General features: G+C 39.4%; 57 protein-coding genes, 7 tRNA genes and 2 pseudogenes (1 of these 66 running past the window's edge). 48 read left to right on the forward strand and 18 right to left on the reverse strand.

What is annotated here, in order from left to right; genetic code table 11:
- Positions 1-510: 510 nt before the first annotated feature.
- The 4 genes and pseudogenes from ABMY35_RS15845 to ABMY35_RS15860 all read right to left on the reverse strand — a co-directional run bounded on the left by ABMY35_RS15845 (position 511) and on the right by ABMY35_RS15860 (position 2536).
- Positions 511-984 carry a methyl-accepting chemotaxis protein gene (locus ABMY35_RS15845; protein WP_349287261.1) on the reverse strand — a complete coding sequence of 158 codons (474 nt, stop codon included), beginning with the start codon at positions 982-984 and terminating at the stop codon, positions 511-513.
- 119 nt (positions 985-1103) lie between these two features.
- The gene (locus tag ABMY35_RS15850; RefSeq protein ID WP_349287268.1) at positions 1104-1454 is read right to left on the reverse strand and encodes a hypothetical protein; all 351 of its coding nucleotides are present in this window, start codon (positions 1452-1454) and stop codon (positions 1104-1106) included.
- A 12-nt stretch (positions 1455-1466) separates the two neighbouring features.
- A pseudogene (locus ABMY35_RS15855) lies at positions 1467-1583 on the reverse strand (hypothetical protein); the annotation flags it as partial.
- Positions 1584-2158: 575 nt separating this feature from the next.
- Positions 2159-2536, reverse strand: a complete 378-nt coding sequence (locus ABMY35_RS15860) for a hypothetical protein (protein WP_349287112.1) — start codon at positions 2534-2536, stop codon at positions 2159-2161.
- Positions 2537-2736: 200 nt separating this feature from the next.
- On the opposite strand from ABMY35_RS15860, the gene ABMY35_RS15865 reads away from it, so the two are divergent.
- Positions 2737-3639: a DMT family transporter gene (locus ABMY35_RS15865; RefSeq protein ID WP_349287113.1), complete on the forward strand. Its 903-nt coding sequence runs from the start codon at positions 2737-2739 to the stop codon at positions 3637-3639.
- Here ABMY35_RS15865 and ABMY35_RS15870 read toward each other — a convergent pair.
- Entirely contained in the window at positions 3636-4337 is a 702-nt protein-coding gene (locus ABMY35_RS15870) for a hypothetical protein (protein ID WP_349287114.1), read from the reverse strand. The genes ABMY35_RS15865 and ABMY35_RS15870 overlap by 4 nt on opposite strands.
- A 139-nt stretch (positions 4338-4476) precedes the next feature.
- Here ABMY35_RS15870 and ABMY35_RS15875 point away from each other — a divergent pair, with 139 nt between their 5' ends.
- Together ABMY35_RS15875 and ABMY35_RS15880 are read left to right on the forward strand one after the other, a co-directional pair.
- Complete coding sequence (locus tag ABMY35_RS15875; RefSeq protein WP_349287115.1) at positions 4477-5925, forward strand: ATP-binding protein; 1449 nt, start codon at positions 4477-4479, stop codon at positions 5923-5925.
- On the forward strand, positions 5926-6612 hold the full coding sequence (locus tag ABMY35_RS15880) for a response regulator (protein ID WP_349287116.1): 687 nt from the start codon (positions 5926-5928) through the stop codon (positions 6610-6612). It abuts the gene before it with no gap.
- A gap of 36 nt (positions 6613-6648) precedes the next feature.
- On the opposite strand, the gene ABMY35_RS15885 is transcribed toward ABMY35_RS15880, so the two are convergent.
- Positions 6649-8232, reverse strand: a complete 1584-nt coding sequence (locus ABMY35_RS15885) for a LysM peptidoglycan-binding domain-containing protein (RefSeq protein ID WP_349287117.1) — start codon at positions 8230-8232, stop codon at positions 6649-6651.
- 79 nt (positions 8233-8311) lie between these two features.
- Positions 8312-9073, reverse strand: a complete 762-nt coding sequence (gene gloB, locus ABMY35_RS15890; protein WP_349287118.1) for a hydroxyacylglutathione hydrolase — start codon at positions 9071-9073, stop codon at positions 8312-8314.
- A 51-nt stretch (positions 9074-9124) separates the two neighbouring features.
- Between gloB and ABMY35_RS15895 the strand changes: the two genes are divergently transcribed.
- Entirely contained in the window at positions 9125-9877 is a 753-nt protein-coding gene (locus ABMY35_RS15895; protein ID WP_349287119.1) for a methyltransferase domain-containing protein, read from the forward strand.
- Between the two features lie 8 nt (positions 9878-9885).
- Here ABMY35_RS15895 and rnhA read toward each other — a convergent pair whose 3' ends face one another.
- Complete coding sequence (rnhA, locus tag ABMY35_RS15900) at positions 9886-10353, reverse strand: ribonuclease HI (RefSeq protein ID WP_138484728.1); 468 nt, start codon at positions 10351-10353, stop codon at positions 9886-9888.
- A 70-nt stretch (positions 10354-10423) separates the two neighbouring features.
- Between rnhA and dnaQ the strand changes: the two genes are divergently transcribed.
- The 9 genes from dnaQ (at position 10424) to ABMY35_RS15945 (ending at position 13344) form a co-directional block, all read left to right on the forward strand.
- Positions 10424-11134 (forward strand): DNA polymerase III subunit epsilon, encoded by a 711-nt coding sequence (gene dnaQ / locus ABMY35_RS15905; RefSeq protein WP_349287120.1) that lies wholly within the window; start codon positions 10424-10426, stop codon positions 11132-11134.
- Positions 11135-11146: 12 nt separating this feature from the next.
- Positions 11147-12511 carry a TIGR03503 family protein gene (locus ABMY35_RS15910; RefSeq protein WP_349287121.1) on the forward strand — a complete coding sequence of 455 codons (1365 nt, stop codon included), beginning with the start codon at positions 11147-11149 and terminating at the stop codon, positions 12509-12511.
- Between the two features lie 98 nt (positions 12512-12609).
- Positions 12610-12686 (forward strand) — tRNA-Asp (locus ABMY35_RS15915).
- A 27-nt stretch (positions 12687-12713) separates the two neighbouring features.
- Positions 12714-12790: transfer RNA gene (locus ABMY35_RS15920), tRNA-Asp, on the forward strand.
- A 38-nt stretch (positions 12791-12828) separates the two neighbouring features.
- Positions 12829-12905 (forward strand) — tRNA-Asp (locus ABMY35_RS15925).
- Between the two features lie 24 nt (positions 12906-12929).
- A tRNA-Asp gene (locus ABMY35_RS15930) sits at positions 12930-13006 on the forward strand.
- Between the two features lie 27 nt (positions 13007-13033).
- Positions 13034-13110, forward strand: a tRNA-Asp gene (locus tag ABMY35_RS15935).
- A 28-nt stretch (positions 13111-13138) separates the two neighbouring features.
- Positions 13139-13215 (forward strand) — tRNA-Asp (locus ABMY35_RS15940).
- Between the two features lie 52 nt (positions 13216-13267).
- A tRNA-Asp gene (locus tag ABMY35_RS15945) sits at positions 13268-13344 on the forward strand.
- 130 nt (positions 13345-13474) lie between these two features.
- On the opposite strand, the gene ABMY35_RS15950 is transcribed toward ABMY35_RS15945, so the two are convergent.
- Positions 13475-14200 (reverse strand): glutathione peroxidase, encoded by a 726-nt coding sequence (locus ABMY35_RS15950; protein ID WP_349287122.1) that lies wholly within the window; start codon positions 14198-14200, stop codon positions 13475-13477.
- Between the two features lie 131 nt (positions 14201-14331).
- The gene (locus tag ABMY35_RS15955) at positions 14332-15522 is read right to left on the reverse strand and encodes a flagellar assembly protein T N-terminal domain-containing protein (RefSeq protein ID WP_349287123.1); all 1191 of its coding nucleotides are present in this window, start codon (positions 15520-15522) and stop codon (positions 14332-14334) included.
- 107 nt (positions 15523-15629) lie between these two features.
- Here ABMY35_RS15955 and ABMY35_RS15960 point away from each other — a divergent pair, with 107 nt between their 5' ends.
- Positions 15630-16097: an LPP20 family lipoprotein gene (locus tag ABMY35_RS15960; protein ID WP_349287124.1), complete on the forward strand. Its 468-nt coding sequence runs from the start codon at positions 15630-15632 to the stop codon at positions 16095-16097.
- Positions 16098-16129: 32 nt separating this feature from the next.
- On the opposite strand, the gene flgN is transcribed toward ABMY35_RS15960, so the two are convergent.
- The 3 genes from flgN to flgA form a co-directional block, all read right to left on the reverse strand.
- A complete protein-coding gene (gene flgN / locus ABMY35_RS15965) occupies positions 16130-16558 on the reverse strand; it encodes a flagellar export chaperone FlgN (protein ID WP_349287125.1) in 429 nt (142 codons plus the stop codon).
- Positions 16551-16874, reverse strand: coding sequence for a flagellar biosynthesis anti-sigma factor FlgM (gene flgM / locus ABMY35_RS15970; RefSeq protein WP_349287126.1), 324 nt, complete (start codon positions 16872-16874; stop codon positions 16551-16553). The genes flgN and flgM overlap by 8 nt, the downstream gene beginning before the upstream one ends.
- 67 nt (positions 16875-16941) lie before the next feature.
- Positions 16942-17649 (reverse strand): flagellar basal body P-ring formation chaperone FlgA, encoded by a 708-nt coding sequence (gene flgA / locus ABMY35_RS15975; RefSeq protein ID WP_349287127.1) that lies wholly within the window; start codon positions 17647-17649, stop codon positions 16942-16944.
- Positions 17650-17789: 140 nt separating this feature from the next.
- On the opposite strand from flgA, the gene ABMY35_RS15980 reads away from it, so the two are divergent.
- The 22 genes from ABMY35_RS15980 (at position 17790) to ABMY35_RS16085 (ending at position 39658) form a co-directional block, all read left to right on the forward strand.
- Entirely contained in the window at positions 17790-18722 is a 933-nt protein-coding gene (locus ABMY35_RS15980; protein ID WP_138483454.1) for a chemotaxis protein CheV, read from the forward strand.
- A gap of 17 nt (positions 18723-18739) precedes the next feature.
- On the forward strand, positions 18740-19573 hold the full coding sequence (locus tag ABMY35_RS15985) for a protein-glutamate O-methyltransferase CheR (RefSeq protein WP_138483452.1): 834 nt from the start codon (positions 18740-18742) through the stop codon (positions 19571-19573).
- A gap of 164 nt (positions 19574-19737) precedes the next feature.
- On the forward strand, positions 19738-20148 hold the full coding sequence (flgB, locus tag ABMY35_RS15990) for a flagellar basal body rod protein FlgB (protein ID WP_138483450.1): 411 nt from the start codon (positions 19738-19740) through the stop codon (positions 20146-20148).
- A gap of 2 nt (positions 20149-20150) precedes the next feature.
- Positions 20151-20585: a flagellar basal body rod protein FlgC gene (gene flgC, locus ABMY35_RS15995; RefSeq protein WP_058029153.1), complete on the forward strand. Its 435-nt coding sequence runs from the start codon at positions 20151-20153 to the stop codon at positions 20583-20585.
- 14 nt (positions 20586-20599) lie between these two features.
- Positions 20600-21283: a flagellar hook assembly protein FlgD gene (locus ABMY35_RS16000; RefSeq protein ID WP_349287128.1), complete on the forward strand. Its 684-nt coding sequence runs from the start codon at positions 20600-20602 to the stop codon at positions 21281-21283.
- A gap of 42 nt (positions 21284-21325) precedes the next feature.
- Positions 21326-22669 carry a flagellar hook protein FlgE gene (gene flgE, locus ABMY35_RS16005; RefSeq protein WP_349287129.1) on the forward strand — a complete coding sequence of 448 codons (1344 nt, stop codon included), beginning with the start codon at positions 21326-21328 and terminating at the stop codon, positions 22667-22669.
- 118 nt (positions 22670-22787) lie between these two features.
- Positions 22788-23552 (forward strand): flagellar basal body rod protein FlgF, encoded by a 765-nt coding sequence (locus ABMY35_RS16010; protein WP_138569046.1) that lies wholly within the window; start codon positions 22788-22790, stop codon positions 23550-23552.
- A gap of 17 nt (positions 23553-23569) precedes the next feature.
- Positions 23570-24358 carry a flagellar basal-body rod protein FlgG gene (gene flgG, locus ABMY35_RS16015; RefSeq protein ID WP_058029157.1) on the forward strand — a complete coding sequence of 263 codons (789 nt, stop codon included), beginning with the start codon at positions 23570-23572 and terminating at the stop codon, positions 24356-24358.
- Between the two features lie 14 nt (positions 24359-24372).
- Positions 24373-25056: a flagellar basal body L-ring protein FlgH gene (flgH, locus tag ABMY35_RS16020; protein ID WP_349287130.1), complete on the forward strand. Its 684-nt coding sequence runs from the start codon at positions 24373-24375 to the stop codon at positions 25054-25056.
- Between the two features lie 9 nt (positions 25057-25065).
- Positions 25066-26160 carry a flagellar basal body P-ring protein FlgI gene (locus tag ABMY35_RS16025; protein WP_138483478.1) on the forward strand — a complete coding sequence of 365 codons (1095 nt, stop codon included), beginning with the start codon at positions 25066-25068 and terminating at the stop codon, positions 26158-26160.
- Between the two features lie 102 nt (positions 26161-26262).
- Positions 26263-27243 carry a flagellar assembly peptidoglycan hydrolase FlgJ gene (gene flgJ, locus ABMY35_RS16030; protein WP_349287262.1) on the forward strand — a complete coding sequence of 327 codons (981 nt, stop codon included), beginning with the start codon at positions 26263-26265 and terminating at the stop codon, positions 27241-27243.
- Position 27244: 1 nt separating this feature from the next.
- A complete protein-coding gene (flgK, locus tag ABMY35_RS16035) occupies positions 27245-29251 on the forward strand; it encodes a flagellar hook-associated protein FlgK (RefSeq protein WP_349287131.1) in 2007 nt (668 codons plus the stop codon).
- Positions 29252-29257: 6 nt separating this feature from the next.
- The gene (gene flgL, locus ABMY35_RS16040; protein WP_349287132.1) at positions 29258-30496 is read left to right on the forward strand and encodes a flagellar hook-associated protein FlgL; all 1239 of its coding nucleotides are present in this window, start codon (positions 29258-29260) and stop codon (positions 30494-30496) included.
- 342 nt (positions 30497-30838) lie between these two features.
- Positions 30839-31810: a flagellin gene (locus tag ABMY35_RS16045; protein ID WP_349287133.1), complete on the forward strand. Its 972-nt coding sequence runs from the start codon at positions 30839-30841 to the stop codon at positions 31808-31810.
- 517 nt (positions 31811-32327) lie between these two features.
- On the forward strand, positions 32328-33302 hold the full coding sequence (locus tag ABMY35_RS16050; RefSeq protein WP_349287134.1) for a flagellin: 975 nt from the start codon (positions 32328-32330) through the stop codon (positions 33300-33302).
- 143 nt (positions 33303-33445) lie between these two features.
- The gene (locus ABMY35_RS16055) at positions 33446-34417 is read left to right on the forward strand and encodes a flagellin (RefSeq protein WP_349287135.1); all 972 of its coding nucleotides are present in this window, start codon (positions 33446-33448) and stop codon (positions 34415-34417) included.
- Positions 34418-34505: 88 nt separating this feature from the next.
- Positions 34506-34910, forward strand: a complete 405-nt coding sequence (locus tag ABMY35_RS16060; RefSeq protein ID WP_349287136.1) for a flagellar protein FlaG — start codon at positions 34506-34508, stop codon at positions 34908-34910.
- 17 nt (positions 34911-34927) lie between these two features.
- The gene (gene fliD, locus ABMY35_RS16065; RefSeq protein ID WP_349287137.1) at positions 34928-36334 is read left to right on the forward strand and encodes a flagellar filament capping protein FliD; all 1407 of its coding nucleotides are present in this window, start codon (positions 34928-34930) and stop codon (positions 36332-36334) included.
- Between the two features lie 11 nt (positions 36335-36345).
- Complete coding sequence (fliS, locus tag ABMY35_RS16070) at positions 36346-36774, forward strand: flagellar export chaperone FliS (protein WP_349287138.1); 429 nt, start codon at positions 36346-36348, stop codon at positions 36772-36774.
- The gene (locus ABMY35_RS16075; protein WP_349287139.1) at positions 36764-37048 is read left to right on the forward strand and encodes a hypothetical protein; all 285 of its coding nucleotides are present in this window, start codon (positions 36764-36766) and stop codon (positions 37046-37048) included. The genes fliS and ABMY35_RS16075 overlap by 11 nt, the downstream gene beginning before the upstream one ends.
- Positions 37041-39164, forward strand: a complete 2124-nt coding sequence (locus ABMY35_RS16080) for a 6-hydroxymethylpterin diphosphokinase MptE-like protein (RefSeq protein ID WP_349287140.1) — start codon at positions 37041-37043, stop codon at positions 39162-39164. The genes ABMY35_RS16075 and ABMY35_RS16080 overlap by 8 nt, the downstream gene beginning before the upstream one ends.
- Positions 39165-39169: 5 nt before the next feature.
- Positions 39170-39658, forward strand: a complete 489-nt coding sequence (locus ABMY35_RS16085) for a GNAT family N-acetyltransferase (RefSeq protein WP_349287141.1) — start codon at positions 39170-39172, stop codon at positions 39656-39658.
- A gap of 637 nt (positions 39659-40295) precedes the next feature.
- On the opposite strand, the pseudogene ABMY35_RS16090 reads toward ABMY35_RS16085, so the two are convergent.
- Positions 40296-41373 (reverse strand): annotated as a pseudogene (locus ABMY35_RS16090) (IS3 family transposase).
- Between the two features lie 271 nt (positions 41374-41644).
- Here ABMY35_RS16090 and ABMY35_RS16095 point away from each other — a divergent pair.
- From ABMY35_RS16095 to ABMY35_RS16135, 9 genes are read left to right on the forward strand one after another with little or no spacing between them, the layout of a single operon-like run.
- On the forward strand, positions 41645-42967 hold the full coding sequence (locus tag ABMY35_RS16095; protein ID WP_349287142.1) for an aminotransferase class III-fold pyridoxal phosphate-dependent enzyme: 1323 nt from the start codon (positions 41645-41647) through the stop codon (positions 42965-42967).
- Between the two features lie 2 nt (positions 42968-42969).
- Positions 42970-43731 (forward strand): glycosyltransferase family protein, encoded by a 762-nt coding sequence (locus ABMY35_RS16100; protein ID WP_349287143.1) that lies wholly within the window; start codon positions 42970-42972, stop codon positions 43729-43731.
- Complete coding sequence (gene pseI / locus ABMY35_RS16105) at positions 43724-44800, forward strand: pseudaminic acid synthase (RefSeq protein WP_349287144.1); 1077 nt, start codon at positions 43724-43726, stop codon at positions 44798-44800. Before ABMY35_RS16100 ends, pseI begins: the two co-directional genes overlap by 8 nt.
- A 4-nt stretch (positions 44801-44804) precedes the next feature.
- A complete protein-coding gene (locus tag ABMY35_RS16110) occupies positions 44805-46187 on the forward strand; it encodes an FAD-dependent oxidoreductase (protein WP_349287145.1) in 1383 nt (460 codons plus the stop codon).
- Entirely contained in the window at positions 46180-47148 is a 969-nt protein-coding gene (locus ABMY35_RS16115; protein WP_349287146.1) for a hypothetical protein, read from the forward strand. The genes ABMY35_RS16110 and ABMY35_RS16115 overlap by 8 nt, the downstream gene beginning before the upstream one ends.
- Positions 47135-47806 carry a class I SAM-dependent methyltransferase gene (locus ABMY35_RS16120; RefSeq protein ID WP_349287147.1) on the forward strand — a complete coding sequence of 224 codons (672 nt, stop codon included), beginning with the start codon at positions 47135-47137 and terminating at the stop codon, positions 47804-47806. Before ABMY35_RS16115 ends, ABMY35_RS16120 begins: the two co-directional genes overlap by 14 nt.
- Positions 47770-48729 (forward strand): DegT/DnrJ/EryC1/StrS family aminotransferase, encoded by a 960-nt coding sequence (locus ABMY35_RS16125; protein WP_349287148.1) that lies wholly within the window; start codon positions 47770-47772, stop codon positions 48727-48729. Before ABMY35_RS16120 ends, ABMY35_RS16125 begins: the two co-directional genes overlap by 37 nt.
- Entirely contained in the window at positions 48707-49351 is a 645-nt protein-coding gene (locus tag ABMY35_RS16130; protein ID WP_349287149.1) for a class I SAM-dependent methyltransferase, read from the forward strand. The genes ABMY35_RS16125 and ABMY35_RS16130 overlap by 23 nt, the downstream gene beginning before the upstream one ends.
- Entirely contained in the window at positions 49348-50085 is a 738-nt protein-coding gene (locus ABMY35_RS16135; protein WP_349287150.1) for a WbqC family protein, read from the forward strand. The genes ABMY35_RS16130 and ABMY35_RS16135 overlap by 4 nt, the downstream gene beginning before the upstream one ends.
- A gap of 17 nt (positions 50086-50102) precedes the next feature.
- Here the strand turns inward: ABMY35_RS16135 and ABMY35_RS16140 are convergent, their stop codons facing one another.
- The 3 genes from ABMY35_RS16140 to pseB are packed head-to-tail and all read right to left on the reverse strand — an operon-like array spanning position 50103 to position 53130.
- A complete protein-coding gene (locus ABMY35_RS16140) occupies positions 50103-50987 on the reverse strand; it encodes an aldo/keto reductase (protein ID WP_349287151.1) in 885 nt (294 codons plus the stop codon).
- Positions 50984-52132, reverse strand: a complete 1149-nt coding sequence (gene pseC, locus ABMY35_RS16145) for a UDP-4-amino-4,6-dideoxy-N-acetyl-beta-L-altrosamine transaminase (RefSeq protein WP_349287152.1) — start codon at positions 52130-52132, stop codon at positions 50984-50986. The genes ABMY35_RS16140 and pseC overlap by 4 nt, the downstream gene beginning before the upstream one ends.
- On the reverse strand, positions 52129-53130 hold the full coding sequence (gene pseB / locus ABMY35_RS16150; protein WP_349287153.1) for a UDP-N-acetylglucosamine 4,6-dehydratase (inverting): 1002 nt from the start codon (positions 53128-53130) through the stop codon (positions 52129-52131). The genes pseC and pseB overlap by 4 nt, the downstream gene beginning before the upstream one ends.
- A gap of 229 nt (positions 53131-53359) precedes the next feature.
- Between pseB and ABMY35_RS16155 the strand changes: the two genes are divergently transcribed.
- On the forward strand, positions 53360-54145 hold the full coding sequence (locus ABMY35_RS16155; protein ID WP_349287154.1) for a flagellin: 786 nt from the start codon (positions 53360-53362) through the stop codon (positions 54143-54145).
- A gap of 163 nt (positions 54146-54308) precedes the next feature.
- Positions 54309-55751, forward strand: coding sequence for a sigma-54 dependent transcriptional regulator (locus ABMY35_RS16160; protein WP_349287155.1), 1443 nt, complete (start codon positions 54309-54311; stop codon positions 55749-55751).
- A gap of 94 nt (positions 55752-55845) precedes the next feature.
- On the opposite strand, the gene ABMY35_RS16165 is transcribed toward ABMY35_RS16160, so the two are convergent.
- On the reverse strand, positions 55846-56451 hold the full coding sequence (locus ABMY35_RS16165; protein ID WP_349287156.1) for a DNA-3-methyladenine glycosylase I: 606 nt from the start codon (positions 56449-56451) through the stop codon (positions 55846-55848).
- Between the two features lie 396 nt (positions 56452-56847).
- On the opposite strand from ABMY35_RS16165, the gene ABMY35_RS16170 reads away from it, so the two are divergent.
- Positions 56848-57671: the 5' portion of an ATP-binding protein gene (locus ABMY35_RS16170; protein WP_349287157.1), read on the forward strand. It continues 313 nt past the right edge of the window; 824 of the gene's 1137 nt are visible here — the first part of the coding sequence; it begins with the start codon at positions 56848-56850; the stop codon falls past the right edge of the window.

Raw genomic sequence — 57671 nt, forward strand, 5'->3', positions numbered from 1 at the left:
GTCTCCCATGTGAAAGTAGAACATTGCCAAGCACCTATTTAAAAAAAGCCCGATTCGAAAGAGTCGGGCTTTTTTGCTTTAAGTCTCTCTGCAATAGATAAAATGGCTCACTTCACCTTGCGCGAAAAGAATGTCAGCGTTTCACGCTCTGTCATTAACTTTGCACTATTTCAATACGTTCGCAGTCGCTAATTTTGCACCATAAGCGCAAGGTGAAGAGAGCAGCTTTCACCGTACTTAATCTAGACGCCCTCAACTCCAGCTAAACTGGTTTATCTCACCTTGCGCAAAGCAAATGTGCTCGCCTTGCTCGTTGTCATTAACTTTGCACTATTTCACTGCGTTCGCAGTCGCTAAGTTTGCGCGAAAAGAATGTAAGCGCTTCTCGCTTGTCATAAACCTTTCGCACAATATTTGTGCAAAGTAAATGTGCTCGCCTTGCTCGCTGCCATTAACTTTGCACTCTAAACCGTATTCACTGTGTTTTCTGTCGTTAATTTGTCTGTAGCTTCAGAATAGCTCTGCTTCTTGATGAGATAGATTCCCTCGAAGGTCTTCAACCATTTTTGTTAGGTCTCTATTTGCATTTGCCACAGTTCGGGATACATTGTCGCTTTGGGCCAATTTCTTATAATTGTCAGAGATGACTTGGAGTTGAATTAATGTTTCATGAAGTGTTTCTGATATTTTTGTTTGCTCACTGGCAGAGTTTGTAACTTGTTGGTTTAGGCTTTTCATTTGCTCCATTTCTTGGAGAATCTCCTTCAATGCTATTTGTGCATCTTGGCTCTTCTCTGCGTTATCAGCTGTTATTTTAATTTCATGCTGCATTGCAGCTACAGCTTGTTTGGATGTAGTCTGAAGTTCATCTATAACGGAGGTAATACTCATAGTTGATTGATGGGTTTTAGACGCGAGGCTTAGAACCTCATCTGCCACAACAGCAAAGCCTCGGCCTGCTTCTCCAGCTCTTGCTGCTTCGATTGCGGCATGAGTGCGAGTAAGTTGGTTTGTTCTGCTGTAGAGCCAATCATATCTAGTACACCTCTAACACTTGCAGCTTTGGATTCTAGAGACTCTATGACAATCGACGTATTTCCTACCTATCTAACAAGCTCCTTCATGCTATTAGCAGACAGCTCCATAGTATCCCCACAGTTACTCGCTTTTTGTGTGACTAGGGTAGTTGATTGCAAAGCTTGTTGAGTAAGTCCTTGCAACCTCGTTGTAATTTCAGATAATCCATTAATGGTACTTTCCATAGTTTGAGAGCATGCGACTTGTTCTTCAGAACCTCTGCTTATTTCATTACTAACTTGATCTATTGCTTCAAATGCATCTTCAACCTCTCCTTTTACAACAGCTATGTTTGAGACAGCTTCAACAATATGATTCTCTATTTCCGTTATGGCTTGACTGAGTTGACCCACTTCATCATTGAAGGGGCAATCCATGTGCAAATCATATTTCCCATTAGAGATCTCAACTGATTTATCTATTAAATCTCGTAGAGGTAAGATAATTGCTTTGTGTATAAAAAGTAGGATACCGAATATTGCAACTATAGCTATGAAAAATGACATTATTGGATAGACAGTTATAACAATAGATTTCTGTTGTTCTAGATTACTCTGAACTTCAGTAAAGTGCTTAGTTACTGCTCTTTTTTCTATAAGTCCTCGAGCGAAATCTCTGTCAATGCCTCTTACTATTGTATCGCTTTATTTATAGTTTTTATTTAGAACAAAGCTTCTTTGAGCTTTCTTATAAGCTGTTAGCATAGTTGATGCTGATTAATAAACCGAGTTGTCCAATCTCCTTCTTCAAAAGTTTGCAGTTGCTTTAAATCTTTCTGCACACTTTTATGAAGAGAAAGGAATTCTTGTCAATACTTTTCTTCATTTCTGAGTAGCAGGTTTTTCCATGCTTGAACTTGGCTTTTGAAAGATGACTCTGCGTTGGTAATTAGAATAATGCGTTGCTGATCTTTGTTGACTAAGGATTGGTAATCCCAAATCAAAACTCAAGTTTTAAAATGCTGAATGTATTTGCAGATAATATTAAAGAAATACCTAAAATTATAGGGACCGCAACTTTACTTTTTATATTCATACCACTCACCACTAGATTTAGGTTTTAAAAGTGTGAGTGACATTCTTTATTTTGTCCAATTAGTATTCAAGTTACTTACTTTTAGCTGGTTGTAAGTTCTGAGGCTCATAACCATTAAAGTAGCAGCAATTAAGCCGCTTGCCATATGGTGAATAACAAGATGACTGGCTAAAAAGGCAGGAATATCGCTAAAGTCGTCAATAAATATCATTTTTCCGATAAAAGCAATGTAAACACTGATGTGCCCCCAAAGTGCTATTTTAAACTTTTTACTAAATCTAATTATCAACAACTCTGAAAGTTTTTTGTGCATGACTTTTAAAAGTAACAAGCTAGAAAAAGCAGTTACTATGGATAATATACCAAAGCCAAGAATTGATAGTTTGATAAGAACAGCAGTGATGATATAGACGATAATTGTCATAGTTCCTCCGAATAAAGGGCTCATAATATGAAAAATTGCAGATATGTCTATCAGATGTATATGTTGATTAAAGCAGTTATTATCTTCATTAATGTATCGTTACATAAAACTGTATGATGAGACCAATGTACCGATAACATTTGTGCATTTTAGTCAGTATAATTTCGACCTCTTCAATTTTTTATTCCCAAGGAAAATTTATGCCCGTGCAGGGGTCGTATCTATTTGTGATCTTAGTTTGGTCAACAACACCGCTTGGTATTGTCTGGAGCGCCGAGACGATGCCACCAACACTAAGTGTTTTTCTACGTATGTTGATTGCATTGGTGCTTGCCATCATCACTGTGTTTGCTCTAAAAATACATGTGCCGTGGTCGAAAAAGTCCTGCCTGTTATATTTCTATTCTGCTGCAGGCATTGTAGTGGGTATGCTTTTCAGCTATTTGGCAGCTCAGACTGTGCCTTCCGGTGTGATTTCTCTAGTGTTTGGCCTTGCGCCAATAATCTCAGGTCTTTTTGCGCAAAAAATATTATCAGAACACGCTTTTACACCCGTTAAACTAATCGCCTTATTGTTCTCTATACTCGGCTTGTTTTTAGTGTGTAAAACGCAAATTCAGCAATTGAATGTACCTGTTGAAGGGATTGTCTATGTGCTCATGGCTGTTACAAGCTTTAGTTTGAGTGGCGTAATGATTAAGACAGTACCAATCGCAATCCACCCAATGGCAACAACGCTAGGGGCATTGGCATTTGTAACGCCTGTTTTTGCAATGATTTGGTTAGCAGCAGGTGGTGAGATTAATCATGAACAATGGCAAATGAAGTCAATTTTAGCTACGGGTTACTTAGCACTTTTTGGTTCATTGTTAGGCTTCTTAGCCTATTTTCATGTACTGCAAAAGTTACCGGCAAGTACAGTTGCCTTGACGACTTTGATCACCCCTGTTTTTGCGGTAAGTCTGGGCGCGTTTCTGAATGATGAGGTTTTAACGTCATCGCTTTTAATTGGCGGTACTATGATTTTGCTAAGCTTATTTCTTTACCAGTTTGGTGATAAGTACATCAAACGAAATAAGCTAGAAGCGGTTGAAAAGGCTTAAATCTTTAAAAGTGTACACACGGTTTCAACACGTGTTTGAAAACAGCTAGCGATGAGTAATACGCGTTGATGCGCATTGTCTAGCTGTTCATTTACTTTTTCTTTAATTAAAAACTGACATATCGCATGTAATAGACGCGATTCGCTTTGCTGAGACGTTTTTGACTGTATTTCAATAAGGGCTAAAAGAGCAGAAAATTCATGGTCTGGCAATGTGGCTAAGTTATGATTAAATGCAAGATAACAATCGATAGGGCGCATGCTTTGATGATTTTTATGCCCGAGAGCGAGAGCAAGTGATTCATTTCTTTCAAATAACATAAGAGACCTTAAAAAGTTAAACGGCCATTGTGTTTGCTGAGCATTAGAGCAAAGCGCATGAATAACCGTGTTGCCTTGTCTGTTGGCTTGCTTATAGCCCTCAATTTCAGTGAGTGCATTCGAGAAAAATGCCAGTCGCTCTAATGTATTAATACCAGTGATCAGTCCTTCAGGTAGTGCTTCTTTTGTTGTGATTAGCTGCTTGCAAAGATCTTGAAAAAATACGTAGGTCTCTTGGTTCTTTATTGCTCGCTCGAAGCAGAACTTTAATACAAGCGTGCAGTCAGAATCGCTGAGTTGACTATAAAACTCAGGCAGTTTATCTATTTGTTGTGACTTTATATAAGAAATAAATTTCTGAAGTGTTTGGTTTTGCACTGTATTCGGGATCTTTTTTAAATTTAGTTTATAGTATCAAATTCGAGGCTTAGGAAAACAATAAACTGCGCCTGTAACTTCCACATTCTTTACACATTCATGGCGGAACATGATCTTGAGTCAATTTTTTGAAGTTAAAATGAAGACGCTTAGATTACCTATTCGCATAAAAATATTAATTATGCTGCTGTTAGCTAATTCGACATTGGTATTGGCCATATTTTTGGCTAATCAGATAGCATTTGATAAAAGCTTTTCTGACTATGTTCAAAGTCAAACTAAAGCGCGTCTTGAGCCAGTTATTGAAGCTTTTCACCAAACAATGGAAACGCAACAAAATGTTGATTGGCTAGATAGAAGGTCGCCACACTGGAAAAACTTAATGCGAACTTACTATCAAGTAAGTGCCGCTAATGAGACCTTATCAAAAAAACGACCAAAGCCTAGCAAGGATATGCGCCCACCCCCTCGAGGAGAGCGAAGAGGCAGGAGACCCTCAGACAAGCTATTTTTTAAAGCGCCAGATGGTACATTATTGGTTGGTAGGCCCTCTATGGTGAAGGACGCACTTTGGTTACCTGTTTATTGGCCAGATAAAAAAGAGCAAAAGTTAGGGTATATCGGCGTTGAAAATGGCTCGATGGTAACAGGGAAATTTGAAACACTATTTGCCAAGCAGCAGCGTCAACATTTTGTTATCATTGCTATTATTGCTTTTGTGGTGACCTTTTTACTGTCTATCCCTTTTAGTAAATACTTAGTTAGGCCAATACTTGCATTAAGGCAAAGAACAAAAAACCTCACCAGTGGGGACTATTCGTTATCAAGACAAATCATTCGCAGGGATGAATTAGGTCAGCTTGAAAGTGACATGAATTTGCTGGCAAAAACATTGGCTGAAAATTTGACTGCTAGGCAACGTTGGATAGCTGATATTTCTCACGAATTAAGAACCCCGATTGCGGTTATTAAAGCTGAAATCGAGGGCATGATTGACGGTGTCATAGAAGCTGATGAAGCGCAGCTTGATTCATTGCATGAAGAGATCATGCGACTTACCAAATTAGTAAACGATCTGCACCAGCTTTCGATGTCAGATAGGGGGTCGTTGTCCTATGAAAAGTCACAAATGGTGTTGCCTGAACTCATAGAACGCAGTCTTGAAAAAAGAAAAAGTGAACTTAGTCACTTTAATTTGCAGTTTGATTTCAGCCCCAGATGCTTCTTGTTCTGTGATGCACATCGTATGGGACAGTTATTCGATAACTTATTGCAAAACACGTTACGCTATACTGATGCATCGCCAGAAAATAAGGGAATGTTAGATATTAAGGTGAGCAGAATTGGGCAAGGGGTCCAAGTTATATGGCAAGATAGCAGCCCAGGAGTAGGGTCTGAACAGCTGTCACACCTCTTTGAACGACTCTACAGAACAGACTCAGCCAGAAACCGTAAAACAGGTGGTTCAGGGCTTGGTTTGGCGATATGCCAGAATATTATTATGGCGCATAATGGCGAAGTTCACGCAGAGCAAAGTAAGCTTGGTGGATTAAAATTGACGATAGAATTCAAATATAAGGAAAATTAAATGGTGACTGCAGATTCAGTCCTTATTGTTGAAGATGAAGAAAAGCTGGCTGCGATTTTAGCAAAATACTTATCAGCTTCAGGCTTTGAATGTCATGTCGTTACAGATGGTGGCGAAGTAATGACAGCATTTGAGTGCTATAAGCCCTGTATGGTGCTTTTAGACATCATGTTACCTAACGTTGACGGTATAACTTTGTGTAAGCAGATCAGGGCTCAAAGCCAGATCCCCATCATTATGACGACAGCTAAGGTTGAAGAAGTTGATAGGTTGATTGGTCTTGAAGTTGGTGCGGATGATTATGTCTGCAAGCCATATAGCCCAAGAGAAGTTGTAGCTAGGGTAAAAGCGATCATGCGTAGAGTTAATTATATTGCAGAGCAAAACCAAGAAGCTCTTCATGGCTTAAAAGTTGATGAGCAAACATTTATGGTAAGGTTTAACAATGAAAGTATTTCACTCACACATGTTGAGTTTCTGCTGCTTAAAGCTATGTATGCTCACCCAGGGCGTATTTTCAGTCGTGATAAACTGATGGATCATATTTATTCAGACGACCGTATAGTCAGCGATAGAACGGTTGATAGCCATATCAAGAAACTTCGTAAAAAATTACAGAGCATTGCACCTGAAGCCAATTTTATTCGTTCGATTTATGGTGCCGGCTATAAGTTCGAACCTATCTAAAAAGCACCCTTGGGTGCTTTTTTCAATTCATCTTTCTTATGAAGTGCGTTTAACATCGACTTTTAACTTTAACTTTTGCCCTGGCTGAAGATACTTTTGTCCAGATAAGTTATTCCACTCGACAATTTCTTTTACCGTTAAGTTAAATTTAGAAGCAATACGGGCTAAAGAATCTCCACGCCTAACCTTGTAAGTAATGGTTCGGGTAGTAGAAACTAATCCGGTAGGTTTGCTCTCTGCTTTTGTTTGATAAATTGTGAGCTTTTGCCCGAGCTTTAAGACGCTGTTGGTTTTTAGCTTATTCCAGTTAGCAAGCTGCTTTACTGTAACATCATACTCTCGGCTGATATCCCACAGTGTGTCACCAGATTTCACCGTATGTGTTTTTTTAGCGCTCGTAGACTTATTCGCGGCAATTCTGACCGACTTTGGTAAGTGCTCACTATTGATTTTTCCATCGCTTAGAGGAACAAGCAGTTTTTGGTTGATACGGATAATGTGGGTATCAAGCCTATTAAGAGATTGAATGGTTTTACTGCTCGTTGAAAACTTTTTAGCAATCACAGATAGAGTGTCACCGCGTTTCACCGTGTAGTATTGCCAACGCAACCTGTCTTTCACTGGTGTTTGTGCGAGTTTGTTTTTAAATGCATCTGCTTTATCACTGGGTATCAGTAATTGATGTGGGCCATCAGGTGCGGTTGCCCAACGGTTAAACCCTGGGTTTAAACGGTATAATTCAGTGAGGCTTAAATCAGCCATGTCAGCGGCAAGGGCTAAATCAATTTGTGAGCCGACATCGACAATCTCAACTACCTGAGCATTAATAATTGGCTTCCAAGTGACATTGAACTCTTCTTGTCGTTTTAATAAATCTGATAAAGCTAATAACTTAGGCACGTAAGCCGTCGTTTCTCTTGGTAAATCAAGCGACCAAAAATCCGTAGGTAAATGTTTTTTACGGTTCTTTCTGATGGCTTTTAAAACGCGCCCTTCACCTGAGTTGTATGCTGCAATGGCATTCAGCCAATCACCTTCTAAAGTTTTATGCAGATAACTCAAATAGTCTAAAGCTGCACGCGTTGACTGCACTATGTCTCGGCGACCGTCATACCACCAATTCTGATGTAAGTTAAAACGCTCTCCCGTTTGAGGCATAAACTGCCAGATACCCGACGCACTTCTATGTGAGTAGCCGAATGGGTCGAACGCACTTTCAACGATGGGGAGTAAAGCGATCTCGATCGGGATTTGGCGTTTTTCTACTTCTTCAACAATAAAGTATAAATAAGGCTCTGCACGCTTTGATATACGGTCTAAATATTTTTGATGGCGTTGATAATAGTTTCTCTCAGCTACAACAGGGCGATTTTGAGGCACTGGAATTGAGAGTTGGTAACGAATACGTTCCCAAACATCATCGAATACAGGAGCCGGCTCGTCTGCTTCTACCGGCTCTGTGATTGAATTAGCAAGCGCTTCGCTAATATCTAAAGGGCTTGCTAGGTTCTCATTAGCAGCTGTATTGGTGACCTCTAATTGATCTTTTGGTGTGTCAGTTAGAGTTTGACAACCCGTTAACAACGAGAGCGTTAAAACTATACTTGCAGACTTTTTCATAGTGATTCATATTCGAGCAAAAACCGCTCGATTCTACAGATTCTCTTGCGTTATTTAAAGTAATCACATGGTAACTTGGTTAAAATTCATCTTTCCAAGCCCTTAAAGCTGCAAATTTTTGCCAGTTTTCATTTGTATCTTGAATTAAATGCTTAGGTACATGTACAAGGCTACTTTCTTCAGAGGCTCTTAAAAAGGGGTTTACAGCCCGCTCAAGACCAAAATGTGTCGGTAAACTTGCCTGATTATCATCTCGAAGCTTTTGTACTTTTTCGATATACGCTAATAAATCTGCATTGTTAGGTTCAACAGCGAAAGCAAATTTAAGGTTGGCTTGCGTGTACTCATGGGTGCAGTAGATAAGCGTATCATCGTCACATTCGGCAAACTTTTGTAAAGAATGCCACATCATCTCAGCATCACCTTCAAATAAGCGGCCGCACCCAGCGCTAAATAAAGTATCGCCGGCAAAGCAAAAAGCATCGTTCATATAGCAAATATGATCTAAGGTGTGCCCTGGCGTTGAGATGATTTTAAACTTTGTATCGGCAACGGTTATTTCATCACTGTCATTTAATTTGTGTGAGATACCTTCAAAAGGGGAGTTTTCAGGGCCATAAACAGGAATGTTTTTGAACGCCTTAAGTAAAGCCTCAACGCCATTGGTATGATCCCAGTGATGGTGGGTGATTAGAATACCAGCCAGCGTTGTGTGAGTTTGTTTTAAATAATCAAATACAGGTTCAGCTTGCCCTGGGTCAACAACCCAAATTTTATTTTCTTTTCTCAATGCCCAGATATAGTTATCAGAAAAAGCTTTAATTGGATCAACTTGCACCATAAGTATTTGCTCTATAAAGTGTAGATGGGTTTAGTATAACGAGCATCAATAATGAAACCAGCATTAAGTTTTCGGTCTGGACCAAAACCATTAACTTGGTCTGACTTTCCACATGGCGATTATATAAAAGTCGGCTTAGAGCGAAGAATGAAAGCCTGGTTACCGAGGATGTTTGGATATCACTTACTTAAACTAGGCTCATTAAGTGGTCAGCTTGATACATCAAAATGTGTGATCCCTCATCAAGTGAATGTATCTCCCAACCAGTGTAAGAAAACCAGTGTGATTGCTGAAATTGATGAACTTCCTTTTTCGGAGCACAGTGTCGATGTATGTGTGCTGGCTCACAGTTTAGAATATGAAAGTGATCCTCATCATATTCTGCGTGAGGCACATCGTACTTTAATTCCTGGTGGCTACTTGGTTATTTCAGGGTTTAACCCATTCAGTTTATGTGGGTTGGCGAATTTATTGCCGTTTAGTTCTCAAAAGCTGCCGTGGTCAGGGCGTTTTTTTACCCCTGCTAGGGTGAAAGACTGGTTAGACTTACTGGGGTTCGAAATAATCAGTGATGAGCGCTTTGTCTATGCATCGTTGGCTCGTGGCAGCCGTTTATCTCGTTTTGCGCCTTGGCGGCGTTTTTGTCGTCATTATTTAAAACCCATGGGCAGCTGTTATATGCTGGTGGCACGAAAGCGGGTCGCACCTTTAACACCAATTAAACCTAAGTGGCACGCAAGGCCCAAATGGGCACCTGTGGTTAAAAATGCGGGGCTTAGACAAACTCGAAACAAGTCGAACTAACAACAAATTTAAGCTGCTTGATATCCTTCATCTTCAAGCAGTTTTGAACTACCCGCAGCTTCTCTGGCCAAGTCATCTACGATTTCATTATATTTATTGCCACTGTGACCTTTTACCCAACGCCACTCTATGTCATGTCTTTGACAGGCCTCATCGAGGCGCTTCCATAAATCAACGTTTTTAACTGGCTTCTTTGCGGAAGTAAGCCAGTTACGCTTTTTCCAACCTGCAACCCAAGACTCGATACCTTGTTTAACATATTGGCTGTCGGTATGTAGCACGACCGTGCAAGGTCGTTTAAGGGTTTCGAGTGCAACAATGGCAGCGAGCATCTCCATTCTATTATTAGTAGTGAGTTTATAGCCTTGAGAAAGCGTTTTTTCATGGCCTTGATAATGAAGATAAATGCCATACCCACCAGGTCCGGGATTGCCTAAACATGAACCATCGGTATAAATCTCTACGCTTTTTTGCACGAATTAGCCTGTTTTTATGTAGAATAAAGTGATTAGTTGCTAACAATAGCAAAGTTAACAGGCAGACGATATGTTAAAGAGACAAATAGTCCTGGATACTGAAACCACAGGTATCGATCCGAAAGCAGGGCATAGGATCATTGAAATTGGGTGTGTTGAACTCATTAATCGCCGTTTAACAGGAAATAACTTTCATGTGTACATCAACCCTCAGCGTGATATTGAAGAGGAGGCAATCGATGTTCATGGTATCACCAATGAATTTTTAAGAGATAAGCCGCTTTATCATCAAATAGCACAAGAGTTTTTTGATTATATAAAAGGGGCTGAGCTCATTATTCATAATGCACCGTTCGACGTCGGCTTTATGGATAACGAATTTGCGCTGTTACAGCAAGGCTACCCCAACACTCACGAGTATTGCGAAGTGTTAGATACGCTTGTGATGGCGAGAAACCTGCATCCTGGGCAGAAAAATAATCTTGATGCATTATGCCGACGTTATGACATAGATAACGCCAAACGTACGCTTCACGGCGCATTACTGGATTCAGAGATCCTTGCTGACGTTTATCTAGCAATGACGGGTGGTCAAGTAAAAATGAACTTGGCGAATAATACCGAAGACACATCGCAAACTGATAACACCAGTATTCGACGTTTGGCTGATAACCGTCCGGCACTTAAAGTTGTTAAGGCTTCTGCCGATGAAGTGATAGCGCATGAAGAAAGGCTAAAAATCGTTAATAAAAATGGCGAGACTCTTTGGCAACAAAATTAAGGTAAATTTTATATGAAGCGATTATTGTTAGTGCTGCTCTTATTGTTTGTTCATGAATGTATTGCACTCACAACAACCCCGTCGATTACGTTGTTGAAGAATAATCGCAAAGTAAATGAAGTTCCGCTGTTAGATAACCGCTTCCGTATTGATCATAAAGTCGAAAAAATAACACTGCTTTTCTTTCGTAAGCCAGGCTCCCCAGCGGTTATCTTAGTCAAACCTGATGGTAGTAAATACTACGCGCATCATGCTATAAAAGATGAAATGCTAGAGTGGTACGATGAAGCAAGCTATGACCTTATTACCATAGAAAACCCAATGCCAGGTCCTTGGCAGGTAATAGGTAGAGTGCAACCCGATAGCCGAATTATGGTGTTAGGTGACATTGAACTGGTGGTAGAGCCATTACCTAAACTGATGTTTAGGGGAGAAACACTCAAAGTGACTGGCCAAGTAACGAACGATGATAAGCCTATCGATGTCGGCTATTTTCGTGATGTGGTCAGCCTAATCGTTGAGTTCGTGAGTACCAACAATGATCAATATGACAATTTTGGGGCTGGCACACAAAGTGTGACCGAATTTAAAGATGATGGTCGCGAATTTGATGAAAGACCAATGGACGGTATTTTTACTGGAGAATTTAAACTGGTTTTTCCTGCAGGTGAGTGGCAACCAGAGTTCTATATTGAAACGCCCATTCTTAAACGCAGGGTAGTACAAGCACCTATCGTTATCGCAGAGCCCCCCTTTGAGTTTGATTTGACGCTTGCCAGTAATACTACAGCTAGTCATGAACTGTTGATTAAGCTGGATCAAAATATCATCAAACCTGAAACGGTTATTTTTCAAGGCAAAATATTTTATCCAAATGGTGAAGAGCAAATCTTTACGATTAACCCAGAAGCACGTCTTTACCGCAAATTAGAAGTAAGCAATTACGATTGGGGTCGTTATCAAATCGAGTTTTCTGTCTTTGGTGAAAATATCAATGGTAGAGAATTTATGGCCAAGTTACCTATGTATAACTTTGAGATTGAAAGGCCAATTGAGAAGGTACCTGAGTTACAAGCGCCAAAAGTAAACCCTTTACTTGCTAAATTACCTCCTCCAGAGCCAGAACCCACCTTGGGCACAGGTGCGTTAATCACGATTATTGCTGTTGGTAATGTTTTTGTGATGCTAATTGGCTGGTTAGCCATCAGAGTTTTTGTTCAAAAGAAACCAATTAAGCTGAAAATTAAATTACCGTCATTCAAGAAAAAGCAATCGACAACAGAACAGGATGACGACAAAGATAACGCAAATGATCCGAATGGTTCAAAAAATAACAAATCAGGTGATATTTTGAACCTTTCTATGGATGGAGACTAAAAAAGACAGTTTTTTTAAAAAAAACAGTTGACTCTAAACAGGTCGATTCGTATTATTCACGCCGCTGTCAGGGAGCAACCTGACAACAAGAATAAAGCGGAGTGGTAGTTCAGTTGGTTAGAATACCGGCCTGTCACGCCGGGGGTCGCGGGTTCGAGTCCCGTCCACTCCGCCAATTATTCTAAAATTTGTAAGTCGCGCTGGAGTGGTAGTTCAGTTGGTTAGAATACCGGCCTGTCACGCCGGGGGTCGCGGGTTCGAGTCCCGTCCACTCCGCCAATCTTACAAAATGCCTTTAGGCACCCTTTCCTAAGTGTGGAGTGGTAGTTCAGTTGGTTAGAATACCGGCCTGTCACGCCGGGGGTCGCGGGTTCGAGTCCCGTCCACTCCGCCAATTAGGAAAAGATTAAAACTCAGTGGAGTGGTAGTTCAGTTTGTTAGAATACCGGCCTGTCACGCCGGGGGTCGCGGGTTCGAGTCCCGTCCACTCCGCCAATGTTTTAATCGAAATTATTTGCTCGTGGAGTGGTAGTTCAGTTGGTTAGAATACCGGCCTGTCACGCCGGGGGTCGCGGGTTCGAGTCCCGTCCACTCCGCCAATGCAAATAAAAAATAAGATATCTCTGCGGAGTGGTAGTTCAGTTGGTTAGAATACCGGCCTGTCACGCCGGGGGTCGCGGGTTCGAGTCCCGTCCACTCCGCCATTAGATATCTAAGAGTCACACCAGAACTGGCTCTGTAAATACCCACCACTGCGGAGTGGTAGTTCAGTTGGTTAGAATACCGGCCTGTCACGCCGGGGGTCGCGGGTTCGAGTCCCGTCCACTCCGCCACTCATTTTGATTATTCATATCACTACTACCTTAAAATCATATATTTTAATCACAGCAAAATAACTTCCTTGTTATCTTTAGCTTAACTTAATTTGCTCAATTGAGTATTATCAACAGCTTAAACCAGTCATCAAAAATGCGACAGTATCGCTTCTGAGTCACCAATATACTTTCCAGAGATAAATGCTTGCGGCACTGTTTCTTGGCCTGAAATAGCTTTTAAACTTGTTAGACTAGCGTCACGGCCCAATACAATCTCTTCGAATTGAATACCTTTACTGATCAGGTGTGCCTTAGCTTTCTCACAATAGCCACATCCAGGTTTGGTAAACAAGCTCATAGGCTGAGGCTTTTCACACTCTGGGTTGATGTAATCAAGCATGGTATCGGCATCCGAAACTTCGAAAGGATCACCAGGTACATCAGGCTCAATGAACATTTTATCAACAACGCCATCTTTAACCAGCATAGAGTAACGCCAGCTTCGTTTACCAAAGCCTAAGTCAGCCTTATCGACAAGCATGCCCATCCCGTCCGTGAACTCTCCATTTCCATCAGGGAGAAGGGTGATGTTGTCAGCTTCTTGATCTTTCGCCCAGGCGTTCATAACAAAGGTATCATTTACTGATAAACAAATAATGTCATCAACACCGTTTTGTTTGAATGCATTTGCCAGCTCGTTATAGCGCGGTAAGTGTGTAGATGAGCATGTTGGAGTAAAAGCGCCTGGCAAGGAGAATACTACGACTGTCTTGCCTTTAAAAAGTTGCTCTGTTGTGACGGTATGCCAATCATTACCAATTCTCACAGGAAATGATACAGAGGGTACAGTTTGTCCTTCACGATTTTCTAGCATATTAATTTCCTCATAGTTGAATGCCTTTATTATCTATAATGCATATTTAGATTAAAGTAAGTAAAACAAATAAGGGCAATCTAAAAACTAGATTACCCTTACTTTATTGCTTGAATTGTGAGTATATGAAGTTATTTTAACGAGAATGATTCAGGTTCTTTAGCAACCACTTTAATGACGTCATTAAGCTGAATATTATTTAAAGGCCTGTCACTTAAGTTTCTAGCGATGGCACTTTGCGCATTCACTTGTTCAACTACAACTTGTTCAATGGTTTGAATATGATGTGAAAACTGCATGCCATTTGCCGCAGTCAAATTGCTTCTGTGAAGGATTGAAAGTACTTGCCCCGCTTCAAGCCCATGGCTTTGTCCTAAGTTAATCACCACTCTATCAGAGTCGATCATTAATATTTTACCTGTTGTCTTAAGACAACTTACAGCGGAGTTCAAATCTTGACTCACCTTATTGTAAATAGTTTGAATCTTTTGACCATAATCGGTTCGCCAAAACTCCTCACTATTTACATTCACAATCTGAGTTTTTTTATGTGGCCAAATACCTTGAGCGCTGTAATGCTGAGACCAGACTTGATCATTTGTTTGTGAATCAAATAGCGCAAAATCAATTTTAAAGTTGCGCATAAAGGCTTCACTTTCCCAAAATGCGTAATCGTTGTTCATTTTTCTGCCTTGAGAAATATCTGTTATTTGACTCAGCAACACATACTGACTGTTACTACTGCGACTTAACGTGTCAATTAAGTCGGCGTTATATTCAAACTGTTGTGCAAAGAATGCCCTGACATCTAGTTTTCGATCAATATATGGAATCATTTTTACGCCTAAATTTCGCTCGTTTAAAGTATTAAATAAACGCTGTGAACTGGCTTTAGGTATGTCAAAAATTTGACCTAGCCTGGCTTGATCTGGGTGTGTCAATTGGCTTTGTGTGACAGTAATCTGTTTATTAAATTTTGACTCAAGACAGTGTGCTTGCTGGGGGATAATATCTAGATGTAGCGTGACAGAGTATTGCTCGCCTTGTTGCTGTTCATTGATTAAATTCACATGTTGTATCTGACCATGGGTTTTAATCTTTAACTCGTCTTGCTCGAGAACACCGTCGGCAACTGTTTGAACGCTAGACACCGTAGCACCAGAGAATATCAAAGCTTGGGTTATGGCATCTTTGACAGCCATTTGTCTTGCTGAAGACGTATCACCATCAACTATGCCGCCATAACCGACTACCTCAAACCATTCCGCCTTTACATGAGCGCAGAATACAAGTAGTACAATTATCAGAATATGTTTCATCATCTCTATTCCAAACTGATTTGCTTAAAAGATCAAAAGCAATAGACGTACCAGCTTTGTTGGCGTGAAAAATGCATTGAATGAGCAGACTTTAATTTGGTGTGTTTATTATGAAAGCGAAAAACGTTTTTTATTCATCATTAGTAACATGTTCTATTCTACTTTCAGGCTGTAGCTCAATATTTGATAAACATATAGAGTATACCTACGAAGCGCCGGATTACTATCCTGTTTTACGAGCTGTGGGATACGCGCCTTTGAGCAGTCAACCAGGTGAAACGGATGCGCAAAAGATGTTGATGGCAATTAAAGTATCTAAACTGGAAGCATACAGAGAACTTGCCGAGCAAGTGCACGGGCAAAAGCTCACATCAACGATGACTGTAAAAGGGGCAATTGCGCAAACGGATGGCTTATCGAGTAAAGTCGGCGGTTTAATCAAAGGCGCTAAAATAGTGAAGACATACTCTGTCGGTGATACTTATGCGACAGAATTAGAGTTAGACATGAAAAAAGTACACGAGTTGTATATTAGCGCTATCAAACCAAGAAAAGTAAAGCGAGTGATTTACTACTAACTAAAAACAAGTGTGTGCTCAACTTTTAACCATTAGGCTTTGAGATTTTTAACTAGCTCAGAGTTCGCGCTGACGACTCCACCATCTTGCCCATATGTGATGGAGGTTGGAGCACCGATAATTATGTCTTTTAATTCTCGTACCGCAAGCTGAGCTTGATGGGCGGCTTGGGCGTTAACATCATTTTGTTTCTTACACTTTAAGAGCAAAGAGTTAACTGCGTTGGTTAAAGGTGTAATTTGTTCGAATTGAAAAATATCTTTGTTAAAGCCTGAAATTTCTTTATCTAGTTTTTGAATGGAATTGAGAAGAGTGAGTTTTTCACGAGCGATGTCTTTAAGGCCATCGCCCTTTTTGCTGGCAAGACATTCTAGCTCAGCATCTAAGAGCTGGGTCAAAGCGTTTAGATGCTGTATCTGATTTTCTAACTTGTGATGACAAAGATTAATTTGATCATCCATACACGTCAAACTCGAATGCGGCAATATTCTTTGCAAGCTTTTCAGCATCGACTTGATACTTACCTTCGCTTATCGCTTTTTTAAGCTCTTCAACCTTTTTACTGTCAAAAGCCGGTTGTTGCTGTGCTTTTTCTTGCAAGCTTTTAAGTTGCTGTGCTTGTGGCGTTAAACTTACAGAATCAGTTGCTGCCTTCTGGGGAGCTTTAGCTACAACAGCTGCTTGATTAGCATCCGATTTTTGTAATTCAGCTTTTTGTTGCTTAATATTATTAAGCGTGCTGTTGGACTGAGGTTGCCCTTTTACATTATTAACCATGATAATTGACCCTAAAATTACTCATGCCTTACTATCGGCTTGTTAGTGTATAACTTTAGCAAAAAAATTAAATATTAACCTCTACAGATTCTACATCTTTTACTCTTGCTGAGATAGTTTTTCCAGACTTTTGATTTTTAACTCTTATTTGCTCACCAATGTTCCCATCTTGGAGTGCAACGCCAGTAGTTTTTATCGTCAAAGTGCGAGTTTTAGCATAAATAGTTACGTTGTCGCCTTTGCAAACCATGCAGATATGATGGAGTCCAATGGCGGTACCTGCTCTAATTACTCTTTTACTTCTACTACCAAGTAGATATCGCTCAGCATCTAAATTACTGGCCCTGACAAAATGTTTAGGTTTAAATTCAATGCTGATAGATTCTCTGGTAATCAGCTCTCCTTTGTTAATGGCCTGAGTCGTAACGATCACAGGATGAAGTTCTTCAATTCTTACATGCACAAATTGAGTCCAGCCAGATATGTCTTCACATTTTACTTTTACAGTAACTTGTCGGTTAAAAGGCGGTTTGGCATTGGTTGAGTATGATAAAGGGCTCTCACACGCACGTTTAGACAACCGAGCATCTAATGGTAATGCTTTAATGTTTGTTTTGATATCAGGGTTTAGCTTAATTTGTTGAGTAATAAACCTTTCAGCCCCCATTTCTAAGTTGGTGTTCGTATAAATTTGTGCTTGGCTCATGTAGCTGGCTAGAAAACAAGCCATTGCACAAAAAATCTCATATGATTTGGTTTTTTTTAACAAACTCATGATGTTTCGACTATGCTTATTTGGAGAAACAAGGTATAAAGATTTTGCGTGAAATACCATATTCCTTCAAGGTACTTCTATGATTAGTATCCTTTAAAGCGTATGATATTACCAAGATGACCGTTATGTAGGAGATTGAAATGGCAGGTGTTTTAGACTCTGTAAACCAGCGTACTCAGTTGGTTGGGCAAAACCGCCTAGAGTTGCTACTTTTTCGACTGAGAGGTCGTCAAAGATTTGGCATCAATGTATTTAAAGTTAGAGAAGTGCTTCAGTGTCCGCCCCTCACCAGTATGCCGAAATCAAATTCTTACATTCGCGGCGTTGCCCATATTCGTGGTCAAACTATTTCAGTTATCGACATGTCTTTAGCTGTGGGTGGTCCACCCATCGAAAACATTAAAGATTGCTTTATTATCATTGCTGAATATAACCGTTCTGTTCAGGGCTTCTTAGTTGGTGCGGTTGAAAGAATCGTTAACATGAACTGGGAAAAAATTATGCCGCCACCAGATGGTGCGGGTAGGTACTCCTATTTAACGGCAGTTACAGAAATTGAAAACGAACTAGTCGAGATACTAGACGTAGAAAAGATTCTCAACGAAATATGCCCTGTTAATACTGAAGTCAGCGAAGAAATAGTGTCTGATGGTGAAATGCAAAAAGACCTTGGTGAGCGAATTGTATTTATCGCAGATGACTCTGCAGTTGCAAGAAACCAAGTCAAGCGTGCTTTGGAGCCATTAGGTGTTCAAACAGAATTAGCAAAAAATGGTAAAGAAGCTTTAATTAGGCTAAAAGAGATTGCAGAAGTTGATTGTCAAAATGACATAACTGAGCGTGTAGGCCTGCTTATTTCAGATGTAGAAATGCCTGAAATGGATGGCTATACGTTAACTGCTGAAATTAAAGCAGATCCAAAATTAGCCCCTTTGCATGTAATCTTACACACTTCACTAAGTGGTGTGTTTAATCAGGCTATGATTGAAAAAGTTGGCGCTGATGATTTTATTGCAAAGTTTAACCCTGATGAATTAGCAACAGCGGTTAAAAAATGGGTTCATTGTGATTAGATAACGGCGGTAGTATCTTGGAAAATAAAAACCTTCAACAAGGCGAATATGACCAGTTCAGAACCTTCCTAGAGCAGCAATGTGGTATTGTTCTTGGAGATAACAAACTTTATTTGGTAAAAAGCCGTTTAGCTCCGTTGATGGCCCGCTTTGGGGTGGACTCTCTTTCTGCGCTTGTCGCTAAAACATTGAGTCCCCATGAACGTCAGCTAAGGGCTGCTGTTGTTGATGCCATGACCACAAATGAAACTCTCTGGTTTAGAGATACTTATCCTTTTGAGTTGTTAAAAAGTAAAATTTACCCAGAATTGAAAGACACCCGTAGGGGCTTAAAAATCTGGTCAGCGGCAAGCTCTTCAGGTCAGGAGCCATACTCTATTGCGATGGCGACACAGGAGTATCAATCTCAAAACCCTGGTGCACTGAAAATGGGTGTGCAAATTGTCGGGACTGACATATCAAATACCATGCTTGATATGTGTAAAAACGCAGAGTATGACTCATTGGCTTTGGCACGAGGGTTGTCAGTTGAACGTCGTCAAAAGTTTTTTCAAGACAGTGGTAACGGCATGGCGCGAGTTGTTGATCCAATAAAGAGAATGGTTAATTTTAGGCACCTTAACTTGCTCGATTCCTACTCTTTGATGGGGAAATTTGATGTTATCTTTTGCAGAAATGTACTGATTTACTTTTCGCCAGAAGTCAAAGCTAAGATTATTTCACAGTTCGCTCAGGCTCTGAACCCTAGAGGGTATTTGTTTTTAGGGGCATCCGAGTCGATGGCAGGGCTAAGTGATGAATTCGAAATGATCCGATGTAATCCAGGGATTATTTACCGTAAGAAAACATAATAAATACTAAGCGGCAACCTACTTGCCGCTTTTTTATATCTTAGTCATTTCTCCTCAAACCTTTCTATCTATACATTACCCTCCTAACCTATTGAAATAAAATGTTCTTATATTGGCTCGTTTATTGCTTATACTTCGTAGAGTCAAATTTTTGGAGTCGTGTCATGGCAATTAGTTTTGATAAAGCACTTGGGGTTCATCAGCATACTATGTTGATACGTTCACAACGTGCAGAGATGTTAGCAAGTAATATTGCGAACGCAGACACACCAGGATACAAAGCAAAAGATATCGACTTTGCACAGGCATTCAAAGCGGCAAAGTCGTCTCAGCAACGTGGCAACATGATGCAAAGAACAGACAGTAAACATCTACATGGCGGCAGCCAGTTAAATAGTAGTGTTGAGCTATTTCGTAATCCAAATCAAGCAGATACAGGTGATGGTAACTCAGTTGATATACAAGTGGAACGAAACTTGTATGTACAAAACGCATTAGAGTATCAGGCAAGTTTGCAATTTTTAACTGGCAAGTTTAAAGGGCTAAAGAAAGCCCTAGGTAGTCAAGGAGCATAACCATGAGCTTATATAATGTTTTCGATATAGCAGGCTCAGGAATGAGTGCTCAAAATATTCGATTGAATACCACAGCGAGTAATATTTCAAATGCCAATAGCATCAGTTCTAGCCAAGATAAAGTTTATCGAGCGCGACACCCTGTATTTGCAGCTGAACTGACCAAAGCGTCTGAGGCACATGATCCAAGCCAGCTAAATGCATCGGTAGGAGTGAAAGTGCTAGGCATCGTAGAGAGTGATAAGCCATTACAGGTTGAGTACAACCCTAATCACCCTAGTGCTGACAAAGACGGGTACATCTATAAACCAAATGTGAATGTAGTAGAAGAAATGGCAAACATGATCTCTGCTTCACGTTCGTACCAAACCAATGTCCAAGTTGCTGACGCAGCCAAGCAAATGCTCAGCAAAACTTTATTACTTGGTCAGCGCTAGTGGGAGTATAGCCGATGAGTAACGATATTAATGCCGCATCTTCATATATGGATTCGTTACGTTGGTCTGAGCAAAATAAAACAACGCAGAGCGATAAGAAAAACGATGCATTGACGCAAGAAGATTTCTTTTCGCTACTTACTCAGCAACTGTCTTATCAAGACCCGAGTAAACCTGCTGATAATGACCAAATGATTTCGCAGATGACGAATTTTACGATGGCCGAAGGTATTTCTGGTTTAAATGAAAAGTTTGACATGCTGTCAGCTTCAATGACCTCTAACTCTGCATTACAGGCATCTACGCTAGTCGGCAAAAAAGCGCTATTAGAATCGGATTCGATAGACTTTGGTGATGACCAATTAGCGAAAGGCTCGATCATTGCTCAAAGTCCAGTTGAGAAACTAACGGTCAGTATATTTGATGACAAAGGCCAACTAGTTCGTCAGATGGACATGGGGGCTCAAAAAGCTGGTGCGATCCGCTTTGAGTGGGATGGTAAAAACGGTGACGGAGAAACCATGCCTGCAGGTAATTACAAAATTAAGGCCGAGGGTAGTTTGAACGGTGAATACACCAGTTTACCTATGGCCACATTCAAAAACATTGACAGTGTTAACGTAAACGGTGCTAACGGCATCATTGTTAATACGAGCTCTGGCGCAGTGAAATTATCAGACGTCGCAGAGATAGCATAGAATTTAAGTACTTAAGTAAATTTAAGTGAAAGAGGTGAAAACATGAGTTTCAATATTGCATTAACAGGATTAGCTGCGGCACAAAAAGATTTAGATGTCACAGCAAACAACATTGCTAACGTTAACACGACAGGTTTCAAAGAGTCTCGTGCAGAATTTGCAGATGTATATGCATCTTCAGTATTTAGTTCAGGCAAAACTAAAAATGGTGACGGTGCTCAAACGACTATGGTTGCTCAGCAGTTTCACCAAGGCTCGCTTAAATTTACCCAAAATTCGTTAGATTTAGCGATTACGGGTGAAGGCTACTTTGCAATGAGTGAAGATATTTCTTCACAAGATTATACCTATACGCGTGCAGGTGCGTTTAAGCTTAATAAAGATAATTTCGTAACCGATGCCGCAGGTAATTACTTACAAGGCTTTCCGGTTGACCCTGGCACGGGTAATACAACATCACTGAGCCTGAGTACCGCATCTCCAATTCAAATTCCTGACGCGTCTGGTTCACCTCGTCACACGTCAAACATTTATAGTTCAATGAACTTAGATTCACGTGCTGGCGCACCATCAACTACAACGTTCGATCCAGGCGATAGTACAAGCTATAATTCATCAACATCAACGACCATTTATGATTCGTTAGGTGAGCCACATGTTGTACAGTTTTTCTTTGTTAAACAAGATCCAGCAGTTGCAAATAACTCTTGGCAAGTGTATGCAACAATGGATGAAATCCCCATTGATATCAATGGTGCTCAAACAGCGACAGGTGCACACACACCAATCGACACTTTACAATTTACAGCGGCAGGTTTGCCTGATGTAACAGCTCCAGCGACAACATTCCCTGATATTAATATTGCATCGACTGCGTCCACAGGTTTGACACGTCGACTAACAAATGGTGCACAGTTTCCAAATAATATTACAGTAAACTGGAGCGATGAAGGTAATACAGCGAATAAACTACCTACTCAGTATGCTAGCCGTTTTGAGGTTAAAGCATTAGAGCAAGATGGTGCAACAGTAGGCCGACTAGCTGGTATTGATATTGGTACGGATGGTAAGGTTGTTGCGTCATACTCTAATGGCGATACTTCTTTCTTAGGTCAAGTTGCAATGGTTCGTTTCTCGAATTCTCAAGGTCTATCTCAAGTTGGTGGCACAGCTTGGAAGAAGAGCCTAACTTCAGGTGAGCCAATCGCGGGTGAGCCAGGCTCAGGTACATTAGGTACAATTAACTCATCTGCTTTAGAGCAATCAAACGTTAACCTTACAAACGAGCTCGTAGATTTGATTAGTGCTCAACGTAACTTCCAGGCTAACTCTCGTGCCTTAGAAGTTAACTCGACGCTACAACAGAACATTCTACAGATCCGATAATCACTTAAACCCTCTTTCATCAAGGCCGCAACCGCGGCCTTTCTTTATTCCACGTCAAAATTAGGTTGGCATCTTTATTGCTTTATTAGGTTTAAGATTAATTTTTAGGCCAAATGTAATGGATAAAATGCTGTATATCGCAATGTCTGGCGCCAAACAAAGTTTGCGTGGCGTGGCATTAAAAGCGAATAACCTAGCCAATGCCAATACCACAGGCTTTAAAGCTGACTTTGCACAAGCGCGTTCAATGCAAGCGTTTGGTGAAGGATTACCGACTCGTGTTTTCGCTATGCAAGAGCGACCGGGCACTAATATGACCATGGGGGCTGTTGTAGAGACTGGCCGTGATTTAGATATTGCGGTTGATCAAAAGTCTTGGATCAGTGTCTTGGATGTATCTGGTAAGGAAGCATATACCAAAGTGGGTACTTTAAACATAAAAACGGACGGTTCTTTGGTGACGAGTCATGGACGTCAAGTTATTGGCGAAGGTGGACCAATTATTTTACCAATCCCGGTTGATAAAGTGGTATTCAGTGATGATGGTTCTATCCAAGTACGACCACAAGGCGCTCCCGCTAATTTTTTAGAAGTTGTCGATAGATTGAAAATCATCGAAGCCGACAATAGCAAGTTACAAAAAGGTAACGACGGATTATTTAGACCTAAAGAAGACGCATTAGAAGATGGCTTTTGCGGCTTCTGTGATATATCGCCCACAGCCAGAGTAATGGGCGGTATGTTAGAAATGTCTAATGTAAACCCAGTGCATGAAATGACAGACATGATTAACCATCAACGTCAGTTTGAAATGCAAATGAAGTTAATGAAAAAAGCAGAAGAGATGGATGAAAAGCATGTCACTCTTCTTCGTATAGTATGATGAGTGAGGTATAAGTTATGAACCCAGCATTATGGATCAGTAAAACAGGCTTAGATGCCCAGCAAACTGATATTTCGGTTATCTCGAATAACCTCGCCAACGCCAGTACTGTTGGTTACAAAAAGAGCCGCGCGATTTTTGAAGATTTGCTTTATCAAAATATCAATCAGCCGGGTGGTCGTTCTTCACAAGATACTGAACTGCCGTCAGGTTTGATGTTAGGTGCAGGTGCAAAAGTAGTTGCGAACCAAAAGAACTTTTCTCAAGGTAATATGCAAAGCACAGAAAATTCACTGGATTGGATGATCCAAGGCCCTGGATTTTTTGAAATTCAAATGCCAGATGGCACAGTGGCTTACTCTCGAAATGGCCAATTCACCACAGATGAGAACGGTAGAATTGTGACTTCAGGCGCAGGCTTTCCTGTTCAGCCAGAAATGAATGTGCCAGACGATGCAAAGTCAATTAGCATCTCACAAGACGGTGAAGTGTCAGTAACGATAGCTGGGCAAGCAGAAAACGTAGTTATTGGACAGTTGGTGATCAGTGACTTTATCAACCCATCTGGTTTAGAGCCTATAGGTCAAAACCTTTATACAGAAACCGCAGTGAGTGGTGCGCCTGTACAGGGCAACCCAAGTGTTGATGGTTTAGGTTCTATTGTGCAAGGTGCACTGGAAACATCAAACGTTAATGTGACCGAAGAGTTAGTAAATCTTATCGAAACTCAGCGTGTTTACGAAATGAACTCAAAAGTTATCTCAAAAGTTGATGAGATGTTGAGTTACATTAACCAGCAATTATAACTCTGGAGGCTACTATGCGTATTGTAAGTTTTATCATTTTAGGCTCATTGTTTTTAACTGGGTGTGTGTCTACACAAAATAAAAACGTCGTTAAAGACGATCCTTACTATGCGCCTATTTATCCAGAGCAACAAGCTGAGCAAATTGTCGCAACAGGCTCTCTTTTTAACCCAAATTTATCAAATGATTTATATGGTGATAAAAAGGCACTCCGTGTTGGCGATATTTTGACAGTCGTACTTAGAGAGACAACCTCTGCAACAAAAGCAGCTAATACAACAACAGGAAAATCAACAGCAGCATCGTTAGATCCAGTCGTAGGGCTTGGTGGAGCAAACGTAAATATTGGCACTCAAAGTCTTCAGTTCGGAATGAACTCCAGTAACTCCTTTTCAGGCGACAGCCAAGCAAACCAATCAAATAGTCTATTTGGTAATATTTCGGTGAACGTGATGCGCGTTCTGCCGAATGGCAATTTGGTTGTTCGTGGTGAAAAGTGGTTAACACTTAACACGGGTGAAGAGTTTATGCGAATAGAGGGCATTATCCGTGCTGCGGATGTTAAGTCAGATAATACGGTAGAGTCGAACCGAATTGCTAATGCGCGAATTCAATATTCAGGTAAAGGTGACGGTCAAGAAGCGCAAAGTGCGGGTTGGTTAGCTAAGTTTTTCTTAAGTACCTTAATGCCATTCTAAGGAACTATGATGAAAATGTTCAAAATAATGACTGCGGCTTTGCTTTTAATTATGAGCCAAGTAGCACAAGCAGAACGGATCAAAGATGTCAGCATGGTCGAAGGTGTTCGTTCTAACCAGTTAGTGGGTTACGGCCTAGTAGTGGGTTTACCTGGCACAGGTGAACAATCTCGTTTTACAGAGCAAAGCTTTAAGGCCATGTTGAGTGGCTTTGGCATTACATTACCAGCTAACTTAAAGCCAAAAATTAAAAATGTGGCGGCAGTGGCGGTGCATGCAGAGTTGCCTCCATTTGTAAAACCCGGTCAGAATATTGATATTACAGTATCTTCAATAGGCAGCGCGGGTAGCTTAAGAGGAGGGACTTTACTGCAAACATTCCTAAAAGGTGTTGATGGTAATGTGTATGCCATTGCACAAGGCAGTTTAATCGTGGGTGGTTTAGGCGCTGAAGGGTTAGACGGAAGTAGAGTTGTTATTAATACTCCTACAGTTGGCCGAGTTCCAAATGGTGCGACGGTTGAACGAGCCGTTGCAAGCCCTTTTACACAAGGTGATTTTATTACTTTTAATCTTAACCGTCCTGATTTTACAACAGCTAAACGTTTGGCTGACACCATTAATGATTTGGTCGGTCCAAATAGTGCAAAGCCAATGGATGCTGCGTCTGTTCGTGTAATTGCGCCTCGTGACCCTTCACAGCGCGTTGCTTATTTATCGACACTTGAGAATTTAGAGTTTAAACCGGCAGACACCTCAGCCAAAATTATTGTTAATTCGCGTACAGGCACGATTGTGATTGGCAAAAATGTCAAATTACAACCAGCTGCTATTACCCATGGTGGTCTAACAGTGACGATTTCTGAAGACCAAATGGTGTCTCAGCCACAACCGCTAGCAAATGGCGAAACGGTTGTTACCCGTCAAAGCATCGTCGATGTGAATCAAGACGACTCAAGAGCATTTGTATTTAATCCAGGTGTGAGCTTAGATGATTTGGTTAGAGCGATAAATGAAGTTGGCGCTGCGCCGGGTGATTTAATGGCGATCCTTGAAGCGTTAAAAGAGGCTGGTGCGATTAATGGTCAATTAGTCGTCATTTAGTGTTTTATTTATAATCAATTAGTTAGCCTCGCAATTGCGGGGCTTTTTTTGGCTCGATTATTGCTTTGTTAGTGTATGACTAATTTAGTGTAATTGATGAGTATGAATACCAATCCGTTAGAAAAGCAAAACTTCTTTGATTTAGGTGATCTTAATGCACTTAGACAAGATGCGTTGAAAAGCGGAGGCGATCAACAAGCATCGAATGAAGCACTAAAAAAAGCAGCAGAGCAGTTTGAATCTATTTTTACGCAAATGCTGATGAAAAGTATGCGTAAAGCCAATGAAGCAATGGAAGATAAAAACAGCCCATTTAATTCAAGTGGTGTGAAGTTCTTTCAAGAGATGCATGATCAACAGCTTTCTTTAGAGTTATCAAAAAAAGGTAGTCTTGGTTTAGCTGATCTTATTGTTAAACAGCTTTCACCTAATGTTGATGGATATAAACCGTCATCCGTACTTCGTAATGATGCACAGTTACCGATGCAAAAGACAACAACTGAGCAGCTCCCAGAGTTTATTCGTCGTCAACCTGAAGTAACGCCAGAGGTTGCTAAAGCAGAAAAAGCAGATGAACAACCTCGCTTTGATTCTCCTGAGTCATTTATCAGTGAGATGTGGGAACACGCTAAAACAGCTGCACAGAAAATTGGTTTGAACCCAGCAGTCATGATTGCGCAAGCAGCGCTCGAAACAGGTTGGGGTAAGCATGTTATTGCTAAGCAAGATGGTAGTAGCAGCCTTAACTTATTTAATATCAAAGCGGATAGATCTTGGCAGGGAGAGCATGCCAAAAAAATGACATTAGAGTTTGAGAAAGGCTTGCCTGTACAAAAACAAGCCAACTTCAGAGCTTATGAATCAATAAAAGACAGTATTAATGATTATGTGAATTTTCTTCAAAGTAATCCACGTTACAGCCAGGCATTGAATAACACAGATAAGCCTGAACAGTACTTAGATGAACTTCAGCAGGCCGGCTATGCCACAGATCCAAACTATGCAGAAAAAATAAAAAATGTCTTACAGCGAGGAGAATTTAAACAGATGTTAACGTCGCTAGTACGTCAAGGAGTTAACTAAGATGTCTTTCAATTTAATGAATATTGGCAGTGCGGGGATCAGAGCGAATTCTGAATTACTCCAAACGACCAGTAAGAACATCTCTAACTTAAATACTAAGGGCTATATTCGCGAAAGAACCGAACATAGCACTATGGTGGGTAACCAAGTTGGCCGTGGCGAAACTGTTCGTTTAATTAATGAGTTTGCTCAAAAGCAATTGAATCGTGATATTTCCAATAAAACTTATTACGAACAATTTGTGACTGAGTCATCTCGCGTAGATACCTTGTTTGGTGAAGAGTCTAATAGTTTAAATAACAGCATTAATTCTTTATTTAATAACCTGCAAGAAGCAATGAATTTACCTTCTTCAACGGTCACGCGTTCACTTTTCTTAACTGATGCCCAAAACTTAGTTGATCAGATGGATCGTCTTTCGGGGATTGTTTTTGATCAGAATAATATTGTGAATGAACAGCTGAGTATCATGGCTGATGAAGCCAATAACCTAATCCAAAAGATCAGTGATTTAAATGACAAAGTGGTTGCCGTTGAGCTGCAATCTGGGATCACCAGTGGAAATTCAGTGGTTAATGAACGTGATGAAGCCATCAAAGATTTAGCGGAGCTGGTGGATATTGAGACATTAGATGGCCCGAACGGTGAAAAATTAGTTTTCCTAGGGTCAGGTCAATCATTAGTTATGGAAAATGGCACATTTAATACGTTTGATATGGATGGCGACCCAGATCCAAATATAAAAGAACTAAAATTAGATTCTCCAGATGGAAAAGCCATTGAATTAGATGTGAATATTAGTACGCTTCGAGGAAAAATGGGCGGCCTTCTAGCCTTCAGAGATGAAATATTACATCCGGCACAAAACCAGCTGGGGCAAATAGGCTTAGCGTTAGCTGACGCCTTTAATGAACAAAACAAAAAAGGTATGGACCTAGACGGCAATATTGGCGGAGATATTTTCTCTATTCCTACAGTAGGTGGATATGCCTATGCCGACAACACGGGTTCTGCTTCAGTCAATGCGACTGTTGAGGTTGGCAAAGGCGCTGAAATCCCAGCTACTGATTTTAGAGTGACTTTTACAAGTGCCACAACGGTCGAAATCGCTGCTGTAGACAGCAAAGGCAATGTGATAGGTACCCCATCAACAGCCAATGTCACAGCAGGAGTGATTGACTCAAGCACGATAACAAGTGGCGAGTCTTTTGGTTTAGAAATGAATGTGTCTGGTACAGCTAATACAGGTGATAGCTTCTTAATTAAATTAAATTCTACAGCCGCTTCAACAATGGAACTTGCTACAGAAAGACCTGAAAGTTTGGCATTGGCTTCCCCTATACGAACAACAACTGAAGCAAATAACACTAGCAACGCCACAATCTCTGTCGGCTCAGTAACTAATACGGGCACTGGCAGTAACTTTACAGCTTCGCCTCCAAGTTTGACTCAGGGTGATATCACTTTGACCAAAACAGGTAATGCCAATGAATACCAAATTCAAGATGGCAACGGTACAACTACATTTACGATTACACCGCCTGCTGAGAATATCCTAGCGCAAGCAGGCGCGCCTTATGATAGCTATGGTTTTGATTTTAACATCGATGGCACAGCGGCAACGGGTGACGTTTTTACTATTGAATTTAATACTGGTGGTTTTGACGACAACCGAAATGGTTTAGAGCTGGCGAAATTACCTTCACAGGAACTAGTTCGTCAGAATGTTGTCACCACGGCAACAGCAGACAATCTAAAAACATTTAATGAGGCATATGCTGGTCTAGTAACAGAAATTGGTGTAATTGCGAACCAAGCGAAAACCAATGGAGCCGCTTTTGAGGCACTTGCTGAGCAATCAGAAGCCTGGTTTGAGTCAATGTCCGGCGTTAATTTAGATGAAGAAGCGGCAAATCTATTACGTTTCCAACAAGCTTACTCTGCATCAGCGCAAATAATTACAACAGCTCGAACTGTGTTCGATACTTTATTAAGTGCAACGAGGTAATAAATTATGCGTTTATCTCATAATATGATTTTTAAAAATAACCTCAGTTCTATATTGAACAATCAGCAAGAGGTTAACAAAGCTCAAGAGCAGGTGACGACTCAAAAGCGCGTGTTAAGTGCTTCAGACGACCCTTCAGCTATGGCCCGAGCTTTATTATATGGTGATAAAATTCAGACAAATGAACAGTACACCAAAAACTTGACCATGCTAAAAAGCCGATTAGATACCCAAGAAGGGGTATTAGAGAATATTAAAGGTTCTTTAACACGTGCGCATGTGCTAACTGTTCAAGCGGGTAATGGTGCATTAACCAAACCGGATAGAGCTGCACTCTCAGAAGAGTTAAGTTCAATAAAAACCGCAGTGCTTGATTTAATGAATGCGAAGAGTGAAGACGGTCGTTATATTTTTTCTGGATACCAAGATAATACTAAGACTTTTTCTTTTGATAGTGCTAATGGTCGTTACGCATACAATGGTGACCAAGGGCAGCATAAGATAAAAGTGGCTGAGGGCGTAGAGATCAAATCGAGTGATAATGGCCTTGATGTCTTTGAAAGTGTAGAGCAGCGTCTTAATGTTGTTTCAAACACAGGCTTAACAGTAACAGGTGGTATTTCAAGTGCGTCGGTTTATGTTAAAGAGCAAGGTCCATTTGATGAGTTTCATAAAGTGAACTACAACCCTGATCCTGCTGCTCCTGTAGGAGCAAATACGTTTACTCTTGATATGACAACAGGCTCTCCAAACACCTACGTTCTTAGGCAGGGAGCAGTAGCTATTCAGACTGGTAACTTTTCCGGTACTCATGTTTCTGTAGCAGGTATGGATTTTAGTTTTGATACCATCGCTACAGGTACATTAGAGTTTGAACTGGCTCCTCCAGAAAAAGACAATGTGCTTAATACGTTGGATAACTTGATAACGACTCTGAATGATGTATCAATTCCTGATGCCGATTATAGGCAAGTTTTAGCAAGCTCAATGATAGGTATTGAAAATGCCAAAAATTTGGTTTCCCAAACTCAGTCAGGCTTGGGAGGAAGGCTAAATACGGCTACTAGGATTACAGAAGCAAATAGTGACTTAGACATAAATAATCAAATTGCGAAGGCGGAGTTAATCGAGCTAGATATGGCTGAGGCAATTACTGAATTGACAAAGCATGAAACGGCACTGCAAGCGTCTCAGGCAACTTTTGGTAGGTTATCTAATTTATCTCTTCTAGATTACATCCGGTGATTTCAATACGTAAGTCATTTAATGTTAAAGCTGTCAGATATTTGACAGCTTTTTTGTTTTAAGCATGAGAAAGAATAAATTCCCATATTTTGTATAATAAAAGCAATCGTTTAAAAAAGAGCTCCCACATTCTGAGTTTTAAAGCTACTACGAATTTAAAACCAAAAATGACAAATGAAACCTCAACAAATCAATAGGTTGAATATTTTCTTAAAAAAAAGCTAAAGGAATTTATTTGCCGCCCGATAACTTAATTAACCAAGCCGGAGATACAAATTTAATTGAAGGCTACCAGTTAATAAATTTGAGAGAAACTTTTAAAGTTACATTGGGAGAAAGATCATGGCACTTTATGTAAATACTAATGTTAGTTCATTGAATGCACAAAGACAATTAAATAACTCTAGCAATGCGTTAGATGTATCATTCAAACGTTTATCATCTGGCTTTCGTATCAACAGCGCGGCTGATGACGCAGCAGGTTTACAAATCTCTGACCGTTTAACTTCGCAAATTAATGGTTTGAATCAAGGTAATAGAAATGCGAACGATGGTATTTCTTTAGCACAAACAGCAGAAGGTGCACTTGATGAAGTAACAGCAATGTTCCAGCGTGTTAGAACACTATCTCAACAAGCCTCAAACGGTTCAAATACTGACGAAGATCGTTTAGCGGTTCAGGAGGAGATACGCTCTTTAATGGTTGAAGTAAACCGAGTAGCTGAAGATACAACCTTCGGTGGTCAAAACCTTCTTGATGGTAGTTATGAAGCAAGTTTCCAAGTGGGTGCTGATGCCGTTCAAACAATTGGTTTCAGTATGAAGTTTGTAGGCGGTACTGCCACTATTAATAGCATTGCTGCAAATGGTGGTTTTACGGTTTCAGGGATTGCAGGCGTAGCAAGCGCAGTAACAAATAAAGGTTTAACTACTTTAGCTGCGGGTGTATCTGAAATCAGCGGTGCTGCAATTGGTGCTACAGATGACTTTGCGACTCGATTCAGAGCTACTACAATAAGTGTTTCTTCACAAGGTAATGCTCAGTTTGTAATGGCTGGTATGGATTCAATGATTGCCGTAGTTGATAAAAAGCGTGCGGAGTTAGGTGCTGTACAAAACCGTTTCCAATCAACAATTAGAAACCAAGCTAATATTTCTGAAAACTTATCAGCTGCAAAATCTCGAATCAAAGATACTGATTTTGCTACTGAGACTGCAAACTTAACTAAAATGCAGATTTTACAACAGGCTTCACAAACAATTCTTAGCCAGGCAAATCAGCGTCCACAGGCTGCTTTAAGTCTTCTTGGATAATTAGGTAAGTAATGGAAAGGTGTCCGCACTTAATGGGGTATTAGCACGGACACCGAAATGGAAAGTAAAGCGGAGGAGCTTTTATTCCAAAGTTGTTCACGTAAACAATGAACATAAATATTTAAGCATATATTATGCCAATTTTATTGGTGATTTCTCTCAAAATTAAAAAGGAGGCGTTTGCCTCCTTTTTTATCTTCCAAATAAAGTCGTATATTTGCCTGGTAATCGCCAGAACTCCACTCTTACTTAAAGGTGCTTTTAAAACAGAAAGTATCGCATCTTAAAATGTAGTCATTTTACAAGTTGTTTCTTAATAATGAGTTGTATAATTTTGTTATTGGATAATGTTTAGCTCTCTCTGGCACACTCTTTGCTTTTTCTTAACTAACAAAATTTAATTTATACAAAACGGCAGGTTTTTGCCTTAATTGCTTAATTGCTCTTATGAAAGTTGCCACTTTGTATTTTCAAGCTATCCGCCAATTAGCGGACTTGTTAAGAGAGAGAATGAGTTATGGCTTTATATGTAAATACTAATGTGAGTTCGATTAATGCTCAGCGTCAGCTTCAAAGATCTGGTGTAGAATTAGATACATCTTTCAAACGTTTGTCATCAGGTTTAAGAATTAATAGCGCAGCTGATGATGCTGCTGGGCTACAAATTTCTGACCGCTTGCAATCTCAAATCCTCGGCTTAAATCAGGGGAATCGAAATGCCAATGACGGTATTTCACTGGCTCAAACTGCAGAAGGGGCAATGGATGAGATCACTACCATGTTTCAGAGAGTTAGAACCCTTGCTCAACAAGCTGCAAACGGGTCTAATACGGATGAAGACCGTTTGGCTATTCAAGAAGAAATTCGTCAGTTAACATCAGAGGTTAATAGGGTTGCGACAGATACTACATTTGGTGGCCAAAACTTATTAGATGGAACATATTCTGCGAATTTTCAAGTTGGTGCAGATGCGGTTCAAACAATAGGATTTAGTATGCAGTTTGTAGGTGGTACGGCTGCAATTAATAGTATTGCTGCAAATGATGGTTTCACTGTCTCGGGAATTGCTGGTGTTGCAAGTGCTGTCACGGCTAAGGGCTTAACTACTCTAGCAGCAGGTGTGTCTGGTATTAGTGGTGCCGCAATTGGTGCTACTGATGATTTTGCTACTCGATTAAGAGCTACTTCAATTAGTGTTTCAACTCAAGCAAATGCTCAATTTGTTTTAGCTGGTATGGATGCAATGATTGCTGTAGTTGATAAAAAACGTGCTGAATTAGGCGCTGTTCAAAACCGCTTTCAATCTACCATTCGAAACCAAGCTAATATTGCCGAAAACGTATCAGCCGCAAAGTCTAGAATTAAAGACGCAGATTTTGCTATGGAAACGGCTAAACTGACTAAAAACCAAATTCTACAGCAAGCGAGTCAGACAATTCTTGGCCAAGCTAACCAACGACCTCAAGCCGCATTAAGTTTACTTCAAGGCTAAAATTATTTATAGATAAAGCTAAAGCCATTTTATTTTTTGCCGATAGAGGATTTAGAGAACTAATAATAGGGCTCTAAACCCTCAAAATTACAGGGTAGGGGTATCCCGTAATTTTGCAGTTAAAAAATAAAGCGGAGGCTAATATGGCTTTATATGTAAATACAAATGTGAGTTCTTTGAACGCGCAAAGACAGCTAAGTAATTCAGCTAGCTCTTTAGATACATCTTTTCAAAGGTTATCTTCGGGTTTCAGAATTAATAGTGCAAAGGATGATGCAGCAGGTCTGCAGATTTCAAACCGTTTAACAGGTCAAATAAACGGCCTTACTCAAGGTACGCGAAATGCAAATGATGGTATATCGCTAGCTCAGACTGCTGAAGGCGCACTTGATGAAACGACTCAAATGTTTCAACGTGTCAGAACTTTGGCGCAGCAAGCTTCGAATGGTTCGAATACGGATGAAGACCGTTTAGCACTTCAAGAAGAGATTCGTTCACTGATGAGTGAAGTTAACCGAGTAGCTGAAGACACAACTTTCGGTGGTCAAAACCTTCTTGATGGCAGTTATGAAGCAAGTTTCCAGGTTGGTGCTGATGCCGTTCAAACAATTGGCTTCAGTATGAAGTTTGTAGGTGGTACGGCTACTATTAATAGCATTGTTGCAAACGGCGGTTTTACAGTTTCAGGTCTTGCTGGAGTAGCAAGTGCTGTAACGAATAAAGGCCTAACAACACTTGCTGCAGGTGTTTCTGAAATTAGTGGTGCAGCAATTGCTGGTACAGATGATTTTGCGACTCGATTTAGGGCTACTTCAATAAGTGTTTCTACACAAGGTAATGCTCAGTTCGTAATGGCTGGCATGGACGCAATGATTGCTGTAGTTGATAAAAAACGTGCTGAACTAGGTGCTGTACAGAATCGATTCTCATCAACTATTCGAAATCAAACAAATATTTCTGAGAATTTATCGGCTGCACAATCGCGAATCAGAGATACTGATTTCGCAACAGAGACTGCTAACTTGACCAAGATGCAAATTCTTCAACAAGCAAGTAGTTCAATACTTAGCCAAGCGAATCAGCGTCCGCAAGTCGCATTATCGTTACTAGGTTAAATATAACGATACGGCAAATCAGGGTGACGCCTTAGTAGATTTGTCGTATCCTAAACCTATTAAGCTTTCCTAGCTAAAGGGGGTTGGTATGAATGAAATTAATCCGAATAGCTTAAACACCACCAATTTTAATGTTAATCAAAATGCTTCTGGCGCAGATAGAGCAGATGAGCACGAAGTTAAAACATCAAACTTACTCATAGGTAAAGAGTTAAGTAAGAGTCCATCTTCAACAGAGCACAATGGTGAACTTTTTGCTGATGTGAAGGAAAACTTAGACAAACTGAATGAATTCCTTCCGTTGACATCCACCAATTTATCTTTTGAATTTGATGAACAAGGAGAGCCCCCCTTTATACGAGTTCGCGATAAAGGAAATGATGAGGTGATTCGCGAAATACCGTCAGAAGAGTTTAGGGAGGTGGCTAAAGCTCTAGAAGAGCTTGCCGATAAGTTAGTTAGTAAAGGTGTTTTTTTCGATAAAACAGCCTAATCAATTGGAGATAGTATATGCCTCTTATAACTTCAGCCGGTATAGGCTCAGGACTAGACTTAGAAAGCATTATTAAAGCGTCTGTAGACGCAGAAAATAGACCTAAATTAACAGCCTTTGCTAAGAAAGAAGAGTCTTTAAAGGTGGAGTTATCTGCTGTAGGCGAAGTAAAGTCGGCTATTTCCAAGTTAAATGACACGATTGAAAAGCTCGCCGATCCTGATAACTTTAGTAAACGCATAGCAAATATTAAGCAACCAGAAACGGGAGACTTAATATCTGTCACTCCGACATCTGATATTACGCCAGGTCAATTTGATGTAAAAGTTACGCAAATTGCTCAAGGTAGTCGAGCCGTATCGCAAGATGCGGCTTTTATGTCAGTGGATGATGTAGTAACTGCTTCAGGAGGTACGTTAACATTTACCGCTGGTGTTGGTAATACTTTTGATTTATCTGTAAGTGCAGGGGCTACTTTAGCTGACCTTCGTGATGCGATTAATAACGACACTAATAACTTTGGTGTAGTAGCTAATATAGTAAATACTGGTGGAGCGGCTGGCTCGAAGCTTGTATTAACATCAAATGTTACTGGTGAGAATAATGATTTAGTTATTTCTAGTGACACATCTGAAATGAATGCAATTGCATCTTATGATGCGACCACTAACCCATCGGGTGTTCAAATAGCAGCAGATGATGTTGCACAAGATGCCAAAATTACTGTAGATGGCATTGAAATTACGAGTGATACAAACACTTTTAAAAATGCAGTACAGGATATGACAATTAAAGTGTTGCGTGAAGGGGCTGCAGATGAGGTTGCTGAACTTAATGTTGCCTATGACAAAGATTCAGTTACAGCGCTAGTTGATGAGCTTATCGCAAACTATAATAACTTAATTGGTAATATTGGTTTTCAAACCAGAATTGGTAAACCGTTGAATGGGGATGCCTCTATGCGTTCTTTGAGTGCTCAATTGGTTAATACTTTATCTACTCCCCTTACTGATGCTGGCCCTTTTGGTTCAATTTTTGATATTGGTATTGGTGTAGACAAAGATGGGTATTTAGAAAAGTCTTCGCTAGTTAGAAGTTTAAATGATGCAATGGATGAAAACTTTGATGATATCGGCACAGCTTTTGCAGGTGATAATGGGGTTGCCAAAAAGTTAGAATCTCTATTAGGTAACTATATTGATTCGGATGGATTAATAAAACAAAGAGAAACGGACTTAAATGGGCAGTTAGATGATCTTAAAGATGATGTGATTTCACATGAGTACCGTATGGAGTCTTTTGAGCAGAGGCTTAGGAAGCAGTATGCAGGCCTAGACGTGCTTTTAGCGAATATGCAACAGACTCAGGCATATTTAGGGGCTCAATTAGCCAATCTACCCGGCTTTACTAAGAGTAAATCGTAAAGGTTAATATTATGTACAACGCAAAAGTTAAAAATTATCAAAAAGAAGCCCTAAAGACTCGAGTAGCTGGTGCTGACCGATACGAAGTCATCCAGATGCTAATGGGTGGAGCAATAGAAAAGTTAGTGCTTGCAAAAGTATCAATAGAAAAGCGTAATTTAGAAGCTAAAGCTGAGCATTTATCGAAGGCGTCAGCCATTATCGAAGCCCTTAGAGGCTGTTTAGACTTTGAAGTAGGTGGTGAAGTAACTGAGAATTTATATGCTCTTTACAGTTATATGATTGATAGACTTGTAGAAGCAACATTGCAAAATGACCCTGAAATAGTTCAAGAAGTATCTAATTTATTAAAAGAGATCAAGTCTGCATGGGATGCTATCCCTCAAGATATAAGAGTCCAGACATTACAGAATCACGGCTCAGATGCACATGTCGGGTAAAGAAGATAGTAAGTCAGTACATGAGTTGATGGAACAGTTTGATGAACTTATAGATAAAGATATCGAGCAAGCTGTAAGGGTATATGAGCGGATATGCAGCGAATTAGGTATTTTATTTAATGATCCAACAGTTGCAGATGAAGAAAAAGCTCGCTTTTACTACTACCACACTAGCTTATTAGAAAAAGTTGATACTAATCGTAGCAGTATTAGGCAAGATCTAATAAATCGCCAGAATAGTCAGAAAAAAATTAAGAAATACAAAAATGTCTAATAACTCGTCAAATAACGGTTCTATTTCAGAACAATTAAAAGCTCTTGAAACACAGATATCTCAAATTGAAAAACAAAAAAAAATAGAAGAAGAGTATATTGCCTCTGCAAATAAGATATTTGATAAAAATATCGCCGCATTTCAAGATTACTTTCCAGAAATAGCTGCAAAGTTTGCAGTGCATGATCCTAGTGAAAAGTTTGAGCTTTTCGCTACTGATTCTGGTCAGATTAATATAGTTGACTACGATACAGGTGTTCCTATGTATGGGGATAATCCCCTAAAACAAAGCATAGAGCAGGTAAAAGCTACGTTAGATAAGCCTATTATAGGTAAAGTTGATCATAGTGCGCTTTCGAGTATTGATAATGAAACTGGTTTTAAGCATATAACTCTTATGCAAGATATAGGCAAGGTTTACGATAAAGCCATATGTAATTTACCAGAAAATAATCAAGTCAGTAAAAAAATGCCGAGTATGATCATATTCGGCATTGGATTGGGCTATTTTTTGGATGAACTCATAAATCAAGTTACTGCATCTTACATATCGATAATGGAGCCTAATGAGGACTATTTTTTTGCGAGTCTATTCACGTTCGATTGGTCTAGTTTTTTAAAAAAAGTAGATAGTGATGGCAGCTTCTTATATATCTCAGTTGGAATATCAGAGCAGGAAATGTATGAATCTCTATATGAGAGAGCAAACCAAATTGGAGCGTTTAGTGTTTCGACCTCATTGTTCTATCAACATTATCCCTCAAAAATGATGAGCGACTTATTGAGTGAGTTTAAAGATAACTTTCATCAATTCTTTATGGGGTGGGGCTTCTTTGACGATGCTTTATTGAGTATCGCCCATACTGTGCAAAATGTAAAAAAGCCAATTTCTGTAATAAACACCGCGAATGAACTATCTAATACAAAACTGAATTTCCCTGTTTTCATAGTTGCAAATGGACCCTCTTTGGATAAAGACATTGAGGTTATTAGAGCTTTGCAAGGAGAAGCACTATTGATCTCTTGTAATTCTGCAACGACTGCATTGCTAAAAGAAAATATAATACCGGATTTTCATGTTGCTTTGGAAAGAACAAAAGCAACCGAAGACTTTTTGACTACTTTTATCCCAGAAGAAACAAGGAAAAAAATAAACTTACTTGTCTTAAACGTAATGTATCCCAATGTGTTAGATTTATTTGGTTGGTGTGGGGTTGGTTTGAAAGGTAATGAGTCAGGAACTTCATTATTTCATTACGCTGAGTTTATGAAAAATAACTCTATTACAACAACATTAGGGTTTAGTAACCCGTTAGTAGGTAATACAGCACTTAGCTTCTTTGGTAGCATGAACTTTAAAAATATATACTTTTTTGGTGTTGATAATGGGTATAAAGATCCAGAGCATCATCACTCAAAAAATAGTTATTATTACTCAAATGAAGGGAAAACCATACACTCACCATTACAGATGGGTAATAAATTAGCTGTTGAGGGGAACTTTGGCGGAACGGTGATAACAGATCACTTTATGCATACAGGTAAAGTACAAATGGAGCGTTTTATTGCTTCAAAAGAAGGTACTGGCATTGATGTATTTAATTGCAGTGATGGAACTAAAGTCGAAGGTACTCACCCCTTAAAGGCGACAGATATAATTTTGCCCAAAAGTACAGTTTCAAAAGATGCTATAATTAACTTTGTAAAAAATGAAATATTTCAACCCATTAATAATGGTAGTGACATTGAGTCATATTTAGATTTTGATGCATTCAAAAGTCTTTGTGAAACTTTAAGTGAAATTTTAAGCACCCCGATTAAGGATAGAGGAGAAGCATTAGAGCAAATCTTAAAAAGTTTAAGATATTTATTCTCATTTAAACAACATCCGAAGTACACGCACCTATATCTATTGATGGAGGGGGAGTCACTTTATGTATCTTCTGTATTACTTTCATTGCTATATAACTTTGGAGATGACCATGAAATCATTCCTCTGTACATGGAAGCGAGAGATTTATGGGTCAAGTTTATAGAAGAGGCTCCGGAAGAGTATGAGAGCAGATGGGATGTATTGAGTGACTATAGTTTTGATTATTCTAAACCGTCGGTATAGTGTCTATGATGAGCATTAATACAGAAAGGTTTACTGTAAGAACATTAACGGCTCAAGATGTAACCACGGATTATTTGCATTGGTTTTCTTCTCCTTTAACAGCGAAATATATCTCCTATAGGCCAGCAACCCTTTCTGAGCTTATTAATTATGTGGATACCAAATTTAAACAAGAAGACTGTTTATTACTAGGTGTGTTCCATAATGACACGCATATAGGGAATATAAAATATGAGCCTATTGATGTGGCGAAAGGGACTGCCATTTTTGGAATTTTAATTGGTGATGAAAAATGGCAAGGAAAAGGGGTTGCGTCGGAAGTTATTTTGGCTGGTAATAAGCTACTATGTAGCTTGTACTCAGTTGGAAAAATTGAGCTCGGAGTGGATAAACAAAACCTAGGGGCATTGTCCGTTTACAAAAAAGTGGGTTTCAAGGTTAGCCAAGATTTTGACACATATTTGATGATGGAGCTTTGTACTGATGGTTTATAGACTATAGCTCAGCGTCTTTTTACCCTTTAGCACATTTTGTATAACTGCCAGCTTTAAATAATAATTTGTAAATGCTCTTCGAATTCAATCATGAATCGATTCAAGGCCGTTTCCCTATTTTTAATAGGTTCTGTTTGTTTTTTAGGCATCTGTGCAATCGCTAAGTAAACCGTCTTTTTAGCCGAATCATCATGTGGGAACAGCATACGCTTCTTAATGGCTTTACGGATAACTGAGTTTAGTGGTTACTTTAGTTGTATAAATTGCCTTTCTAGTAACTTCAGGGTAATTTAAGCTATTGCTGACACTTTGCTTGTTATTGCGCAATGAGCGAGATATATTGGGGTACTTATTATCCCAACGTTACTCGAATTGGTCTATGCAGTGGCTAACCATTCTTGGCCTCCTCGTTATGAGTTTTCTAATACTAATTCTTTTCACTATAGGCGAGCTTCCTCCATTTTACCGATGAGGTCGGTAACAGTTATAGCCCACGATATATCGTGATATTTCGCCTGTTGCTTCTGATATATTTTTATAGCCTGCTATTGGCATTCACTCTATTTTAAAGCTTCTGCTCCTTAGGCGCATTTGCAACTCTGTAACTCCAAATTTAGTACAGCTCTTTCGTAGAATTTTATGCAGCCTCAAGATAACCAATTGGTGTCATATCGCCAAGTGAATCATAAGGCCGTTCATAATTATAAATAACTAACCACTCGTCAGTGATTTCACGTACTTCTTGCAGTGACTCAAACAAGTATAAATCTAGCACCTATTCACGATAACTTCGGTTAAACCTTTCAACAAAGCCGTTTTGATAAGGGCTAACCAGTTTTTAAACTCTAGCTTAATATTATTTTCCATCGCTCACGTTTCAAGCATAGTGGAAGTAAACTCTGGACCATTATCTACTCTAATTTGTTTTGGTTTACCGCGCTAAGCTATGACCTGTTTCAATGTCTTAATCATTCTTTCAGCGGTTAAACTGGCATCTACCTCAATCGCTAATGCTTGTCGATTGAAGTCATCAAGTACATTCAATGTTCTAAATCGGTGGCCATAACTTAATGCATCACTCATAAAGACCATTGACCAAGATTCATTATGTTGTGTTGGAGCACTTAATGGCTCCGGCGTTTTTGTTGGTACACGGCGCTTTCCTTTACGTCTCAAGTTAAGCTTTAGCATGTTGTAAACTCGTTCAACACGCTTCTTATTCCAAGGTTTTCCCTTGTTACGAAGCCTTTTAAATAGTTTGGGCAGCCCCAACCTTTGGTGACGTTCGACTAACGCTAAAAGTGCGTCGATAACTTCATCATCGGATGGCCGTTTATGTTTATAATAGAAAACTGAGCGGCTTAGCCCTGCCACTTCACAAGTAAATACGACGCTGACGTTAAATTGAGCTCTCAAATGTTCAACCCAAGCTCTGCGCTTACTTGTTTTTACAGCTTTTTTGCGATGACATCCTCAAACATCGAGTGCTTTAAGCTCAGTGCAGCAAACATATCTTTTAGTCTACGGTTTTCTTATTCAAGTTCTTTAAGGCGTTTTACATTTGAAGCTTCCATACCCCCATATTTTGAGCGCCATTTGTAAAAGCTACTCTGGCCATTACCATATTTACGGTACACTTCAGGGACGGGAACACCAGACTCTGCTTCTTTGAACATGCTGACAATTTGAGTTTCAGTGAACTTACTTTTTCTCATCGTAAATTTTCCTATTTTAGTTAATGGAAAATTCTACTTATGAACTGTTTCATTTTTTGGGGGAGTTACACCACGACGAGATAAACTATTGTAAGTCTATATAAGCGATGAAGAGTAATATTTGACTTTGATTTATAGAACATAAATTGTTCACTTTGGTACAGGTGATTGAAAAGTGAAGTAGTGGATCCTTTCTTGCTTAATATCTAATATATTTCGCCATATTGTCGATATAATAATTATCAACTTTCAATTTGGGTATAGTTTTCATATGTCATTAAAAAACAATTCTGGTGCACAGTTATGGGAAAAAGCAAAAAAAATTATCCCTGGCGGTAATCAGCTGTTATCAAAACGCGCTGAAATGTTCTTACCTAAACAGTGGCCAGCTTATTATAAGAAAGCAAAAGGCTGTGAAATTTGGGACTTAGATGATAATCATTACTTAGATTTTTCTATTATGGGTATTGGCACATGCTCTTTAGGTTATGCTCACCCTGATGTTACTTGCTCCGTTGTAGATGCTGTGCAGTCAGGTTCAATGACCAGCTTAAATTGTTATGAAGAAGTCGAACTAGCTGAAAAATTAATAAGTATACATAGTTGGGCTGAGGGAGTTCGATTTACTCGTACCGGTGGTGAGTCGTGTGCTTTAGCTATACGTATTGCTAGGTCTTATTCAGGAAAGAATAAAGTGGCATTTTGTGGTTATCATGGTTGGCATGATTGGTATCTAGCAACAAACTTATCATCGGGTGATAAGTTAAAGGACCAGCTTTTGCCAGGATTAGCACCTAGTGGAGTGCCTGCGCAATTACAGGATACGGCACTGCCTTTTAAAGAAGGCGATATTGAAGAGTTTAAACGCATTATTGCTGAACATGGAGATGACCTAGGTGTTGTTATGATGGAGGTGTTCCGCCATGGCATGCCAAATATGGAGTTTATTCATGAAGTGAAAGCACTCTGCGAGTTGAATAATATAGTTTTGATATTCGATGAAATTTCCTCTGGTTTTAGACTAAATACTGGAGGAGCTCATTTATTATTCGATATAGAACCTGATATCTGTGTTTTAGGAAAAGCCATGGGGAATGGGCATCCAATAGGCGCGGTTATTGGAAAAAAAGTGATTATGGATGCTGCGCAGAAATCTTTCATAAGCAGCTCTTATTGGACAGAACGAGTTGGGTTTGTTGCGGCTTTGGCTACATTAAAAGTGTTTGAAGAGCAAAATGTGTGTGAGCAGCTTCAAAGCATAGGACAAGATTTAAAAACTCAAATGAGTCAGGTTTGTGAAAAACTTGATTTTAACTTAAAGATAATTGGTGTTGATAGCGTGCCAATTCTTCTTTTCCCTACTGAGCAGGCGTTGACCTTAAAGACTCTTTATACTCAAGAGATGCTAAAAAGAGGGGTACTTGCCAGCAATGTTATCTATGTCTCTTTGGCGCATTCTAAGGAGAAACGCCGTATATTCGTAAAAGCATTTACAGATGTTATTTCTCTTTTAAAAAGAGCACTAGTTGAAAATAAAATTGAAAGTTTATTAGAAGGGCCTGTTTGTCATAGTGGTTTTGAGAGGTTGAACTGATTATGGGCAGAACAGTTGCCTTTATTCAGGCTAGAATGGCATCAACACGTTTGCCAAATAAAATTTTAAAAAAAATGAATGGTATTAGTGTAGTTGAGCATTTAATTTCGCGGTTAAAAAAGTCTCTGCTCATTGATGATATTGTAGTTTTGACGTCTACTAATATCGAAAATCAGCCCCTTTGTGACGTGTTATATGAAAAAGGGATACCATTTTTCCGTGGTAGTGAAAACGATGTGCTCGAAAGGTTCTATCTCGCCAACCAACATTATCAGGCTGACAATATTGTCAGGCTCACGGCAGACTCTCCGTTTATATGTTCTGAAATCATTGATGAGTTAATTGAAGAGTTCAATCAAAAAGATGCACAGTATGCATATCTAAGTGAACGATTTGCTGAAGGTGTTGATTGTGAAATCATTAAAGCAACAACTTTGAATGAGGTGGCTAAAAAGGCAGAGCGAGCATCCGAACGAGAACATGTAACCTTGTATATCTTTAATAACCTTGAAGAGTTTAATGTTATTGAGTTACAAAATGAAACTGATGATAGTGGGTATCGTTTTACTCTAGATACTTTGGATGACTGGCAAGTTATAAAAAAGGTGGCAGAGTATTTTTCTGATAACAGTACAAAAGTTACTTATCAAGATATTAAGTTGTATTTTGATACTCATCCAGACGTATTTCTTATAAATAACCATGAGATCCGAAATGAAGGGCTCGCAATTTCATTGCTAAAAGAACAGGAAAAATATGACTAAGGCAGCTTCCATAGTAATAAATGAGCGTATTATAGGTGGTGAATCGCCATGTTATATTATTGCTGAAATGTCGGCTAATCATGGTGGAGATATTAATAAAGCCATTGACCTTATTCACGCCGCTAAATCAGCCGGTGCTGATGCGATTAAACTGCAAACTTATACAGCGGATACAATTACGCTCAACTGTGAGAAACCTGACTTTTTACTTCCTTCTGGTAATGCTTGGGAATCTCATAAGTCATTACATGCTCTTTATCAAAAAGCATACACGCCGTGGGAGTGGCATAAGCGACTATTTGAAGAAGCTCAATCACTAGAGTTAGATATTTTTTCTAGCCCTTTTGATTACTCCGCAGTGGATTTATTAGAAAGTTTAGGTACACCGGCCTACAAAGTTGCTTCACCGGAGATTACCGATATTGGATTGTTAGCGTATATAGCTAAAACGGGCAAGCCAGTAATTTTATCAACTGGCGTTGCCAATTATTCTGATATAGAACTTGCTGTAAATACTTTGCGAAGCAATGGTTGTAATGATATCGCAATATTAAAATGTACAACCGCTTACCCTACACCTTTAAACGAATGTAATCTTAATACTATTCCTGATATTTCCAAGTCATTTAATTGTGTTTCAGGGTTATCAGATCATACAGAAGGTAACATAGCGCCAATGACAGCAGTTGCATTAGGTGCAAGTATCATTGAAAAACATTTTATAAATGATAGTCAAGATGAGTCTGTTGATGCATTTTTCTCGTTAGATTGTGATGAATTTAGAGTCATGGTAGAAAATGTACGCCAAGTAGAAGCTGCATTAGGCAAAATTAATTACCAAATAACTGAGTCAGCTCAAAAAAACATCTTAGCAAAACGGTCACTATACTTTTGTCAAACATTGCCAGAGGGGCATGTAATCACTGAAGCAGATATTCGTTCAGTTCGCCCAGGTTTTGGCGCGCATCCTAAATACTTACCACAGTATATAGGGCAGACACTGAATAAGTCGGTTGAATATGGTGACCGAGTGACACCAGATATTATCCTCGGTCAAATTGAGGGGTAAAAGTATGAGTAATAGTGTTGTAGTTGGTGGAGGAATTTGTGGGCTATTAGCTGCCTACCTACTAAAGAAAAAAGGACATAATGTTACTTTAATTGAGCAGGCACAGAAGTGTGGAGGTTTATTAAATTCTGTTCAGGATAGTAAAAATAATTATTATGATCAGGGGACACATATTCCAAATCCAACAGGCGTAGAGCTGTTGGACAAGTTTTTGTTTGGATCTGCAGAGTCAAGAGTAGCTAATTGGCACCATATCCCGGTTCTGAAAACAGGAAATTTTTTTAAGGGCTCTTGGGATTTAGAGACTCAGACAATCGATGCACGAAAGCTTGGCCAAGAGAAATATGAAAGGGGCTTGGGTCAATTAATTTCCAACACTACTCTGCCTTCAGACACAAACATAGAGGGTTACTGTAAAAATTCAGTAGGAGAGGTATTTTTTAATTCATTAGTAAAGCCTGTCATTGATAAGTTATATGGTGCACAAGATGACTATACCAACCTCACGGCAAAAAATAGTATTAACTATTTTGGAGCTACTAGATTGTTAGCCCTAGACCCAGAAATGACGTCTATACTTAAGAAGCAGCCTGTTTATGCTCCTAGACTTGGCTTTCATACGCATAGTGATTATCAAGCTTGGATGAATCAAGAAGGAGTTGAAGAGTCATTATATTTTTATCCAAAATCAGAAAAAGGGTGTCAATATTGGATTGACGACTTAGTCAAAAAAGTGGCTGACAGTGGTGTGCATATTCTAAATAATGCAAAGATCACTGGATTAAAAACAAAAAATAAACAGATAAGTGAAATTCAAATCAATGGAGAAGACCTTATTCAATGTGACTGGTTATATTGGAGTGCCCCTCCAGCTTTTGCTTTAAAGTTTTTGATTGACGATTCAAATGGCTACCGCCCAAAACTTCGCACAGCCAATATATTCCATTTTACGCTTGATAAACCTCTACTAAATACAGAATCTCATTATCTGTGGAATTGGGATTCGAGCTCTGAAATATTTCGTATAACATTGTATCCAAATTTAAGTGATACAAAGAAAAACTCAATTACTGCGGAAGTATTAAGTGATGCGGAGCAAGCGGACTCAATTGATGAGAATAAAATCTTTGAGGATCTAATTGCTATGCAATTGATCGATCCTGAATCAAACATAGTCTCTTCATTACGGCAAACTATTCACCACACTTTCCCTGTACCAACTCATGAGTTTTCGCAACACGTTACACAACAGTTTGAGTTATTACATAACCTAGCTGATAATATTACGGTGTCAGGGCGATTTGGAGGTAAGTTGTGGTTATTAAATGATATTTTTCATGATACCTATAATAGCATTACAAATAAATTTGGTCCCATGAATGATTAGCCGACTTGTTTTTATATGTGATGGAAATAAAAAAGTCGGCTTTGGGCATTTGTCTCGTTGCTTAACTATGGCTATAGCATTGGCAGAAAGTGCCTTAGAGATTTATTTTTATGGGGAGTTAAATATTCAAGCATCTGAACGAGTAGACAAAGCCGGTTTTGCGACTTTAGAGGCTTTAAACTTAGATGACCGTACAGCAGTAATAGTTGATTGTTACCAGCAAACTGAAGCTAGCTTATTTGCGTTAAAAAAACAGTGTGCAAACCTACTAGTTGTAGATGATTTTGACAATTATAGATTCGAGTTTATTGATCTAATTATAAATGCCAGAGTGTGCGCGGAAAGATTTGTAAATTCAAGTGATAAACACATTTTAGGCGCTCAGTTTTTTCCTTTTAGCCCTAACCTCAAGCAAGTAAGAGAGTATAAACTTCAAAGAGTTCATGAGATATCTAAAGTAACGAATGTCCTGCTTATTATAGGCGCGTCAGATCGGTTTTTCATCACCGATACTGTGCTCATGGCGATAGACCAAATACTTGTTGGTGCACAAATTACAGTGTTAGCGGGCAGTAAGCCCAACGTTGATCTAAAGCATAATACCCTGCGTTATCACAGCTTCGTTAACAATATTGCAGAGTATTATAGCTCGCATGATGTGGTCATTAATGGAGGGGGCTCTGTTAAGTATGAGTCTGGTTTTTGCATCCTGCCAAATGCGGCAATTTCGCAGACACAAGAGCAAAGAGACGATACTATTATTTTAGCCGAGCAGAAACTTTGTTTTGATCTGGGTTTAGCGGAAGAAGTACACGTTGAGGAACTGGTGAATAATTTGAAAACCTTTTTAAGTGATGAAGAGCTTAAAATGCAACTGAGGCATATGCGTCAGTATTACAATACCGAATCATTAGAGGCTCTTGTAAAGTCGATTGAACAGGTGTTAGATGTCAGATATTGAGAAAAAGAGACAAGCTTGGCACGAACAGGCACAAGGCGATAATGCGCAAAAGCAAGTGGCACGATTAGCCGAAAATAATATTTGGACTTTGCTCGTTGAAAACATAAATTTGAATTTGGAACTCAGTGGCGATGAAACACTCTTGGATGTAGGATGTGGTAATGCTTATCTGTTGTCAAGGTTGAAAGTAACACCTAAAAACATTTATGGAATGGACTTTGCTGAAAACATGATTAGTGAAGCTAAGAAGCGTTTACCTGAAGGAACATTTTTGCAAAGCGAGGCAAATGAAGTCCCTTTTAAAGGACCGTTTCAGCGAGTTTTAAGTTATAGTATTTTTCATTATTTCCCAGATTTAGAGTATGCAAAACAGGTTTTAATAAAACTTATTGCTATAACAGACTCGAAGGGGCAAATCCTAATAGGGGATTTACTTGATAGTCGCTTCGAAGAGGAAATCAAATCTGGTAGTGACTTAACAATTGAAGCCTCATTACCTGTCATCCACCGATATTCTCAATGGCTCTTCATTGATATTTCAAGCTTGAAGAAATGGCTTGAACAGCAGCCACGTGTTGCATATGTAGATGTGATTAATCAACCGAGTGAGTTTTCATTGTCATGGTACCGAAAAGACCTGAAGATCACCTTAAAGTAGCTCTTCAAGAACAATTTAATATGCCGCATAGCTTGATAACGCGTTCAGGTAGTGTGGCGATTATTCTTGCAATGCAAGCAGCAGGTGTTTCACTCGGTAGCCAAGTTATTATCCCAGCAAGCTGTTGTCCAATCGTCATGTATGCATTACAAATGGCTGGCTATCAGACTGTTTTAGCAGATGTAAACCTTAATACTCTAAATAGTGACTTATCGCACATTGAAGCAGTAATAAATGAAAATACTGCAGCTATTTTAGCCGTTCATGCCTATGGACGAGTTTGCGATATCGAAAATATAGTCAGATTTTCGAAACTAAGAGGTATCATCGTTATTGAAGATGCATGCTTGGCTTATGGTGGGCAAGTGAACGAACGTCCAATTGCAAGTTTTGCTGATATAAGTGTTATTAGCTTTGGATATGATAAACCGATTGCTCATGGAGTGGGTGGAGCAATATTATTTAAAGATGACTTACAGGCGAAAAATGCGAGTATAATTTTAGAAAAAAATATCTTTTTTCAATTCCCTAATCATGCACGTGATTTTAAGGGGATAGCGAATGAAGTGAAGTCATTAGCTGCAGGCACAAAACAACGTATTGAGAATGTACTAGAGATTGATAATTTGGTGAGTAACCCATTATTTAAAAAGTTATCAATGCCATATAATATTAATTATTGGCGCTACCCTCTATTGATCGAACCGACATTACGCGCAAAGTTTATTGAATTTGCTAAAGCTCGAAATCAGGTTTTTACATGTCATTACCAAAGCTTGGGTGCACTACTTACGAATAGTCAGGTGCCAAATGCTGATCATATCGGGAAAAGTATTATTAATGTGTTTGTTAAGCCCCAAATTTCAAAGCAAGAAATAAATATTATGGCAAAGATTATAAATGAGTTTAATGATGACACCTGAGCAATTGAAAGTTTATTATCAGCAACTGTATAAACAACATGGTGATACTCCGGCTTCGGTTCAGCATGTATCTCGAAGTGCTCAAAATGTGCGATTTAAAATTTTCCATGAATTTATTGATAATCAAAGCAGTGTGCTGGATCTCGGGTGCGGCCTAGCTGATTTTTTAGTGTATTTAAGGCAAAACAATCATCAGGGGCATTATTTAGGTTGTGATTTCGTAACTGAGTTTATTTCTAGGAATAATCAAGTATTTATGGAAGATGAACTCAGCAAGTTTTACGAATTAAACCTTTTAGAAGCAGATTTTCCGCAGGGATATGATGTGGTGGCAATGAGTGGCATTTTTAACAATGTGCTTACTTGCAATGAGGTTTTTTTAATGAAAACGCTTGAGAAGGCTTTTGCTGTTGCGAATCATACAGTCATATTCAATGCGCTCTCATCCTATGTTGAGTATCAAGATGATACGCTTTTCTATGTTGACCCAATAAAACTATTTCATCATGTTAAGAGTCATTTAACGCCATTTGTTCAATTAAAACACGACTATGTGACTAAGCCGGATGGTTTTCCTTATGAGTTTACAATGGTTTTGAAAAAAGTAGGTGACTTACCATGATATTGGCCGTCATGCAGCCCACTTACATGCCTTGGATAGGGTACTTTGATCTGATTGATAGTGCTGATAGGTTTGTGTTTCTTGACGATGTAAAATTAGAAAAAAGTGATTGGCATGTGAGGAATAGAGTTAAAAGTGCTCAAGGTGCGCTCATGCTCAGCCAGGTAGTATCGACCCCAAATGGACGTATGGATAGCATCATTAGTGAGACAGAGTTTAAAGTAGGTCACCCTTGGCGAAAAAAACACCTTAAATCAATAGAGATGAACTACCGGCAGGCTCCATTTTTCTCGGAATTCTTTTCGGAATTAAAGCATTATTACCTTAATGGCAGTGACAATTTAGCAGATTTTAATATTGGTTTGATTAAGTTCTTTCTAAAGAGGTTAGAGATAAATACGCCCATAGAGCGTACTTCTCATATGTTAGATATTGAAGGGGCGAAAGACATACGCTTGGCAAACTTATGTGCTCATTATTCTGCGGGTATTTATTTATCTCCGCTTGGGGCAAGGGATTATATTGAAAAGCATAACCCTGGAGGAGCACTTGGTAGAGCAGGAGTCGACGTATACTATCAAAACTTTAAACACCCTGAATATTCACAGCTGTATGAGCCTTTTATTTCTCATTTAGGGGTCTTAGATGCTTTGATGAATCTTGGTAGTGAACAGACGAAGTCAATCATCAAAAGTGGGCACAGGCCTCCAATACATTACAAGTCATTTTATTAGTAAAGTTAACTGTATCGTTACAGTTTCCAGTGTGCTGGGTTTGTCAGAGCTTGGTCTTTAGAACTTAAGACGGGTAAGTCGCAAATGCCAGCATCTGATATTTTGCTATAAGCTTCTAAAATTTCTTCAAGCTGTTGCTCCGAGTTTACTCCTATTACAATTTTATCTATGAGAGGTTCGTTTAATGTGTACAGCATGGCCAGCTCAAGCTTCGAAATCGAATGTTGTTGAGCAATGTGAGTAAATTCTTCTAATTGTTTGTGCCAAGGTGAAAAATAGCTAGGTAAGTCTTCCGACTGCATTAGTAAAAGACCTTGTAAAAAGCATGAGCGAGCATGTATTTCGACGTTGTTCTTTTTAAACCTTTCTAAGTAGCCAGAGTCTTTAAAAAAAGTATCAAAACAATTAAACGGGATCTGAATTAGATCAATGAAGTCATCCTTTAACAAATCATCAAAATTGCCGTGGCTATAGAGTGATATACCTGTTTTTTGAACTATATTATCATTTTTGAACTGATTCAAAGCTTGGCATAAAATAGTTACACCTTCTTTTTTGATGTCTTTCGCTGCATGGAACATGACTCCATATAAGTTATCTGTATTTAAATTAGCTAAACTTTTTCTTAGGAGGTCAAGGTAATGCTCACAGTCATCTTGACTGAATACTTCATGATTTAAAGGAGGAAGCTTGGTTACAATGCGACAATACCTCGTGAGTGCATTTAACTTTCCTAACACTAGCTCACTGTCACCATAAGCACTGGCGGTATCAATAACGTCAATTTGATTATCAACAGCTAATTTTAAAATCTTTTCCACTTCTTTTAGATTAGGTTTTCCTTGCTGATTGCTTACGCCATAATTCAATCCAAATTGCACACTTCCTAATGCGAGCTTCATAGTAATCCTCGAAGTGTATCAATAATAAATAATTGCTCACTTTGAGTTAGGTTCGGGTGAAGTGGGAGAGTGATAGCCTTGGAGTAATATATTTCAGCATTCGGAAAATCACCTTTATTAAACCCAAGTGCTTGATAGTAAGGCTGAAGGTGAATAGGAATATAATGTAGATGTGCTTGAATACTATGCTCTCTCAGTGCTGATATAATTTCTTTTTGCGAATTTGAGGCTTGTTCATCTAATTTAACGATATAAAGATGATAAGCGCTTTCAGTACTTACATCTTGGCTAAGGTGCAGCACGTTTTCAGGTAAAAGAGTATCGTATTGCTTAGCTAAGTAATTACGTTGTTTTACGAATTTATCTAATCGTTCTAATTGACTTATCCCTAATGCTGCCTGTAACTCAGTCATACGATAATTGTAACCGAGTGATTGTTGTTCATAATACCACGGACCGTGGCTGACTTCTTGTAGCTCTTCAGTGATGTTAGTAACACCATGAGAGCTAAATTTTTTCATTTTGCGAGCAACGTTACTATTGTTGGTTAATGCCATCCCACCTTCTGCAGATGTGATGATTTTTACAGGATGAAAACTAAATACTGTAATATCACTATAAGCACAGCTGCCAACTTTGTGGCCTTGATAACTTCCCCCTACTGCATGCGAGGCATCTTCAATGATATAAAAGCCATATTGCTTTGATAGAGCATGAATTTTTGCCATATCACAGCTTTGACCGGCTAAATGAACAGGGATGACTATTTTTGGTAATTGGCCTTTAGATTCTGCTATTTGTAATTTTTTTTCTAGGGCAGTGACAGACATATTCCCAGTACTAATGTCAATGTCAACAAAATCTACTTTAGCGCCACAGTAGAGAGCACAATTAGCAGATGCGACAAAAGAAATAGGAGAAGTCCAGACAATATCACCTTTTTGTGTGCCTAAAGATAAGCATGCTATGTGTAATGCTGAAGTAGCACTGTTAACTGCAACTGCAAACTCAGCAGAACAGTATTTGGCAACAAGGCTCTCAAACTCAGGCACTTTTGGACCTTGAGTTAAAAAGTCTGATTTTAGAACTTCGACAACAGACTGAATATCTGAATCAGAGATATCTTGTTTGCCATATGGGATCATTTTAAGGCCTCGTTGTTAAAATCCGTAATCTCTTTAACAGTCATAAAGTGAGGGTTATCAAGAGAGTTATACTCAAAGCCAGGATCAACAGCCTTACCTTTTTCACCTATTGCATTAATAGTAAAGTCATTACTTCTGCTACTAAACTTTATACCAGGGGCAATCACAAAGTGGTCTGCATACTCGTATGTATCAAAACAAAGGTCAGAAGGACACATAACTTCATGAAGTTTTTCACCAGGACGAATGCCGGTAATTTTTTGCGGTATGTTTGGTGCCATTGCAGTGGCTAAGTCGGTGATCTTGATAGAAGGGATCTTCGGAACAAAAATTTCCCCACCTAACATTCTTTCAAAGTTTTTAAGAACAAAATCAACGCCCTGCTGTAAACTTATCCAAAAGCGGGTCATGTCTGCATGGGTAATAGGAATGTGATCTTTGCCTGCATCAATGAACCTTTGGAATACAGGAACAACAGACCCTCTTGAGCAAACTACATTACCATATCTAACAACTGAAAAGGTTGATTTATGGCCTCCTGCAATGTTGTTGGCGGCAACAAATAGCTTATCTGAAGCGAGCTTTGTAGCGCCGTATAGATTGATGGGGTTTGCCGCTTTATCTGTTGATAAGGCAATGACTTTTTCAACATCGTTATCTAGTGCTGCTTCAATGACGTTTTCTGCACCATTTATATTGGTTTTGATGCATTCCATAGGGTTGTATTCTGCTGCAGGAACCTGTTTAAGCGCGGCCGCATGTATAACAAAATCTACGCCTCTCATTGCCCTTTTAAGCCGGTCTTTGTCTCTAACGTCACCAATAAAATAACGCATGCAGTCATCATTATAGTCTTGCTGCATTTCAAACTGTTTAAGTTCATCTCTTGAAAAGATAATGATTTTTTTAGGGTTGTAGCGCTCAAGTAATGTCTTCACATACTTTTTACCAAAAGACCCTGTTCCGCCGGTTATTAAAATGGTTTTGTTATCGAACATAGTTATCCACCAAAAGGTGCAATCTTTTCTTTACACTCATAGAATAAGGTATGAGTATGAAATTGAAAAAATACGCCTAAAAAAGCTATTACTCAATACTTTATATTACCTTTCATCAAATTGCAGCTTTTGCGCAATAGCAATTGGCTAATTTAGTATAGAAAGGTGACTTTTCAACCGATTCTGCATAATATTTATTGCGCGATAACACCTAAGATGGGGAGGAGTTATGCAAATCAATTCACCGAGTGCTGGTTTTTTAAATAAAACAGAGCAAACATCCAACAAGCTTTATGAACAGTTGACAACAGGTAAAAAAGTCAACTCTGCGGCTGATGATGCAGCTGCACTGCAAATTATTAATAGGCTTACCTCAGAGCAAGAAGGTTATAGCCAATCAGTAAGAAATGCTTACGATGGTATTTCCCTTTCTCAAACTGCTGATTCAGCACTATCTGGGGTAGGTGATGCTGTCTCGCGTATTAGAGAGTTATCTGTTCAAGCGGGTAGTGGAACACTCACTGATTCAGATAGACAAGCGCTTCAAGATGAAGTGAGTCAACTTCAGACTCAAATAACAGAAACCTTTGAAAATACGACATTTGGTGGTAAAGCCATTTTCAATGGTGAAGACACGAGTTTTCAAGTTGGGCCAGATGCAAATATTACGCAAAGCGTTAATGCGTCGGATGGCAGTTTTGCTAGTGCTATTCTAAGTGTAGATATCTCTACTCAATCTGGGGCTCAAGCTGCTATTACTGCTGCGGATGATGTATCAGAAAGTCTTAATAGTCAGCGAGCTGAATTTGGTGCATTTGAGAATACCTTAAGTAGTACGATTCGTAGCCTAGGTACACAGCAATCAAATATAGCGCAAAGCCAAAGCCGTATTCAAGATACGGATTTTGCGCAGGCAGCATCGCAACAAATTGCCAATGATATTTTATCTCAAGCATCGATTGCTTTACGAGGCCAGGCGAATCAATCTGCCTCTTCTGTTTTAGGCCTTCTTTAACTCATTGATGTATATATCAATACAAAAGTATTGATATACCTCATACTTAGTGGCATTTTTTTGGCGATAGAGTCAAAAACTTGCCACTTAGGTATTGCATCCCTGACATACTCCCTTACAATCTTTTATTAAGTCACATTGATAGAAGCATTGGACTCCTTAAATGGTTTTAATCTTAGATAACAATAATAATCGCGCGAATGGTTTATCAGCTGCTCTTAACTTTGTAGGGCAACCTGCGCAAATGGTTTCTGAAAGTGATTTTCAGAAAGAGATGTCTAAGACTAAAGATGCCATAGTCGTCCTCGGTGCCCTTGCAGAGCTTGATCACGAACAAGTCATTAAAGCCTCTCCTGCGACTCCATTTTTGTTAATAGGCGAAACGCTCAAACCACTTTTAGATCTCGCTAACGTCATTGGTTTAATCTCAGAGCCATTTATTCATGATGTAACCATGCAATTGTTGCATGATGCTCAGCAATACCTTCGAATGCTACCTAACAAAGCTGATGCCACAGCAGGCAAGAGTTTCGATGGTTTAGTGGGTGAAACTGAGGCGGTTAAGCAAGTTCGCTTTTTAATTTCACAAGTTGCGAAAACTGATGCCAATGTATTGATTTTAGGTGAATCAGGCACAGGTAAAGAAGTCGTTGCACGAAATGTTCATCTTTTATCCAAAAGAAACTCAGGGCCATTTGTGCCGGTGAACTGTGGAGCCATTCCTGGTGACTTATTAGAGAGTGAATTATTTGGTCATGAGAAAGGCGCTTTTACAGGGGCGATTTCAGCACGAAAAGGCCGCTTTGAACTCGCTCAAGGTGGTACCTTATTCCTAGACGAAATTGGTGATATGCCATTGCAAATGCAGGTAAAATTGCTTCGAGTGCTGCAAGAGCGTAGTTATGAGCGAGTGGGCGGTACAAAAGCAATTCAGGCTGATGTTCGAATCATCGCAGCGACTCACAGAAATTTAGAAACCATGATAGAAGGTGGCAAGTTTCGTGAAGACTTATTTTACCGTTTAAATGTTTTCCCAATCGAAAATCCTTCTTTGCATGAGCGCGCAGATGATATTCCACTGCTATTAAATGAGCTTATGCGCCGCGTGCATGAGCAAAGTGGTAGCACAGCTAAGTTTACAGAGCGTGCAATTGAGAGTCTCAAAGCTCACCCTTGGCCTGGTAATATTCGAGAGTTGGCTAACCTTGTTGAGCGTATGGTGATTATGTTCCCTGAAAAGGTAGTTGACGTCACTGATTTGCCGACTAAGTATCGCCATATTGAAGTTGAAGCATTTGAGCCTGAGTATCCTGAAGAGTTGCTTGAAAAAGATGCGTTTAACGAGCTATTTAGTAGTGGCTTTAGCGACTATGATGAAGAGTCGGTTGAGTTTGACTCTGGGTTCGATGACTCTGCAAATCAGTTTGGCCTGTTGCCAGATGAAGGCATTGAATTAAAAGAGTACTTGGCTGAATTAGAAGTGAGTTTAATTACGCAAGCTTTAGAGCGAAACGACTACGTGGTGGCCCGTGCAGCTGAAATTCTAGGGGTTCGTCGTACAACACTGGTAGAAAAAATGAAAAAATATAATTTAAATAAAGACTAAACCAACTACCCATAGATATTGGTAACTGAGCCATTGAATTATAATAAAAAGCGCGTTTAATACGCGCTTTTTACTTTTCTATATTTTCTGTTTATTACATAAGCTCTTTTGCAAAATCTTTATCGCGGTATAGATCAATGATTTCTTGCTTTCGAAAGCAGGCATTATCGTGATCGTTGACCATACCACAAGCCTGCATATGCGCGTATACTGTAGTTGGACCTAAAAACTTAAATCCGCGTTTCTTTAAATCTTTGGCGAACTTTTCACTGATCTCGCTGGTGGCAGGGTAATCGTCTCTGCTATGTATTTGATTCACGATCGGCTTATTGTTAACAAACTGCCATTGGTATTTTGCGAAGCTACCAAACTCTTGCTGTATCTTTATAAATGCCTTGGCATTATTGATTGTCGCCGCAATTTTTAATTTGTTGCGAACAATGCTTGGCTCAGTCATTAAACTTTCTATATCTTCATCTGTCATGGCTGCAACTTTATAGACGTCAAAATTCTTAAAAGCAGCTCTGTAGCCGTCGCGCTTTTTCAAAATGGTGTACCAACTCAGTCCTGCTTGTGCGGATTCAAGGGTGATAAACTCGAATAGTTTTTGGTCGTCAAATACTGGGATACCCCATTCTTCATCGTGATAAGCAACGTAATCTGGTTTTGTTTCGTCTAGCCAAAGGCAGCGTGTGCACATTTTTTTATCCCTGTTGGTTGATATCAATCCTCAATAATACTTAATCATTTTGAGGGGCTAAAACTGACGCTAGCTTTGTTGAAATTTTCTTATTTAGAACAACTAAATAGCAAAATTTTCACCTTGCCTACATGGAAGTAGGTACCTCAGCGATAGCAGGACGCGTGAGCGGTGCTATCGACAAATTTTATTTACCTCAAAATAGATAACTTAATTAAGAGGATTGGTATGAGTATAAAAAGAGTATATATAAGGCTGTATAAAAAAACAGTGTCAAAAATGTAACACTTAATAAACTGAGTTTAAATGTCAGCTTAATCATTGAAAATAATGGCTTTTTAATTTTGGCACACAACCTGCTTTGTTTGGTTAGTTTAAAGTTTTGAGATTAACGTTATGGCACTAGCACAATTAGCCCAGACATCACATTTATCTCCAGTAACGCCTCTAAGTCGTCGACCTGATTTAGAGTTTAACCCATGTTTACTGCAGGAGGCTTATGTGGGGGAATTAAGCGACTTACGCCAACAAGCAAGTTGGTTAAGTCATCTAGTTGATACTATGCCTGCTGGCGTTGTGGTACTCGATGGTCAAGGTATGATTGCCAAAGCAAATCAAATTGCCATTGATATGTTGGGCGAGCCGCTAGAAGGTGAGAAATGGTTTAATATCATTCATCGCTCTTTTAGCCCACAACAAGACGATGGACACGAAGTGTCACTGCGAGACGGTCGTTTGATCAAGCTTGATATTACTGCACTTGCACCAGAGCCGGGTCAATTAATTTTAATGACCGACCTAACAGAAACCCGTCGTTTACAGAAACGTATGGCACACATGCAGCGTTTGAGCTCTCTAGGTAAAATGGTTGCATCGTTAGCGCACCAAGTTAGAACGCCACTTTCGGCAGCTATGCTGTATGCAGCTAATTTAGGTAGTAATAAAGTGCCTGAAGCATCTCGTTCACGCTTTCATGAAAAACTGATATCTAGATTGAAAGATCTCGAATCGCAAGTAAACGATATGTTGTTGTTTGCAAAAAGCGGTGAGCAGCAAGTGATCGAAAAAGTGTCTATGCAGCAACTGCTTAGTGAAGTGAAAGCGGGTGCAGATGCCATGGTGGCGATGAATAGCAGTGAGCTTGAAGTAAATTTACCAGAACCAGACATTGAGATTTTAGGTAACAAAACAGCGCTCGCCAGCGCCATCCAAAACTTAAT

Source organism: Pseudoalteromonas sp. BZB3 (genome assembly GCF_040104455.1).
GTDB lineage: Bacteria > Pseudomonadota > Gammaproteobacteria > Enterobacterales > Alteromonadaceae > Pseudoalteromonas.

Coding starts and splice junctions, on each gene's coding strand:
- dnaQ (WP_349287120.1), top strand. CDS start 10,424: ATGTTAAAGAGACAAATAGTCCTGGATACTGAAACCACAGGTATCGAT.
- flgE (WP_349287129.1), top strand. CDS start 21,326: ATGAGTTTCAATATTGCATTAACAGGATTAGCTGCGGCACAAAAAGAT.
- ABMY35_RS15910 (WP_349287121.1), top strand. CDS start 11,147: ATGAAGCGATTATTGTTAGTGCTGCTCTTATTGTTTGTTCATGAATGT.
- ABMY35_RS15865 (WP_349287113.1), top strand. CDS start 2,737: ATGCCCGTGCAGGGGTCGTATCTATTTGTGATCTTAGTTTGGTCAACA.
- flgG (WP_058029157.1), top strand. CDS start 23,570: ATGAACCCAGCATTATGGATCAGTAAAACAGGCTTAGATGCCCAGCAA.
- ABMY35_RS15875 (WP_349287115.1), top strand. CDS start 4,477: ATGAAGACGCTTAGATTACCTATTCGCATAAAAATATTAATTATGCTG.
- ABMY35_RS16155 (WP_349287154.1), top strand. CDS start 53,360: ATGCAAATCAATTCACCGAGTGCTGGTTTTTTAAATAAAACAGAGCAA.
- ABMY35_RS16080 (WP_349287140.1), top strand. CDS start 37,041: ATGTCTAATAACTCGTCAAATAACGGTTCTATTTCAGAACAATTAAAA.
- gloB (WP_349287118.1), bottom strand. CDS start 9,073: ATGGTGCAAGTTGATCCAATTAAAGCTTTTTCTGATAACTATATCTGG.
- flgK (WP_349287131.1), top strand. CDS start 27,245: ATGTCTTTCAATTTAATGAATATTGGCAGTGCGGGGATCAGAGCGAAT.
- flgJ (WP_349287262.1), top strand. CDS start 26,263: ATGAATACCAATCCGTTAGAAAAGCAAAACTTCTTTGATTTAGGTGAT.
- flgC (WP_058029153.1), top strand. CDS start 20,151: ATGAGCTTATATAATGTTTTCGATATAGCAGGCTCAGGAATGAGTGCT.
- ABMY35_RS15980 (WP_138483454.1), top strand. CDS start 17,790: ATGGCAGGTGTTTTAGACTCTGTAAACCAGCGTACTCAGTTGGTTGGG.
- ABMY35_RS16085 (WP_349287141.1), top strand. CDS start 39,170: ATGATGAGCATTAATACAGAAAGGTTTACTGTAAGAACATTAACGGCT.
- ABMY35_RS16100 (WP_349287143.1), top strand. CDS start 42,970: ATGGGCAGAACAGTTGCCTTTATTCAGGCTAGAATGGCATCAACACGT.
- ABMY35_RS16075 (WP_349287139.1), top strand. CDS start 36,764: ATGTCGGGTAAAGAAGATAGTAAGTCAGTACATGAGTTGATGGAACAG.
- ABMY35_RS16055 (WP_349287135.1), top strand. CDS start 33,446: ATGGCTTTATATGTAAATACAAATGTGAGTTCTTTGAACGCGCAAAGA.
- pseC (WP_349287152.1), bottom strand. CDS start 52,132: ATGATCCCATATGGCAAACAAGATATCTCTGATTCAGATATTCAGTCT.
- flgH (WP_349287130.1), top strand. CDS start 24,373: ATGCGTATTGTAAGTTTTATCATTTTAGGCTCATTGTTTTTAACTGGG.
- ABMY35_RS16050 (WP_349287134.1), top strand. CDS start 32,328: ATGGCTTTATATGTAAATACTAATGTGAGTTCGATTAATGCTCAGCGT.
- ABMY35_RS15880 (WP_349287116.1), top strand. CDS start 5,926: ATGGTGACTGCAGATTCAGTCCTTATTGTTGAAGATGAAGAAAAGCTG.
- flgL (WP_349287132.1), top strand. CDS start 29,258: ATGCGTTTATCTCATAATATGATTTTTAAAAATAACCTCAGTTCTATA.
- ABMY35_RS16010 (WP_138569046.1), top strand. CDS start 22,788: ATGGATAAAATGCTGTATATCGCAATGTCTGGCGCCAAACAAAGTTTG.
- ABMY35_RS15850 (WP_349287268.1), bottom strand. CDS start 1,454: ATGGATTGCCCCTTCAATGATGAAGTGGGTCAACTCAGTCAAGCCATA.
- ABMY35_RS16110 (WP_349287145.1), top strand. CDS start 44,805: ATGAGTAATAGTGTTGTAGTTGGTGGAGGAATTTGTGGGCTATTAGCT.
- ABMY35_RS16045 (WP_349287133.1), top strand. CDS start 30,839: ATGGCACTTTATGTAAATACTAATGTTAGTTCATTGAATGCACAAAGA.
- flgA (WP_349287127.1), bottom strand. CDS start 17,649: ATGAGTTTGTTAAAAAAAACCAAATCATATGAGATTTTTTGTGCAATG.
- ABMY35_RS16060 (WP_349287136.1), top strand. CDS start 34,506: ATGAATGAAATTAATCCGAATAGCTTAAACACCACCAATTTTAATGTT.
- ABMY35_RS15895 (WP_349287119.1), top strand. CDS start 9,125: ATGAAACCAGCATTAAGTTTTCGGTCTGGACCAAAACCATTAACTTGG.
- ABMY35_RS16125 (WP_349287148.1), top strand. CDS start 47,770: ATGGTACCGAAAAGACCTGAAGATCACCTTAAAGTAGCTCTTCAAGAA.
- pseB (WP_349287153.1), bottom strand. CDS start 53,130: ATGTTCGATAACAAAACCATTTTAATAACCGGCGGAACAGGGTCTTTT.
- ABMY35_RS16135 (WP_349287150.1), top strand. CDS start 49,348: ATGATATTGGCCGTCATGCAGCCCACTTACATGCCTTGGATAGGGTAC.
- ABMY35_RS16160 (WP_349287155.1), top strand. CDS start 54,309: ATGGTTTTAATCTTAGATAACAATAATAATCGCGCGAATGGTTTATCA.
- ABMY35_RS16130 (WP_349287149.1), top strand. CDS start 48,707: ATGAGTTTAATGATGACACCTGAGCAATTGAAAGTTTATTATCAGCAA.
- flgN (WP_349287125.1), bottom strand. CDS start 16,558: ATGGATGATCAAATTAATCTTTGTCATCACAAGTTAGAAAATCAGATA.
- ABMY35_RS15950 (WP_349287122.1), bottom strand. CDS start 14,200: ATGCTAGAAAATCGTGAAGGACAAACTGTACCCTCTGTATCATTTCCT.
- ABMY35_RS16165 (WP_349287156.1), bottom strand. CDS start 56,451: ATGTGCACACGCTGCCTTTGGCTAGACGAAACAAAACCAGATTACGTT.
- ABMY35_RS15885 (WP_349287117.1), bottom strand. CDS start 8,232: ATGAAAAAGTCTGCAAGTATAGTTTTAACGCTCTCGTTGTTAACGGGT.
- fliD (WP_349287137.1), top strand. CDS start 34,928: ATGCCTCTTATAACTTCAGCCGGTATAGGCTCAGGACTAGACTTAGAA.
- ABMY35_RS15960 (WP_349287124.1), top strand. CDS start 15,630: ATGAAAGCGAAAAACGTTTTTTATTCATCATTAGTAACATGTTCTATT.
- ABMY35_RS16140 (WP_349287151.1), bottom strand. CDS start 50,987: ATGAAGCTCGCATTAGGAAGTGTGCAATTTGGATTGAATTATGGCGTA.
- ABMY35_RS15955 (WP_349287123.1), bottom strand. CDS start 15,522: ATGATGAAACATATTCTGATAATTGTACTACTTGTATTCTGCGCTCAT.
- ABMY35_RS16120 (WP_349287147.1), top strand. CDS start 47,135: ATGTCAGATATTGAGAAAAAGAGACAAGCTTGGCACGAACAGGCACAA.
- pseI (WP_349287144.1), top strand. CDS start 43,724: ATGACTAAGGCAGCTTCCATAGTAATAAATGAGCGTATTATAGGTGGT.
- ABMY35_RS16000 (WP_349287128.1), top strand. CDS start 20,600: ATGAGTAACGATATTAATGCCGCATCTTCATATATGGATTCGTTACGT.
- ABMY35_RS16025 (WP_138483478.1), top strand. CDS start 25,066: ATGAAAATGTTCAAAATAATGACTGCGGCTTTGCTTTTAATTATGAGC.
- ABMY35_RS16095 (WP_349287142.1), top strand. CDS start 41,645: ATGTCATTAAAAAACAATTCTGGTGCACAGTTATGGGAAAAAGCAAAA.
- fliS (WP_349287138.1), top strand. CDS start 36,346: ATGTACAACGCAAAAGTTAAAAATTATCAAAAAGAAGCCCTAAAGACT.
- ABMY35_RS16115 (WP_349287146.1), top strand. CDS start 46,180: ATGATTAGCCGACTTGTTTTTATATGTGATGGAAATAAAAAAGTCGGC.
- flgM (WP_349287126.1), bottom strand. CDS start 16,874: ATGGTTAATAATGTAAAAGGGCAACCTCAGTCCAACAGCACGCTTAAT.
- ABMY35_RS15860 (WP_349287112.1), bottom strand. CDS start 2,536: ATGACAATTATCGTCTATATCATCACTGCTGTTCTTATCAAACTATCA.
- flgB (WP_138483450.1), top strand. CDS start 19,738: ATGGCAATTAGTTTTGATAAAGCACTTGGGGTTCATCAGCATACTATG.